This is a genomic window from Streptomyces laurentii (assembly GCF_040635425.1).
Lineage (GTDB): Bacteria > Actinomycetota > Actinomycetes > Streptomycetales > Streptomycetaceae > Streptomyces > Streptomyces laurentii.
On sequence record NZ_JBEYHT010000062.1, the window covers coordinates 1 to 46,081 of the forward strand.

Here is a 46,081-nt window from a genome sequence, read left to right on the forward strand (position 1 = left end):
GGCCGTCGCGTGTCGCGGGTGGTGCGGCGCGGGCTCCGGGTCGATCGGTGCGGGCCTTCTCTGTCGGCGATCCTGACGGGACTTGAACCCGCGACCTCCACCTTGACAGGGTGGCGAGCTAACCAACTGCTCCACAGGACCCTTGCAACTTCGAACGAGTGGCTGCGAGGAAAACTGTACAGCAGGTCGAGGGGTGCGGTCGAACCGGCTTCCGCCGAAGCGGAAGCCCGGGAAGGCCCCGGGCCAGGGCCTACGGCACGGCGGCGTCGATCGCCTTCACGATCCGCTTGTCCGAGACCGGGTACGCCGTGCCCAGCGCGTGCGCGAAATAGCTGACCCGCAGCTCCTCGATCATCCAGCGGATGTCCGTGACCGAGGACGGCACCGGCCGCCCCTTCGGGAGCTGTTCGAGCAGCCAGGCGTACTCGTCCAGCATCTCGTGCGTCTTCTCCATCCGGGTGGTGTCCCGCTGGACACCCGTCGGCATCTGCTGGAGCCGCCGGTCCGCCGCCACCAGATAGCGCATGAGGTCCGGCAGCCGCTTCAGTCCCGTACGGGTGACGAAGCCGGCCGGCATCAGCCACGCGAGCTGCTGACGCACGTCCTGGAGGTTCGGCAGGAGCGCCGGGCTGCTCGTGGACTTCAGCCGCCGCTCGCACGCCTGCCAGGCCGCGAGGACCTGCTGGACCTGACTCACCGTCCGGACGGTGAGCTCGACGAGATCGGCGCGGACCTTGTCGTACAGCTTCCGGAACGACTCCTCGTCCCACGCCGGGCCGCCGTGGTCCGCGATCAGCTTGTCGGCGGCGGCGGTCGCGCAGTCGTCGAACAGGGCCTGGACGGAGCCGTGCGGATTCGCGGACAGGGCGAGCTTCTGCTGGTTGGAGAGCCGGTCGGAGGCGAACTTCGCCGGGTTCACCGGGATGTTCAGCATGATCAGCTTCCGGGTGCCCCGCCACATCGCGAGGGCCTGCTCCTCCTGGCTGTCGAAGAGCCGTACGGCCACGCTCGCGCCCTCGTCGACCAGCGCCGGGTACGCCTTGACCGGCTGGCCGGCCCGCTTGGTCTCGAAGACCTTCGTCAGCGTGCCGATCGTCCAGTCCGTGAGCCCCGTGCGTTCCAGGGACGGCCCGGAGCCGTCCGGGCCCGCCGTCGCCGCCTTCGCGGCCTGCGAGAGCGCCTGACGGGCCTTGGGGCGCAGCTGAAGCCGCAGGGTCTCCAGGTCCTTGTCCTCGGCGAGCTTGCGGCGCCGCTCGTCGACGATCCGGAAGGTGACCTTGAGGTGCTCGGGGACCTTCGCCCAGTCGAAGTCGTCGGCGGTCACCGGGACGCCGACCATCCGCTGGAGTTCGCGCGCCAGCGCCGTCGTCAGCGGTTCCTGCACCGGCACGACCGCGTCCAGGAAGCGGGCGGCGAAGTTCGGCGCCGGGACGTAGTTGCGGCGGATCGGCTTGGGGAGGGAACGGATCAGCTCCGTCACGACCTCCTCGCGCAGACCCGGGATCTGCCACTCGAAGCCCTCGTCCGTCACCTGGTTGAGCACCTGGAGCGGCACGTGCACGGTCACGCCGTCGGCGTCCGCGCCCGGCTCGAACTGGTACGTCACCCGGAACTTCAGCTGCCCCTGCCGCCACGAGTCCGGGTAGTCGTCCTTGGTGACCGCCCCCGCCTTCTCGTTGATCAGCATCTCGCGCTCGAAGTCGAGGAACTCCGGCGCCTCGTGGTGCTTGTGCTTCCACCACGAGTCGAAGTGCGCGCCCGACACGACGTGTTCGGGCACCCGCTTGTCGTAGAAGTCGAACAGCGTCTCGTCGTCGACCAGGATGTCCCGGCGCCGGGCCCGGTGCTCCAGCTCCTCGACCTCGGTGAGCAGCTTGCGGTTGTCGGCGAAGAACTTGTGGTGGGTGCGCCAGTCGCCCTCGACGAGCGCGTTGCGGATGAACAGCTCGCGCGAGGCCTCCGGGTCGACCCGCCCGTAGTTCACCTTGCGGTCGGCGACGATCGGCACGCCGTACAGCGTCACCTTCTCGTACGCCATGACCGCCGCCTGGTCCTTCTCCCAGTGCGGCTCGCTGTACGTCTTCTTCACCAGGTGCTGTGCCAGCGGCTCGACCCACTCGGGCTCGATCCGGGCGTTGACCCGCGCCCACAGGCGGGAGGTCTCCACCAGCTCGGCGGACATCAGCATGCGCGGGGGCTTACGGAAGAGCGCGGAGCCCGGGAAGATCGCGAACTTGGCGTTGCGGGCACCCACGTACTCGTTGCGGGAACTCTCCCGGCGCGAGCCGCCGCCGTCCTTCGCCGCCGCGTCCTTCTTGGCGCCCTCCTTCACGTCCTTGAGGCCGATGTGGCTGAGGAGGCCGGAGAGGAGGGAGACGTGCACGGACTGCTCCGGCGCGTCCTCCTCGTTGAGATGGATCCCCATCTGCTTCGCGACCGTGCGCAGCTGGGCGTAGATGTCCTGCCACTCGCGGATGCGGAGGAAGTTCAGGTACTCCTGCTTGCACATCCGGCGGAAGGAGCTGGAACCGCGCTCCTTCTGCTGCTCGCGGATGTAGCGCCAGAGGTTGAGGAAGGCGAGGAAGTCGCTGGTCTCGTCCTTGAACCGGGCGTGCTGCTGGTCGGCCTGCGCCTGCTTCTCGGACGGCCGCTCGCGCGGGTCCTGGATGGACAGGGCCGCCGCGATCACCATGACCTCGCGGACACAGCCGTTCTTGTCGGCCTCCAGGACCATCCGGGCGAGCCGCGGGTCGACCGGCAGCTGCGACAGCTTGCGGCCCTGCTCGGTGAGCCTTTTCTTCGGATCCTTCTGCGTCGGATCCAGCGCCCCCAGCTCCTGGAGCAGCTGCACACCGTCGCGGATGTTGCGGTGGTCCGGCGGGTCGATGAACGGGAACTTCTCGATGTCGCCGAGCCCGGCCGCGGTCATCTGGAGGATGACGGACGCCAGGTTGGTGCGGAGGATCTCCGCGTCCGTGAACTCGGGGCGGGTGAGGAAGTCGTCCTCCGCGTACAGGCGGACGCAGATGCCGTCCGACGTACGGCCGCAGCGGCCCTTGCGCTGGTTGGCGCTGGCCTGGCTGACCGGCTCGATCGGCAGCCGCTGCACCTTGGTGCGGTGCGAGTAGCGCGAGATGCGGGCGGTGCCCGGGTCGATCACGTACTTGATGCCGGGGACGGTGAGGGAGGTCTCGGCCACGTTGGTGGCGAGCACGATCCGGCGGCCGGAGTGGGCCTGGAAGACCCGGTGCTGCTCGGCGTGCGACAGGCGCGCGTAGAGCGGCAGGATCTCGGTGTTACCCCATCCATGAGCGGCTCCGCCGCGGGGCTTCTTCTTGGTCAGCGCGTCCGCCGTGTCGCGGATCTCGCGTTCGCCGGAGAGGAAGACCAGGATGTCGCCCGGCCCCTCCTTCTGCAGCTCGTCGACCGCGTCGCAGATCGCCGTGATCTGGTCCCGGTCCGCCTCGTCGCTGTCCTCTTCCAGGAGCGGCCGGTAGCGGACCTCGACCGGGTACGTACGGCCGGAGACCTCGACGATCGGCGCGTCGCCGAAGTGCCGGGAGAACCGCTCCGGGTCGATGGTCGCGGAGGTGATCACGACCTTGAGGTCGGGCCGGCGCGGCAGCAGCTGGGCCAGATAGCCCAGCAGGAAGTCGATGTTGAGGGACCGCTCGTGGGCCTCGTCGATGATGATCGTGTCGTACGCGCGCAGCTCGCGGTCCGTCTGGATCTCGGCGAGCAGGATGCCGTCCGTCATCAGCTTGATGAAGGTCGCGTCCGGGTTCACCTGGTCGGTGAACCGCACCTTCCAGCCGACCGTCTCGCCGAGCGGCGTCTTCAGCTCCTCCGCCACGCGCTCCGCGACCGTGCGGGCCGCGATCCGGCGGGGCTGGGTGTGCCCGATCATGCCGCGCACGCCGCGGCCGAGCTCGACGCAGATCTTCGGGATCTGCGTGGTCTTACCGGAACCGGTCTCACCGGCGACGATGACGACCTGGTGGTCGCGTATCGCCTCCAGGATCTCGTCCTTCTTCTGGGAGACCGGGAGCTGCTGCGGATACGAGACGGCGGGCGCGCGCGCGGCCCGCGCCTCCATACGGTCCCTGGCCTTCCCCGCCTCGGCGGCGATCTCGTCCAGGACGGCCGCGCGGGCCTCGGGCTTGCGGATGCGGCGGGCGCCTTCGAGACGGCGGCCGAGCCGGTGGGAGTCCCGCAGCGAGACCTCGGCCAGGACGGACTGGAGGGCGGCGAAGGAAGTAGACATACGGCACCCAGGATCGCACCTGCCACGAAGAAGCGGCGAACCGATTTACGGAGACGGGGCACGTGCGCTGCGTAATATTTCGGGCACGCCGCTTCGAAAGGAATCCGCATGCCCCGCACCCACCGCGCGCCGGCGGCGTTCGCCGCGCTGGTCGGGCTGGTGCTGGGGCTGCTGATGTGCGAGGCGGGCGCGGTGGCGCACGCGCGCCAGACGGCGGCCGCGGCCGTCTCCGTGGGCGGCTTCGCGACGGGCTCCGCGGCGGACTCCGCGGCCGGGGCCGCGGAGCGGGCGGACCTGACGCACAGGGCGGACCGGACGGGCCTGTCGGTCCGGACGGGCCTGTCGGGCCGGTACGCCGAGACGGTGGACGTGCCGGACGCCCCCGGCCGCGCGCCGGGCTGCGGCCGGGGTCACGGGGGCGGCAAGGGGGCGATGACTCCCGGCGTACCGCCGCGTACCCCCGCTCCCGGCGAGCTGCTGTCCGTGCCGTCCGCCGCCGACCGGGCCGCGTGCGGAGGGTGGGGCGAGGGCCTGGACGGCCTGGAACCGGCGCCGGGCCCGGATCCGCCGGAGCTGGTCCCGCCGTCCCCGCTGGAGCTGTCGATCCTGAGGGTCTAGAGAGCCGGGAACGTCACGCCGCTTGTCTTCTCTTCCTCCTCTCTCTCCTCAGGAGTGCTTTCGCATGTCCTCGTCCACGCCGAAGCCCACCCCCACGCCCGATCAGCCCAAGCCCTCGAAGCCGGCGAAGTCGTCGGTGTCCAAGCCGGTCGTGATCATCAGCGGCGTCACGCTCGCCGCGGTCCTGCTCGGCCTCGCCTCGTACGCCGGCACCAAGCCCACCGCCCCCGCCGCGGGCACGTCCGACGAGGCGTCGTCGTCCGCGCCGGCCGAGGTGTCCGCCGACCCGTCCGCCGGGGTCTACCCCGAACTTGAGGCATATGCCCGTCGGGACAAGAACGACAAGCTCGCTCTCGGCCGAGCCGACGCGCCCGTCGTCCTCATCGAGTACGCGGACTTCAAGTGCGGTTTCTGCGGCAAGTTCGCCCGGGACACCGAGCCCGCGCTGGTGAAGAAGTACGTCGACGAAGGCACCCTGCGCATCGAGTGGCGCAACTTCCCGATCTTCGGCGACGAGTCCGCCGCCGCGGCCCGCGCCTCCTGGGCGGCCGGGCAACAGGGCCGGTTCTGGGAGTTCCACAAGGCCGCGTACGCGCAGGGCGCCAAGGAGAAGGGCTTCGGCAAGACCCGGCTGACCGCCCTCGCCAAGGAGGCGGGCGTGCCGGACCTGGACCGCTTCACGCGGGACGCGGACAGCTCGGCGGCCCGGGACGCGGTCGGCAAGGACCAGGAGCAGGCCTACTCCATCGGAGCCACCTCCACCCCGTCCTTCCTCGTCAACGGCCGTCCGATCGCGGGCGCGCAGCCGATGGAGGCGTTCACGCAGGCGATCGACGCGGCCGCGAAGTCGGCGGCCGCCAAGGGTGGCACGAAGGGCGACGCGGGGAGCAAGCGGTGACGTCGGGGATCGGCTACTTCGCCGCGTTCCTGGGCGGGCTGCTCGCCCTGCTCAGCCCGTGCAGCGCCCTGCTGCTGCCGGCGTTCTTCGCGTACTCGATCGACTCGCGCGCGAAGCTGGTGGCCCGGACCGGCGTCTTCTACGCCGGCCTGGCCACCACCCTCGTCCCGCTCGGCGCCGCCGGCTCCTTCGCCGGGCGGCTCTTCTACGGCCACCGGGACCTTCTGGTGGCCGTCGGCGGCTGGCTGATCGTGGGCCTCGGGGTGCTCCAGATCCTCGGTCTGGGCTTCGCCTCGCGCCGGCTCGCGGAGGCGAGCGGCCGGATCCGGCCCACGACGGTCTTCTCCGTCTACGCCCTCGGCCTTGTGTACGGCCTGGCCGGCTTCTGCGCCGGCCCCATCCTCGGCAGCGTCCTGACGGTGGCGGCGGTCGGCGGCAATCCGGTCTACGGCGGGCTGCTGCTCGCGGTGTACGCGCTCGGCATGGCCGTGCCGATGTTCCTGCTGGCGCTGCTCTGGGAGCGGTACGACCTGGGGCGGCGGCGCTGGCTGCGGGGCCGCGCGATCCGGGTCGGCCGCTTCGAGCTGCACACGACCTCGCTGCTCTCGGGCCTGTTCTTCATCGCCCTCGGCACGCTGTTCCTGGTCTTCGACGGGACGACCGCCCTGCCGGGGCTGCTGTCGGTCGACGACTCGTTCGCCGTGGAGCAGCGGGTCGGCGACCTGGGCCGGACGGTCCCGGACTGGGTGCTGCTGGCCGCCGTCGTCGCGGTGGTGGCGGGCGCGCTCGCGTGGCGCGGCCGGCGGTCGCGGCGCGGAGCCGCCGAATCCGGTGATGGCACCGCCGGTGCCGACGGCACCGGCGGTGCCGACGCCGAGCCGGAGGGCCACGAGGAGGCGGCGGCCGGGAAGGGCTGAACACGAGGAAGGCCCCGTCCGCGTGGACGGGGCCTTCCGGTTGTGGCTGGGGCCGGGGTCGAACCGGCGACCTATCGCTTTTCAGGCGATCGCTCGTACCAACTGAGCTACCCAGCCACGAGATCGTTTCCGATCTCAGCGATCCTGACGGGACTTGAACCCGCGACCTCCACCTTGACAGGGTGGCGAGCTAACCAACTGCTCCACAGGACCATCTTTTGTGCGAGAACAAGTCTCGCACAGGATTGTGCGTGCCCCCAACGGGATTCGAACCCGTGCTACCGCCTTGAAAGGGCGGCGTCCTGGGCCACTAGACGATGAGGGCTAAGAGGCCCGCCTCGGCTCTTCGCAGCGCGTCGGGGACGTGAGAAGCATATGGGATGGCAGGCGGTATCGCCAAAACGGTTTCCCGGGGCGGGGTACGGGGCGCTCGCGGGGCCTCTCCGTGGGTGGTCCGGGGCCGGTCCGGAAGCGGAACGCGGCCGGCCCGGGGCCCGCCCCGGACCCCGTACCGGACCCCGTACCGGACCCCGTACCGGACCCCGTACCGGACCCCGTACCGGACCCCGTACCGGACCCCGTACCGGACCCGATCGGCCGCGTATCCGGTCAGCCCCAGCCGAGTTCGTGCAGGCGCTCGTCGTCGATGCCGAAGTGGTGGGCGACCTCGTGGACGACGGTCACGGCCACCTCGTGGACCACCTCCTCGGGGGACTCGCAGTACCGCAGGGTCGGCCCCATGTAGATCGTGATCCGGTCCGGCAGCACCCCGGCGTACCACTCGCCCCGCTCGGTGAGCGGCGTTCCCTCGTACAGGCCCAGGAGTTCGGGGTCGTCGGCGGGCGCTTCGTCCTCGACGAAGACGGCCACGTTGTCCATGACCCGGGTCAGCTCCGGCGGGATCGTGTCCAGCGCGTCGGACACCAGCTCTTCGAAGGTCTCGCGTGTCATCTCCAGCACACGGCCATTGTCCGGGACGGGGCTCCTTCGCGGGATGCCCGTAGGGGGTGGTGTGAGTGCCGTACGGGGTGCGGCGGAGATCACGTACGGGGTGCCCGTACGGGGTGCGCGGGGCGTTTCGCGTACGGCGCGCCGGGCGGTACGCCGTACGGGGGACCGTCCGGTGTCCTTCCCATCCGTGTCCTCGGGGCGTCAGGGGAGTTGGGCAGGGCGACGCGTCAGAGCCGCGTCCCTTTCGCGCCCGATGTGTCGTATGCCGTCCGCGTATGCCGCATGCCGCGGGTGAGCGAGTGTCCGTGTGTCCGAGTGACCTGGAGGTGCCGTCGTGCGCCATTTGCCCACCCCTGTGCGATGGGTCGCCGCCGCGCTGGCGGTCGCCGCCTGTGCGGGCCTGAGCGGCTGTATGAGTGTCGGCGACGAGAGCGCGGGGTCGGCGTCGCCCAGCCCCTCCGCGGGGAAGCAGGGCGGGGCGGCCGGTACGCGGGGCGGCGTCGGGCAGACCGGGGCCCATGGCGGGGGCGGCTACGACCGGGCCGGGCGCGGCGGCGGGCCGGGACCGGACGGCGAGGGCCGCGAGCAGCCCGTACCGAGCGAGTCGGCGTCCGCGTCGGCCAAGCCGAGCGGCGGCGCGGGTCAGGCCGGGCCGAGCGGGGCGCCCCGGCCGCAGCAGCCGTCGGCGGGCCCCGCCGGACCGGAGCCCGCCAATCCGGGAGTGCCGGGCGGCGGCGCGACCACGGCGCCGGCGCAGCCCTCGCCGCAGCCGACCTCCAGCCCGCAGACCCCGGCCCCCACCCAGGACCCGACACCCGAGCCGACGGCGAGCGAACCGCCGGCGGAGACCCCCGGGACCGACACCCACATGGGAGCGATGAGGGCCGCCGAAGGAGTCGCCGTCGCGGTGGAACCGGCGGAGTCCGCCCAGGTCGGACCGCGTTTCGGGCCGAGGACGGGCGTGCGGGTCGGATCGGTGTGACGGAGCTCGGTTTGCCTTGGGTGGGGGAGAGTGCGTATGGTGGTAGATCGTTTGATCCCATTTGCCCGGCGCCACGACCGAAGAGCGCCGTGACTGGCGCGTACTCTCCCTTGCCGTGGCTGACCGCATTGAGGCGGTCCTAGGCGAAACACGGAGTTGACGGGCGCGTGCCGAGACTCCGGAAGGTTTCGCATTTCGCATGTCCATTTTCAGTTCTGACCACGCCGTCCTGCCTGAGGGCGACGAGATCGTCGACGCCGTCGAGGCTCTCGAGGCCGACATCACCGCCGTCGACGAGGCTGTCGAGGCCGTCGAGTCCGCCGACATCGAGGCCGACATCGACGTCGACGCCGACGCCGACGCGGAGGCCGACGAGACCCCGCAGATCACCTTCGGCGACCTGGGCCTGCCCGAGGGCGTCGTGCGCAAGCTCGCCCAGAACGGCGTGACCGCCCCCTTCCCGATCCAGGCCGCGACCATCCCGGACGCCCTGGCCGGCAAGGACATCCTGGGCCGTGGCCGCACCGGCTCCGGCAAGACCCTCTCCTTCGGCCTCCCGCTGCTCACCACCCTGTCCGGCGGCAGCACCGAGCGGAAGAAGCCCCGCGGCGTCATCCTGACCCCGACCCGCGAGCTCGCGATGCAGGTCGCGGACGCCCTCCAGCCGTACGGCGACGTGCTCGGCCTCAAGATGAAGGTCGTCTGCGGCGGTACGTCGATGGGCAACCAGATCTACGCCCTGGAGCGCGGTGTCGACGTCCTCGTCGCCACCCCGGGCCGCCTGCGCGACATCATCAACCGCGGTGCCTGCTCCCTGGAGCAGGTCCAGGTCGCCGTCCTCGACGAGGCCGACCAGATGGCCGACCTGGGCTTCCTGCCCGAGGTCACCGAGCTGCTCGACCAGGTTCCCGCGGGCGGTCAGCGCCTGCTCTTCTCCGCCACGCTGGAGAACGAGATCGACAGCCTGGTGAAGCGCTACCTGGTGAACCCGGTCACCCACGAGGTCGACCCGTCCGCCGGCGCCGTCACGACGATGACCCACCACGTCCTGGTCGTGAAGCCGAAGGACAAGGCCCCGGTCACCGCCGCCATCGCCGCCCGCAAGGGCCGCACCATCATCTTCGTCCGCACCCAGCTGGGCGCCGACCGCGTCGCCGAGCAGCTGCGCGACTCCGGCGTGAAGGCCGACGCGCTGCACGGCGGCATGACCCAGGGCGCCCGTACCCGCACCCTGGCCGACTTCAAGGACGGTTACGTCAACGTCCTCGTCGCCACCGACGTCGCCGCGCGCGGTATCCACGTCGACGGCATCGACCTGGTCCTGAACGTGGACCCGGCCGGTGACCACAAGGACTACCTGCACCGCTCGGGCCGTACCGCCCGCGCCGGCCGCTCCGGCACCGTCGTCTCGCTGGCGCTGCCGCACCAGCGCCGCCAGATCTTCCGTCTGATGGAGGACGCGGGCGTGGACGCCTCGCGCCACATCGTCGGTGGTGCGGGCGCGTTCGACCCCGAGGTCGCCGAGATCACCGGCGCCCGGTCGCTGACCGAGGTCCAGGCCGACTCCGCGAACAACTCCGCCAAGCAGGCGGAGCGCGAGGTGGCCGACCTCACCAAGCAGCTGGAGCGCCTGCAGCGGCGCGCCGTCGAGCTGCGCGACGAGGCCGACCGTCTGGTCGCCCGCGCCGCCCGCGAGCGCGGCGAGGACCCGGAGGCGGCGGTCGCCGAGATGACCGAGGCCGCCGAGGCCGAGGTCGCCGCCGCGGTTGCCGCGGCCGAGGTGCCGCAGCAGCGCGACCGCGAGGAGCGCCGCGACTTCGACCGCCGTGACGACCGCGGTGGTGACCGTGGTGGCTTCCGTCGCGACAACGACCGCGGTGGTGACCGTGGTGGCTTCCGCCGGGACAACGACCGCGGTGGTGACCGTGGTGGCTTCCGCCGGGACAACGACCGTCCGTCGTTCAACCGTGACCGTGGTGGCGACCGCGGTGGCTTCGAGCGCCGTGACGACCGTGGTGGTGACCGTGGCGGCTTCCGTCGCGACAACGACCGCGGTGGTGACCGTGGTGGCTTCCGTCGCGACAACGACCGTCCGTCCTTCAACCGCGACCGCCGCGACAACGACCGTCCGTCGTTCAACCGCGACCGTCGTGACGAGCGTCCCTCGTTCAACCGTGACCGTCGTGACGACCGCGGTGGCTTCGAGCGCCGTGACGACCGTCGTGACGACCGCGGTGGCGACCGTGGCGGCGACCGTGGTGGCTTCCGTCGCGACAACGACCGCCCGTCCGGCGGCCACCGTGGCAGCGACCGCCCGTTCAACCGCGACCGCCGCGACGAGCGTCCCTCGTTCAACCGCGACCGTCGTGACGACCGTCCGTCCTTCAACCGCGACCGCCGCGACGACCGCGGCGGCTTCCGCCGGGACGACAAGCCGCGCTGGAAGCGCAACGGCTGACATGCCGTGAGGCCGTAGGGCCGCAAGGCCGCGAGAGGGCCCGTATCCGCACTTCGGTGCGGGTGCGGGCCCTCTTCGTGTCCGGTCGCACACCTGCCGACGGGCGGATCCGAAAATCGGTGGGGGGAGTCCGGGCCCGCTGCTACCTTCCGCTTGCCGGGGGGACGGAGGCCGATCAGGCCAGGTCCGGGGCGTGGCGTGAGAGCCGCGTCCCTGCTCCCCGCATGCCTGTCGGCTTCCCAGGGGAGGGACCCGAATGCCTCGCAGCACTGTCATCCGTCATTCCGTAGCGGCCGTGGCCGCGGCGACTCTGATCGCCGGTCTCGGCTCGTTCGCACCGCTCGCGGCCGCCGCCGAGGACACCGGCGTCGTGTTCCCGGCGGCCGTCGCGGACCAGCCGCGCCACGTGGTCCCGGTCGCCGTCGGCGCGAGCGGATTCCTGCGGTACGAGCAGGGCCTCGGCCATTTCTGGACCCCGTACTCCGGGCCCGAGCGGCCGCTGAACCTCGGTGCGGAGGGGCCCGAGGCCGACGGCACCTACGGCGCGGGTTCCGACTACATCGCCTCCTTCAACCCCAACGCTCCCGGCGGCGGCTGGGTGCGGCTGGTGAACGTGGCCGAGGACGTCACCTGGACCGTGCCGCTGCCGAGCGGGCACCGGTACGTCGGCACCTTCGGCACCACGGTCGTCACCACCACCCAGAGCGACGAGGGCGCCCCGCGCGCGTGGCATCTGTTCCGGTCCACCCCGGGCTCCTCGGCACCCGTGCCGGACACGGTGGTGACCGGCTGGCCGGCGGACGCCGAGCCCGCCGCGAAGGCCGTCACCGGGGACGACGGGGGGATCCTGGCCGGCTACACGGCGGGCGACGTGACCCGGCCGGTCTGGATCGACCTCGCGACCGCGAAGGTCCGGCCGGTCGCCCCGGAGAGCACCGCGCCGAGCGCCGGGACCGTCCGCACCGCGACCGAGGTCGCCGAGTGGACGAAGGACGGCGTGGTCCGGTTCTACGCGAAGGGCTCGGCCGACGCGTCCGGCCCGCTCGCCGAGACCGCGAGCACCGAACTGGCCCACCACGAGGGCGACCTGCTGCTCGGCGCGGTGGGCGAGCGGCTGATCGTCGCCCGCGCGTCCGGACAGGGTGGCTCCGCGCCGTACCGCCTCGTCTCCGTCCCCCGGGCCGGCGGCGAGGAGACGGAACTCCTCGCGTACGGCCGGGAGAGCGCGCTGCCCACCTCGGACGGCGGACTGCTCGTGGTCGGCGGGACGGCGGCGGACAAGCTCGCCGTGACCCGGATCTCCGCGACGGCGGACGGCACGGCGCTGACCGCCCTCACGGACGTCACCCCGCTCAGCTCCAAGCCCCGTGCGCTCACCTTCGACCACGGGCGGATCGCCTCGATCGACCGCATGCCCGACGAGACGAACACCGTGCTCTCCCGGGCCGTGTCGGTGAGCGGGCCACTGACCGCCGGCGCGACGCGGACGCGGGGCGACCTCGGCCTCGCGCTCGACCACTGCACGGACAGCAGCCCCTGCAAAGCCCCGTTCACCACCGGAGACGGCCGGATGGTGATCAATCAGCCGCAGGGCCTCGACCCGAGCCCCGCGATCGTGGTGGAGCCGGATGCCACGGAAGGCCGTCCGATCAGTGACGAGTTCACCTATTTCCGGGTCTTCGGCGTGTCCGGCCGGTACGCGATCGGCGCGGGCGACCTCAAGAGCACCGGGAGGACCCGGACGGTCACCCTCGACCTGGACACCGGCAAGCAACTCGCCACGTTCGCGACCGGTTACGAGCGCGAGGACGTCGAGCTGTACGGCGACACCGTCTGGGCCGCCGGCACCGGCGGCACCGTCACCGGCTACGACGCCCGCACGGGCGCGGCGAAGCGCACGATCACGGTCGCGTCGGGCTGCGGCACCCCCGAGAACATCCGGGTGACCGCGCACTGGCTCGGCTGGGAGTGCTGGGGCAGCGGCTGGAAGGCCGGGATCTACGACCTCGACACCAACGTCAACCGGTCGTACGGCGACGCGTACGCCGTCCTCGGCGACGGCTACGTGGTCAAGGCCGGCGACGGCGACCTCGTCGTGACCGACGTCCGAGGCGCCCAGCCGGTCGAGAAGGGCACGTACCGCCCGAACGACTTCGACTTCCAGGAAGGGGCGTGGGCGGTCGACACGGCCACCGGGCGGCTGGCGTACGAGTCGAACCGCGCCGGTGACCTGACCGTCGCCGACCTCGGTGTACCCGCCTCCCCGCTCGCCCGCATCGACGCCGACGTGCCCGCCGCGGCGACCGCCGCCGACGGCGCGATCTCCTGGAAGCCGCGCTGGTGGCTGTCCAAGCCCGCCGGCTCCTGGACGCTGATCCTCACCGACAACGCGACCGGGGCGACGGTCCGCACCCTCACCGGGGGCGAGGCACGCGGCATGCTCGCCGCCGCGTGGGACGGCAAGGACGACGCGGGACGGCTCGCCGCCGACGGCTCCTACGCCTGGACGCTGACGGCCAAGGCGGCGGACGGCTCGGGAGCCGACCTGGAGCAGCGCGGCGAGCTGCGGCTGGGCGGCGTGTGACCGTACGCGCCCTGAACGGGCCGCCGGCGCGGTGGAGTCCGTCGCCGGCGGCGCGGGCCGCGGGCGCGTGACCGGCCCGGTTCGGCTCTGGCGCGCCGCCGGTGCGCCGGGGCCGATACCCGATCGGTTTCGGGAGGGCCACGGGCTATGCTGCATGGGTGCGCCGGTCCACGGGCCGTTAGCTCAATTGGCAGAGCAGTGGACTTTTAATCCATTGGTTGTGGGTTCGAGTCCCACACGGCCTACCGTGACACACCGTAGGCTCATCCGTTTGACCTGCGGAATCAGAAAGGCCCCCTCTCCGGAGGGGGCCTTTCGCGTGTGCTTCGGGAGGGCGCGGGGACGACTCCGTGCCGCCCCGCACCCTCCCGGCGAGCGAGTGGACGACACTCCCTGACCCTTGCGGGAATGGTTCTCCCCGCCGTCTTCTCCCGCGCGATGTCGGACCAACTTCCCGCACGCGGGGGTGCGATGGGGCCTGAGTCAGCGCACGCCGAGCGCGGCGAGCCGCTCCCGGTCCGCGATGATGTCGATCCCGACGACCCGGGTGCCCACGATGGTGAACACCATCAGGCCGGCCGGCGCACCGTCCGCGAGCGAGACCAGTCCGGCCGCGCCGTTGACCGTGACCCGGCGGACGGTGTGGCGGAACTTGGCGAAGGTGAGGGCCTGCGCCGTGACCCGTTCGGCGCCGCGCACCAGCGTGGACGCCTCGGCCGGCAGCAGCACGCCGCCGTCGACGCGCAGCAGGACGTCCGGGTCGAGGACCGCGAGCAGCCCCTCGAAGTCGCCGGCCTGCGAGGCGGCCAGGAACGCCGAGACGACCTCCCGCTGCCGGGCCGGATCCGGCGCGGGCGCCGGAGCGGCGTCCTGGACCCGGCGGCGGGCCCGGCTGGCGAGCTGACGGGCGGCGGCCGGGGACCGGTCGACGATCGGGGCGATCTCGTCGAAGGAGACCGCGAACATGTCGTGCAGCACGAACGCCAGCCGCTCCGCCGGGACCAGCGTCTCCAGGACGATCAGCAGCGCGAGCCCGACCTCGTCGGCGAGCAGCGCCTCCCGCTCGGGGTCGGGGGCGGCGCCGTCCTCCCGTACGACCGGGTCGGGGATGTACGTGTCGGAGAAGAGCGGGTCCTCGCGGCGGGACGTGCGGGAGCGGAGCATGTCGAGACAGATCCGGCCGACGACGGTGGTCAGCCAGGCGCTCAGGTTGCGGATGCCGGCGGTGTCGGAACGGTTCAGCTTGATCCACGCCTCCTGGACGGCGTCCTCCGCCTCGCCGAGCGAGCCGAGCATCCGGTACGCGACGGCGCGCAGCTGCCCGCGGTCGGCCTCGAAGCGCTCGGCCAGCAGCTCGGGCCCGTGCTGGTACGCGACGTTTCGGTCCTTGTCGTGGCCGTGGTCCATCGGTTCTTCTCCCCCTCGCGTCGGGTCGCGACGCCGTGTCGACACCCTGTCGACGGATCGGATCCCACGGTTGTGACACGGCCGTGCGGCGCCCGCCGGCCAAGGATTTCGTATCTGGGCCGACCATGCCGTAAGGTTGGGTTCACCGACGCGGGGTGGAGCAGCTCGGTAGCTCGCTGGGCTCATAACCCAGAGGTCGCAGGTTCAAATCCTGTCCCCGCTACTCAGTAGCCGAAGGCCCGGATCGTGCAGACGATCCGGGCCTTCGTCGTATGCGGACACCGGCCCGGAGATCGGCCCGGAGATCGGCCTGGAGGCCCGCCCGGGCACGTGTCCCGGCGTGTGATTTTTCGCCGCACGCCCCCCGCGCGCGCCCCCGGATCGAGCGTGGCCAAAACCGAATCCGTCCCTTTGCGTCGCGCGCGTGCGCCCCGTAACGTCGCGCGCACCATGAGTGACCACGGTTCGGCCGGTGTGACCGGCGTGCACGAGGCGACACGGGCGAGGCGACGAGCGCCCGCCGTGCTGCTGCTGTTCGCGCTGCTCTCGCTCGTCGCCGGGGTCTGCCACGGTGCCCACGGGCACGCGCTGGCCCTCTCCGGCCCCACCGGCACCAGTGTCTCCGCGCCCGACTCCTCGCACGGCTGTGATCTGCCGGGGGAGAACTGGTCGTTCGACGCCCATCTGCCCGCGCAGGCCGGCGGCTCGCAGTTCTCGGCGCCGGACTCCGGGGGCGCCGGTCTCGTCCCGCACGACGAGGTCTTCCCCGCCGCCCCGGACACGCGCTGCGTCCACGGCCGGGCCGGTCCCGGCCCCGAGCCCCGCAGACTGCTCATCGCCCTCGGTGTGAACCGGAACTGACCGGGCTCGCGTACGCGCCCGCGTACGCCCACGGTCCTTCCGCGCGCCGGCGCGCACCCGCATCCGCCTCCGCTTCCGTACCCGCACCCGGGATCCGTACCTGGATCCGCGTCGGGTCCGCGGTCCCCGGACGCCCGCGCCCGCGCATTCCCGCCGCACGCGCCGTCACCGGCTTCGCTGTCCGCGCGTGCCCACATCCAAGGGACGCAGACCCCCATGACGCACCCCGCCACTCTCACCTCCGTCACCGAGCAGACCGTCGGCAACACCCCCGTGCTGTGGATGGACGACGGCTACTGGGCCAAGCTCGAAGGCTTCAACTTCGGCGGCATCAAGGACCGCGCCGCCCTCTACATGGTCGAACAGGCCCGTCGCCGCGGAGAGCTGCGGCCCGGCGCCCCGATCGTCGAGTCGACCTCCGGCACCCTCGGCCTCGGCCTCGCGCTCGCCGGCATCCTGCACGGCCACCCCGTCCACGTCGTCACCGACCCGGGCCTCGAACCGATCGTGGAGCGGATGCTCACCGCCCACGGCGCCCAGGTCCACGTCGTGCCCGAGCCCAGCCCCTCCGGCGGCTGGCAGCAGGCCCGCATGGACAAGGTCGCCGAGCTGCTGCTCGCCCTGCCCGGCGCCTGGTGGCCCAACCAGTACGGGAACCCCGACAACCAGCGGGCGTACAGCGGCCTCGCCGGTGAACTGTCCGGCCAGCTCGACCGGATCGACGTGCTGGTCTGCGCGGTCGGCACCGGCGGCCACTCGGCGGGGATCGCCCGCGCGCTGCGCGCCGGCTCCAGCCCGGCCCTCGAACTCGTCGGCGTCGACTCCCTCAACTCCACCATCTTCGGGCTGCCGGCCGGCGAGCGTCTGATGCGCGGCCTGGGTTCCTCCATCCACCCGGCCAACGTCGACCACCCCGCCTTCGACGAGGTCCACTGGGTGGCGCCGGCCGAGGCGGTACGGTCCGCGCGGCGGCTCGCGGCCCGGCAGTTCGCGACGGGCGGCTGGAGTGTGGGCGCGGTCGCGCTGGTCGCGGGCTGGCTGGCCCGCACCCGGCCGCGCGGCACCCGGATCGCCGCCGTGTTCCCGGACGGTCCGCAGCGCTACTTCGACACCGTCTTCAACGACGAGTACTGCTCCATGCATGGACTGCTCGACGGGCCGGTCCGGGACGAACCCGCGGCATATGCCGAGAACGAGCGGGTCGACGGCTGGACCCGCAAGGTTCTGGACCGGACCCGGGGCACGAGCGCGGTGAACGGCGCCGGCATCGACACCGCGAACGGCGTCGACGGCACCGAGCAGGCGACGGCGGAGCGGGTGTGATGACCACCGCGACGGAGTCCTCCCGGGGCCAGGGAGGGATCTGGAAGCAGAGCCGCAGCTTCGACCCGGCCGTGCGGCTGCTCTTCCTCAACCAGCTCACCATCAATCTCGGCTTCTACATGCTCATGCCCTACCTGGCCGCCCATCTCGCCGACGGCCTCGGCATGGCGGCCTGGTCGGTCGGGCTGGTGCTCGGCGCGCGCAACCTCTCCCAGCAGGGCATGTTCCTGGTCGGCGGCGCGCTCGCCGACCGGCTCGGCTTCAAGCCGCTGATCGTCGCCGGCTGCGCGCTGCGGACGGTCGGCTTCGGGGCGCTCGCCTTCGCGCAGTCGCTGCCGATGCTGATCGCCGCCTCGCTCGCGACGGGCCTCGCGGGCGCGCTGTTCAACCCGGCGGTGCGGGCGTACCTCGCGGCCGAGGCGGGGGAACGGCGCGTGGAGGCGTTCGCGCTGTTCAACACGTACTACCAGGCGGGCATCCTGCTCGGGCCGCTGGTCGGGGTGGCGCTCACCGGGGTGTCGTTCCGGCTGACGTGCGTGGTGGCGGCGGTGCTGTTCGCCGGACTGACGGCCGTCCAGCTGCGGCATCTGCCCGTACGGCACAGGGCCGAGGCGGCGCGGGAGCCGGACCCCGCGGACGGCGTGGCGCGGGGACAGTTCCGGACGGTGCTCACGAACCGCGTCTTCTGGCTGTTCTCGCTGGCCATGACCGGCTCGTACGTCCTGTCCTTCCAGGTCTACCTGGCGCTGCCGCTCGCGGTGGACGGCACGGCGGCGACGACCGCGCTGTTCGTGGTGTCGGCCCTGGTGGCGCTGGCCGGGCAACTGAGGATCACCGCCTGGTGCAAGGCGCGGCTCTCGCGCGAGCGGTGCCTGGTGCTCGGGCTCGCCCTGATGGGCGCGGCGTTCCTGGTGCCGGCGGCGACCGGTCGTGCGCTGGCGGGGCTGCTGCTGTGCGCGGCGGTGCTGGCGGTGGCGAACGCGGTGCTCTACCCGTACGAGATGGACACCGTCGTCGCGCTGTCCGAGGGGCGCTGGGTGGCCACCCACTACGGGCTCTACAACACCGTCTGCGGGATCGGCATCACCCTCGGGAACCTGGGGACCGGCGCCCTCCTCGACGTGACCGGCTGGTCGGCCACGCCCTGGCTGGTGCTGTGCGCGGTCGGCCTCGGGTGCGCGGCGGCGATGGCGGCGCTCGCCCGGGGCGGCCGGCTCGCCGTACGCCGGACGGCGGACGCGCGGTCGCCGGGCGCCACCGCCTGACCGCACTCTGGGAGGGAGCTTGGGAAGCTCGCGGCCCCTGGGGAGACCCGGGGGCCGCGAAGCACGAGAAGCACAGGTCACGAGGAGCACAGGTGGCGCGAGCGGCGGTGCGGCGCGGGCGGAGCCCGGGCCACGGCCGCGCTCAGGCCTCCGGCCGTGGCCGGGGGCGAGGATGGGGCCGCGCGGACGACGACGCCGCCCTCGGCCCGTACCGCGGCGCCCGGCGCTTCCTGAGAGCCCTTCCCCCACTGGTGATCGCGGGCGGGGTGGCATATGACCTGCTGACTCCGCCCATGTACACGGCGGCGCCCCTGCTCCCGGTGGCGCCGCTGGTCGCCGCCCCGTTCTTCTCCACCCTGACGACCCTGCTGACCGGGATCGCCGCCGTCCTGGCCAGCACCGGGCTGCTCTTCTTCCACAAGCAGACGAACATCGTCCTCTCGATCACCGAGACGCTGACCGTCGTCACGGTCTCCGCGCTCGCGGTGCTGATCAGCCGGGTGGTGCAGCGCAGCGGCGAGCGGCTGGCCTCGGCCCGGGTGATCGCGGAGGCGGCCCAGCGCGCGGTGCTGCCCGAGCCGGCGGAACGTATCTGCGGGCTGCGGATCGCCGCGCGGTACGAGGCGGCGCAGGCGGGCGCGTTCATCGGCGGCGACCTGTTCGCCGTCCAGGACACCCCGCACGGCGTACGGCTGGTGGTCGGCGACGTGCGCGGCAAGGGCATGGACGCGGTGGAGGCGGTGGCCGTCGTCATCGGGGCGTTCCGGGAGGCGGCCGAGCAGGAGGCGACGCTCGCGGGGGTGGCGGCGCGGCTCGAACGGGCGCTGGCCCGGGAGGGCGAACGGCGGGACGACCTCGACGCGTTCGAGGGGTTCACCACGGCCGTCCTCGCCGAGTTCCCCGGCGCGGGGGAGAAGCCCCGCGGAACGTGGGGGCCCGGCGGATGCGCCGGGCTGGTCCGGGTGATCAACCGCGGGCACCCCGAGCCGCTGCTGCTGTACGCGGACGGGGGGCTACTGCCGCTCCGGCCGAGCGAGCCGGCGTTGCCGCTCGGGCTGGGGGACGTGGCCGAGTGGCCGGACCGGGCCGACGAGACGCCGTATCCGCCGGGCGCGACCCTGCTGTTCTACACGGACGGGCTCTCGGAGGCGCGGGACGCGCACGGGGTCTTCTACGACCCGGCGGAGCGGCTGACGGGACGGATCTTCCCGGGGCCGGAGGAGCTTCTGGACGCGCTGGTGGCGGACGTCCGCCGGCACACGGGCGGCGCGACGACGGACGACATGGCGCTGCTCGCGGTCGGCCGGCCCGGGGCGGGGGAGCCGGAGCGGCGGCGGACGATGCCGGTGGTGCCGGCGGACGGACCGTCGGACAGGTCGTCGATCGGCCCGTCGATTGGCCCGTCAGGCAGGGCGTCGGACGGGCCGTCGAATGGGCCGTCCGAGGGGTCGTGAAAGGCCGAGGAAAGGCCGGCGAAGAAGCTCGCGAAGAAGCTTGCGAAGAAGCTTGCGAAGAGGCGACGAAAAGTGATGACAGGGCGTAGTCGAAGGATCTCGCTCCGGTAACAACTGAAGTGCTGTCACATAATTAATGCATGCCGAAACCTTTCTGAAGGGTGGTCAACTCGGGCCAATCCACCCCATTCCCATGAACGATCACAGGGGACGGCTTGGAATCCGTCGCCCGCGTCTATTAACGTTCGATAACGCAGCGCGGTCGTCCCAGCCGTCGCAAGAGGCGGCACCGTGCGCATGCGCCGAATCCCGTCAGGGAACCGGGGAACCACCAATTGGGGTGAATCGGGTCCTGTCGCACCCGTGCGACACACCCGTAGGAGACCTTCCTGCTCCGAACCCGTCAGCTAACCCGGTAGGCGAGAAGGAAGGAAAGGAGAGCGCCTCCGTGGCCTCCAACCCCCCCACTCCGCACAGCCCCTTCGCGTCCTACGACGGTCCCGGTGGATACGACACCACGGACGGGGTGACGGAGGAGTGGAACCCCACTGAGGACTCTCTGCGGGCCCAGAGCCGTTCCGGCGGCCGGCACCGCGTCGCCAAGCGCTCCAACTTCGCCCGCTCCTCCACCGTCCTCGGCGTCGGTGTGATCGCCGCCGTCGGCGCGGGCGGCCTGGCCACCGCGCAGCAGAAGCCGCCGGTCTCCATCGCCCTCCCGGACGTCGGTCTCCCGGACGTCGACCTGCCCGACGTGTCCGAACTCCCGGGCGTCGGCAAGCTGATAGGCAGCGGCGACGAGAAGCAGGGCAACGCCGCCACCGCCGCGGGCAACGCCGCCACCCAGCCGCTCACCGCGCTGACCTACACCACCCCCGCCGACGAGGCCGGCACGCAGGCCCGGACGCAGACCTCGAGCGACGCCGGCGAGGCGCTGCGCGCCCGCATCCTCCAGCAGGCCGAGCAGCAGCAGGCCGCCGCCGACGCCGCCGAGAAGGCGGAGGCGGAGAAGGCCGCGGCCGAGAAGGCCGCCAAGGAGGCCGGCGCCAAGGCCGACGCCGCCGAGAAGGCGGCCGCCGAGGCGAAGAAGAAGGCCGAGGCCGAGGCCGCGGCGAAGGCCGCGGCGAAGGCGGAGGCCGAGCGGCTGGCCAAGCTCGCCGCCAGCTTCGCGCTGCCGACCTCCTCGTACACGCTGACCTCCACCTACGGCGAGGCCGGCTCGATGTGGTCCTCCGGCTACCACACCGGCCTGGACTTCGCCGCCCCCACCGGCACGCCGGTCAAGGCCGTGCACGGCGGCACCGTCAAGTCGGCCGCCTGGTCCGGCTCGTACGGCTACCGGATCGTCCTGGAGCTCGAGGACGGCACCGAGGTCTGGTACTGCCACCTGTCCTCGATGACGGCGAGCGCCGGACAGTCCGTCGGCACCGGCGAGACCATCGGCCGGGTCGGCGCGACCGGCAACGTGACCGGCCCGCACCTCCACCTCGAGGTCCACACCGCGTCGGACTCCCGGCTCGACCCGGCGGCCTGGCTCCGCTCCAAGGGCCTGGGCATCTGACCGTCTGTCGCCTGCCCAGTCCGCTCTGCCTGCTTCATCTGCCCTGCCTGCCCCGCCTGTCATCCGTTCGGCCGAATGAACGGGAGCGCCTGAGTGCCGGATTTCCCGGCCCGGGCGCTCCAGCGGAACAGGCCCGGCCGCGCGAGGGGTTGAATCGACTCATGACTTCTCTTCGCCGGCTGGGCACATCCGATCTGCACGTCTTCCCGCTCTCCCTCGGTGGCAACGTCTTCGGCTGGACCGCCGACGAGACGCGGTCCTTCGCCGTCCTGGACGCCTATGCCGCGGCGGGCGGCAACTTCGTCGACACCGCCGACGCCTACTCGCAGTGGGTCGAGGGCAACGAGGGCGGCGAGTCCGAGACCGTCATCGGCCGCTGGCTCGCCTCGCGCGGCAACCGGTCCGACATCCTCGTCGCCACCAAGGCCGGTGCCCACCACCGTCACAAGGGGCTGAAGCCCGAGACCGTCAGGGCCGCCGCCGAGGAATCGCTGCGCCGGCTCGGCACCGACCGCATCGACCTCTTCTACACGCACTACGACGACGAGTCCGTACCGGTCGAGGACATCGTCACCACGCTCGACGCGCTGGTGAAGGAGGGCAAGGTCCGGGCCGTCGCCGCCTCCAACATCTCGGCGGAACGGCTGCGCGCCTGCCTCGACTTCGCCGAGGCCGAGAACCTCACCGGGTACGTCGCCCTCCAGCCGCACTACAACCTGGTCTCCCGCGACACCTACGAGGGCCCGCTCCAGGACACCGTCGCGCGGGCCGGGCTCGCGGCCGTGCCGTACTACGGGCTCGCGTCGGGCTTCCTCACCGGCAAGTACCGCCCCGGGCGGACGGTCGACAGCGCGCGTGCCCACGGACCCCTCGAACTCGTCGGTACGGAGCGCGGGCAGCGGGTGCTCGCCGCGCTCGACCGGGTCGCCGAGGCCCACGACGCCGAGGTCGCGTCCGTCGCCCTGGCCTGGCTGGCCGCCCGCCCGACCGTCGCCGCCCCGATCGCCTCGGCCCGTACCGCCGAGCAGCTCCCGGCGCTCCTCGCCTCCGTCGAGCTGCGGCTGACGGACGAGGAACTGACCGCCCTGACGGACGCTTCCGCCTGACCTTCCCCGAACGGCGTTCCCGCCGCGCGTGTGGTGCTTGCCGGTATCGGTGTCGGTGCCGGTTTGTGTGCCGTGTGCCGTGTGCCGTGTCCGCCGTCCGTCGTGTCTCACGCACGCGCACGGACGGTGGACGCGGCCTCGCCGGCCCTCGCCTAGGCCCGCCGGCGGGTCACCAGCCACACCGGCACCAGCGTGGCCGGCACGATGCCGACGGGGATGACCCAGTCGGGCCATCCGAGTGCGCGGACCACGATTGCCATGAGCGCGCAGCTGACGAACAGGCCGCCGATCGTCCACAGACCGGTCCGCCGTGCGAGGCCAGGCCGGTAGCGGTCGGGGCGGACCAGCCACACCAGGCCGAACCGGAGACACACCGACGCTCCCACGCCCAATGCGGTGGCGACGGCGGTCAGCGCCTCGGGCTCGTCCCGCGGCTCGTCGGACGCGGCCTGGCGCACCCCGTCCTGACGGAGCGCCATGACGTCCCCGCGCCACAGGACGCCGTCGACCCGGTCACCCGGCCGCACTCCCGTCATCAGCGGCCCCGTGTCCCCGAAGCTCACCTTGCCGCGCCAGGCCGCGCCGCTCACCGTGGCCCGGTACCCGCCCCGCGTCTCCTCGACGGTGTCCACCGTGAGCGGCACCGTCCGCAGGCAGTCCTCCGCCCGGCCCGGCGGCGGATGGCCGGCCGCGCACACCTTCGCGACCCGGTAGTCCGCGAGCCGGTCGGCCCGGCGCGGGTTGAGATCGGTGAAGACCAGGTAGCAGACCATCGCGAGGGCCAGGCCGAGAACGGTCACGCACACGCCCATGAACCGCACCCACGTCGTATGCATCCGGTTTCCCCCTGCCCGCCCCGTCGAGCGGCCGGGAAGGGTGCCCATCCCCCCAGGTGGCACTTCCCGGCCGCCCGTTCAGACTTCCGCCCCGGCCGGTCGTCGGACAAGGAAACCGTCAGGCAGCGGCACCCGTCGAGGATTGCCGGGTCCCGGCAACGAGCCGGGCGGGCGGGTGGATGGGCGGTGGGGGGCGAGGATCGGCTCCCGTACGGGGCGAGCCCGCCGCGCCGCTCCCCTCACCCGACGGGTTCAGACGCCGGCGGGGGCGGGGGAGGCCCCGCCGGGTTCGGATTCGGGCCGGACCCGGCCCAGCAGCCGGACCGGGAGCAGCGTGGCCGGGACGGCGAGGGCGGGCACGATCCAGCGCGACAGGTCGAGCGCCTGGGCCACGGCTCCCAGGGCGAGGCAACCCAGGAACACGGCGAAGCCCGTCACCACGGCGCTCCTCACCAGAGCGGCCGGCGGCCGATGGCGGTCGGGGCGGGACCACCACCTCGGGCCGGAGCGCAGACACAGGACCGCCAGCAGGCCCAGGCCGGTGGCGATGCCCGTACTCACCCGGGACTCGTCCCGCGGCTCGTCGAGGGTGCCCTGCCGTGCCTCCTGCGTGCCGAGCGCCATGATCGTCCCGCGCCAGAGCGTTCCGTCGACCCGTTCTCCCGGCCGCAGCCGGTCCAGTACGGGTCCGGGCTCCGCGAACACCACCGTGCCGTGCCAGGAGCCGCCGCTCAGCGCGGCCTGGTAGCGCCGGGTCCTGGGAGTCCGGTCCACCACTGTGCGGTCCACGGTGAACGTGAGTGTCCGCAGACAGTCCTCCGGCTCACCCGCCGGCCGCGGGGCGGTGGTGCCTGCGACGGCCTCGGTGCCGGCGCCGGCGCCGGTGCTTGTGTCCGTGGCGGGGCACTGTGCGGCGGCCCGGTAGTCCGCGTACCGGCTCACCGCGCTCGGGATCTGGTAAGCGAAGCTCGCGAAGGAGACCGCCCCGCACACCAGCCCCAGCACGATCGCGAGCACACCGGCGAGCCGCGTCCGCTCCCCGTCGTCTGGACGGTTCCCGTCGCGTCGCCGCCCGGGTCTGTCCCCGTCGGCGTCCGCCGCATCAGCCCTGGCCACGGGAGCCCCCTCACGTTTCCGCGCCGGAACTCTCCGCCTCCCCCCCGAGGCAGCCCCCGGCCGCCCCCGCAGTCTTCCGCCCTGGATGATCTTCGGACAAGGGGTCTGCGGCATCCTGCCACGGCGGTTTCAGCTGCGGTACGGGTTGTAGCCGCCGTAGTCCAGATACTGCGGCGGCGTCCAGACCCGCCCGGTGGCCCGGGCCGCGTACGTCAGCGCGGGTGAGGCGAGCGGGCGGCGCTGCCACAGGTGGTGCAGCAGCTCCTGCTCGCGGGCCGCGAAGTCCGGCACCGCCTGGCCGCGTCCGACCCGGTGGCGCAGGAACGCCAGGGTCGTCGCGAACGCCTCGTACTCGCCGACGGCCCGCGCGGCCGGCTTGCCATGGCCGCGGCCGGCGAACGCGCGGGCCATCGAGCGGGCCCGCATCGAGGAGAGCGCGAGCGGCTCGTCCGGGGCGAGCCAGCCCGCCGCCGCGTAGGCCGGGAGTTCGGCGGATATGGTGCGCAGCTCCTGCTGCCGGCTCCAGATCGCCAGCCAGGTCAGCAGGGCGAACACCGGCACCATGAACATCCCGTAGACCAGGATGAACGCCATCGGGTGGAAGGTCGCCGACCCGTTCCACAGCGCGTGCATCCCCATCGCCAGGATCAGTCCGCCCAGCGGCAGCAGCGTCATGCGGACGCGGCGGGCCCGGGCGGTGGTCGCGAGCAGGGCGGCGAAGCCGAGCCCGAGGCCGGTGAGCGAGGTGAACAGCGGGTGCGCGAACGGGGACAGGACGACCCGGACGACGAACGTGCCCACGGTGACCGAGCCGACGCCCGCCGAGCCGCCGTCCTGGTCCTCGCCGAAGGCGTTGCCGAGATAGAGGATGTTCTCGGTGAAGGCGAAGCCGGTGGCGGTGAAGCCGGCGTAGACGAGACCGTCGACCGGACCGTTGAAGTCCCTGCGGCGGAAGAGGAAGAGCAGCAGGACGGCGGCGCCCTTCGCGGTCTCCTCCACGAACGGGGCGACGGCGGTCGCGCCGAGGGCGTCCGCCGAGTCGGGGTCGGCCGTGGCGCTGGATATCCACTCCACGGCGAAGGAGTTGGCGAAGATCGCGATCAGCGTGGAGGCGAACGCGCCCCAGGCGAGCGCGAACAGCAGGTTCTTCCAGGGGGCCGGCTCGACCCGGTCGAGCCAGCGGAACGCCGTGATCAGCAGCGGCACCGGCAGCACGGCGAGGCCGAGTCCGACGAGGAAGCCCTCGGTGCCGGTCTCCTCCCGCACCAGCCCGAGGATCACCAGGCCGCACAGCGCGAGCACGGTGATCACGGTGATGCCCCGGACCAGCCGGCTGCGCCAGACCCGGCGCGGTTTGTAGCGCCACTTGGCGCGCGGCGGTACGGCGCCGAAGTCCGGCTGCTCCCCCTCCCGCGTGGGCACGGGAGCGGGAGCGGGCGACAGCGCGGTCGTGGGCGCGGGGAAGGCCGGCGGGGCGGCCGTGCCGCCGGCCTCGCCGAGCGGCGTGGGCGCGGATCCGGTGATCGGGTTCGAGGACACACGACGACAGTAGCCAGCGTCACCGACAGTAGTCGAGGGGGTTGCCGCGGCCTGTGGATAACTCGGTGGGGGTGGCTCCGTCCCCCACCGGCGGGCTCACACCCTGTGGAAAAGCAGGTCGTGGACGACGTGCCCCTTGTCCAGTCCCTGTCCCTCGAAGCGGGTCAGCGGCCGGAAGCCGGGCCGGGGCGCGTAGCCGCCGTCGGCCTGGGTGTTCTCGAAGTCGGGGTGCGCGGTCAGCACCTCCAGCATCTGCTCCGCGTACGGCTCCCAGTCCGTGGCGCAGTGCAGCAGCCCGCCCTTCACCAGGCGGGGCGCGAGCAGGGTCAGGAAGTCGGGCTGGATCAGCCGCCGCTTGTGGTGGCGGGCCTTCGGCCAGGGGTCCGGGAAGTAGACCCGGCAGCCGGCCAGCGACTCGGGCGGCAGCATCTCGCGCAGCAGGATGATCGCGTCGCCGTTGGCGACCCGGACGTTGGTGAGGCCGTTCCGGTCGGCGAGACCGAGCAGATTGCCCTGGCCGGGGGTGTGCACGTCCACGGCGAGGATGCCGGTGCCGGGGTCGGCGGCGGCCATCTGCGCGGTGGCCTCGCCCATGCCGAAGCCGATCTCCAGGACGACCGGAAGGCCGCCGAACATCTCGTCCAGGTCGAGGACGCGGGCGCCGTCGATGTCGAGGCCCCAGTCCGGCCAGCGCTTCAGGAGCGCCTCGGCCTGACCGGTGGTGACCCGGCTGCGGCGCGGCTGGAAGCTGCGGATCCGGCGCTCGTAGTGCGAACCCGCCGGGTCGGGCGCGGGCCCCTCGCCCGGCGCGAACCTCTGGCTGCCCCGGCGTACGCGCTGCTCGCCCTGGGCCTCGGGTGCGGGGTGCGGGATGTTCTCTGGCTGCTCAGACACAATGACCCGATTCTACGGCGCACCGCGTCGCCGCCGCGGGCCGCGCGGACCGGGCGGGAACGGCCGGGGCCCCGCGCCGCCGCTACAGCAGGGCCAGCGCCCGGCCCGCCACCTCGCGGCCGATCGGCAGCGACGCCGTGGCCGCCGGCGAGGGTGCGTTGAGGACGTGCACCGTCCGCGCGGACTCGCGGATGAGGAAGTCGTCGACGAGTGTCCCGTCCTTCAGTACCGCCTGCGCCCGCACGCCCGGCGCCGCCCGCCGCAGATCGCGCTCCTCGACGAGCGGCAGCATCCGCCGGACCGCCTCGGTGAAGGCGCGCTTGGACAGTGAGCGGCGCAGTTCGCCCGCTCCGTACCGCCAGTGCGCGCGGGCCATCGCCCAGCTGCCGGGCCAGGCGAGGGCGTCGGCCAGATCGCGCGGGCGGACGACCGGCCAGCCGTACCCCTCGCGGGCGAGCGCCGGGACCGCGTTCGGCCCGACGTGCACGCCGCCGTCGATGCCCCGGGTGAGGTGGACGCCGAGGAACGGGAAGGCCGGGTCGGGTACCGGATAGACCAGGCCGCGCACCAGGGACGGGTCGGTCAGCTCGTAGTACTCCCCGCGGAAGGGGATGATCCGCATCTCCGGGTCGTCGCCCGCGAGTCGGGCCACCCGGTCGCAGTACAGCCCGGCGCAGTTCACCAGGACACGCCCGCGCACCACGCGCCCGGCGGCGGTGCGCACCGCCACGCCCCAGGGCCGCCGGTCGATCGCGGTGACCGCCGAGCCGTAGACGATCCGGGCCCCGGAGGCCTCGGCGAGCCGGGCCGCCACCGCCCCGTAGTCGGTGATGCCGGTGGTGCCGACGTGGATCGCGGCCAGGCCCCGCACCCGGGGCTCGTACTCGCTGATCTGCGCCGGGCCCAGCTCGCGCACCGGGATCCCGTTCTCCCGGCCGCGCTGGACGAGCGCGTGCAGCCGGGGCAGCTCCTCGCGCGCGGTGGCGACGATCAGCTTGCCGGTGATCTCGTACGGAATCCCGTACTCGGCGCAGAACTTGACCATCTCGGCCGCGCCCTCGACCGCGAAACGGGCCTTGAGCGAGCCGGGACGGTAGTAGATGCCGCTGTGGATCACGCCGCTGTTGCGGCCGGTCTGGTGGCGGGCGGGGGCGTGTTCCTTCTCCAGGACGGTGACCCGGGTGCCCGGAGCCGCGCGGCTGATGGCGTACGCGGTCGACAGGCCGACGATTCCGCCGCCGATCACGAGCACGTCACAGTCAAAGCGGTCCGATTCGGACACCAGCGCCACCTCCCACCCCTGCATACTGCACTGGCCCACTGACAACCGGGCCAAACCGTTCGCTCCATGGGATGTGTGTCACGCCGGGGCCGGAGCAGGGGCCGGCCCCGGTCCCGGTCCCGGCCCTGATCCCGACCCCGGTCCCGGCCTTGGCTCCTGCTCCGGCTCCGGGGAAGCCCCTGGTCGGCCGGGTCCGCTCACGCCGGGGCCACGAGCAGCGGCCGGGCCCGCTCACGCAGCTCCATGACGCGCGGCTCGTGCCCGTACGGTTCGAGGCGGTGCAGCAGATCCCGTACGTACTCGGTGGTCCGGGCCGACGAGATCCGCCCCGCGACCTCCACCGCGCGCGTACCGGCGGCGCAGGCCGCGTCCAGGTTGCCGGACTCCAGCTCGGCCACCGCCGACACCACGAGCCGAAGCCCGTGCGAGCGCACGTACTCCTCGGTGGGCCGGGACAGCGCCTGCGCGGTGAAGCGGCGCATCTCCTGCGGCAGCTTCAGGTCGCGGTAGCACTCGGCGGCGTCGGCGCAGAACCGGTCGTACGAGTAGAAGCCGAGCCACGTCGGGTCGCCGTCGCCCTCCCGGGAGCGCTCCAGCCACCCCTCGGCGGACTTGAGCGCGCCGGAGGCGGCGGCCTGGTCGCCGGCCTTGGCGTGCGCCCGGGCCTCGACGAGCCGGAAGAACGACATGGTGCGGGCGGTGGCCAGGCCCCTGTTGCGTTCGAGGGCCGCCTGGGCGAGGTCGACGCCCTCGTCGGCGAAGCCCCGGTAGGTGGCCTGGAGCGACATGGAGGCCAGGACGTAGCCACCGAGCGGGACGTCGGCGGCGGCGCGGGCGAGCCGCAGCGCCTGGATGTAGTAGCGCTGGGCGGCCTCCTGCTGGCCGGTGTCGAAGGCCATCCAGCCGGCGAGCCGGGTCAGCTCGGCGGTCGCGCCGAACAGGGCGCGGCCGACCTCGTCCGAGTAGGAGCCGAGCAGCAGTGGCGCGGCGTCGACACGTAAGCACTCGGGGACCATCGAGGAGCGCCAGTCGCCGCCGCCGTACTTGGAGTCCCAGCGGCGGGCGTCCTCGGCGGCCTCGCGGAGTTTGGCGACGTCGCTGTGGCCTACGCGCGCGTGCTCCCCGTTCTCGGCGGCACCGGCCGCGCCGGCGGTCTGGGCCGCGACCGTCCCCGGACCCGCGCCGGGAAGGGCGAGCGGACCGTCGAGCGGGCCGGAGGCCGGGCGCGGGGCGATCCGTTCCACCGACGGGTCGGCGGGCGTGATGAGCCAGCGCTGCGCGGGCGTCGCGTAGGCGCTCACCGAGAACGAACCGGCGAGCGACTGCCAGATCCCGACCCCGCCCCGCCGGCCCGCGCTGTCCAGCCGGTACAGCTCGGTCGCCGAGCGGACCGCCGCTCCGACGTCGCGCGGGAAGGCGAGGCCCACCTCGGGCGCGGGGTCGGCGTCGGCGAGCCCGATCTCGTGCAGCGGCACCGGCCGGCCGAGCTTCTGGCCGATGGCGGCGGCGATCAGATGCGGGGCGGCGCCTTGCGGCACCATGCCTTTGGACACCCAGCGGGCCACCGACGTCTTGTCGTAACGAAGCGTCAGTCCCCGCTGTGCGCCGAGGTCGTTGACGCGCCGGGCGAGCCCGGCATTGCTGATTCCCGCGAGGGCGAGAACCGTGCCGAGCTTTTCGTTCGGCCCGCGTTGCTCCCTGGACATGACGCCACCCCTTGACACGACACCCAGAAGGCCGCCACGACGCCGGGCATAGGCGTGCGGCATTCGTTAGCACAGCGTAGTTCGCCGGATCCCGACCGTTAAGGGGCGGTGTGCCGTATGGCGAGATTGTTGTGGGATGGAATGACCGGCGGCCGCCTCGACGCGCGCGCGTGCTCCCGTCGTGTGGCCGTGCGCCCGGCCGTGCGCTCTCGTCGCGTCTCGGGGGAGAGCGCTTCCATGAGTGCTGCGTGGGTCGGCCCGCTTGGCCGAGGACCGATGTCCAGGACGGGTGGGCTGGGGGACACCGCCGCCCCATTCCCCGCGGGTGGCGGGCGGCTCCGGGAGGCGACCGCCTCCCGGACCGCCGTACCGCGTGACACGTCCCGGCTCCGTGCGGCCGGGACGAGAATGGCCGAAAAGCGCCGTACGGCACCGGTGCTCGACAGGCTTATGCCAGGGGCGCGTTCGCCGACGCCGTGATGCCCCGGTGACACCTCCTGCGCGCCGTCGGCATGGCAGCATGTCTCCACTCGACCTTTGTGGAGGCGGCGATGCGGTGGCTGGTGGGCTGGAGCAGTGTCGCCGCGCGCTCCGGCACCCCGTACCTGGCACCACCCGGCTCCGCCGGCACCGTCGGCGACCCCGCCGACGGGCTCAGCGTGCAGCCCGTCGGCGCGCAACTCCTGTGGGAGGACCCCGATCCGCTGTGGGCGGTCGGGGACTGGCGGCCCGACGAGGTCCGCCTGGTCGACCTCGACGCGCACACCCGGATGGCCGTGCTCGGCTGCTGCGCGGCGAGCGACGACGAGCTCCGGCGCGGGCTGCTCACCGCGCGCGGGGGCGCACTGCGGCACCTGACGGCGTGGCCCGGCAGCTACACGGCCGTGGTCAAAGCGGGCCGCCGCGTCACCGTCACCGGCGATCTCGCGGGCGCCCGGCCGGTGTTCCACACCCCCTGGGCGGACGGTACGGCCTACGGCACCGCCGCGTTGCCGCTCGCCGACCTCACCGAGGCCCAGCTCGACATCGGACACCTCGCCGCCCTCCTCGCCTGCCCCGAGACCCCCGAGGCGCTGCGCGACTCCACCCCCTACGAGGGCGTGCGACGGGTCCCGCCCGGCCACGCCCTGATCCTGCGCGAGGGCGCCCGCGAGATCGCCGGCCACGAACCGGTCGCCTCGCTCGCCGTCGCCGCGCCCGAGGCCGACGCCCGCCAGGCGGTGGAAGCCGTACGGGACGCACTCGTCGGAGCCGTACGGGCCCGGCTCACCGCGCCGCGCCACGCCCCCGACGCACGGCTGCCCGACCCCGGCCCGGTGCCCGGCATGGGCCCCGCCGACCGGCGCGCCGCACGCGGCGGCGCCCCCACCCCCGGCATCGGCGCCGACCTGTCCGGCGGCAGCGCCTCCGGCACCCTCGCCCTGCTCGCGGCCGGCCTGCCCGGCGTCCCCGGCACGATCCTGGGCCACGGCGCGGGCGCGGGCGAACGCCTGCTCGCCGTCACCTTCAACGACCTGGCCGCGCCCGCCGGCACCGAGGGCCGCGACGAACTCGCCCGCGCCCGCGAGATCGCCGCCAACCCGCGGCTGCGCCACGTGGTCGTCGCGGCCGGCGAGGAGGCGCTGCCGTACACGGGCCTCGACGGGCCGCTCACCGACGAACCCGCGCCCTGCCTGGTGGCCGCCGAACGGCACCGACGACGACTCGCGGGCGGCAGCGCCGACCACTTCACCGGCTTCGGCGCCCGCCAGGTCCTCGACGCCCACCCGGCCCGTCTCGCCGACCTGCTGATGGACCGCCGGCGCCGCTCCCTGGTGCGCCCGGTGACCGCGCTGGCCCGCGCCACCGGTCCCTCGGCGGGCGCCCTGCTGGTACCGCTGACCGTGTACCGGGCGGCGCGGCGGCTCGCCCGTACGCCGTACCGCGCCGGCCTGGAGGCCGCCGCCACGCGCGTGTTGGAGGCCAACCGGGCACCCGATCCGGCCTACGGCCCGCTGGAGGCGTCGCTGTCCGCCCTGGCCTGGTCCCGGCCAGGCCCCGCGGCGCGCTGGCTGACGGGGGAGGCGCTGGCGGAAGTATCGGTTCGCCTCAACCGGGCGGCGACCCTGCCCGCCTCCGTCCAGCGCCCCGGCGAGGCACGCGCGCGTGCCGCCCTCGCCCGCGCCGCCGCCGACCACCGGGTCCTGGAACAGGCGGCGGAGATCCGCGGCCAGCGCCTGCACGCCCCGTTCCTCGACAACCAGGTCGTTCGGGCCTGCCGCGACCTCCCCGAATCGCTGCGGGTCCAGCCCGACGCCCGCGCCACGGTCCTGCGCACCGTCCTCGCGGACACCGGCATCCACGACCTGCCGCCCGGCTGGGGCGCCCCGCACCCGGCCGTCCCGGCCGCCGCCACCCGCGCCGGACTGCGCGCCGCCCTGCCCCACCTGCTCGCTCTCTTCGACGCGCCGCTCCTGGCCGACGCGGGCCTGGTCGAGGCCCGCGTGGTCCGCCGCGCCCTGCGCGCCGCCGCCGACGGCGAACAGGTCCCCCTCGACGGCCTCGCCGACCTCGTCTCCACCGAACTCTGGCTCACCCGCCTCCTGGCCCGCCGCGGCTCCTGCTGGACCGGCACCGCCGCACCCCGGCACCGCGCGGTCCCGGGGCCGTTGGTTCCGGCCGGGCGGTCGCTGCCGGCGTGAGGGCGCGGAGCCGAAACGTCACAGCACGCTCGTTCGAGTGAACGATTCCGTTTTTTCCGCAGTGAGGGCATCTACGCTGAAAGCGTCGCATTGAGCGAAGGAGGTCCGTGATGGCAATGGCGCTGCCAGTACCGGGTGACGAGTTCCCGGGTTACGACGTGGGTGACTACGAGGGTGCGTCCGTCGAGCAGACCTTCGAGCTGTTCAGTGCGGTGGCTCCCAAGGGCTGGCGCGTGGAGCTGACCGAAGGCGAGATCAAGGTGGTACCACCCGCGAACGGCGATCACGAAGAGATCGTCTCGGAAATGAGCGGCCAGGTTCGCGATCAGGACAAAAGGATGGGGCGGTACACCAACGTCGGCCTTTGTCTGCCTGATGGTTCCAAGGTCATTCCTGATCTCGTCATCGCCCCCAAGGGCAGCTACTCCGACCGGGAAGACTGGCACGCTCCTTCCGCCGTCCTGCTTGTCGCGGAGATCACCTCCACGTCGACCGCCGGTCGCGACCGTGTCCAGAAGCTCCGTGGCTACGCCCGGGCCGGTATTCCGGTGTACCTGGTCGTCGATCGCGACGCGGGCGAGATCACCGTCCACTCCCGCCCCCAGGACGACCACTACACGCGCCGGACCGTCCACGACCTGGGGGCAGTGGTTCCCCTTCCTGATCCCCTCGGCTTCGTGTTCGACACCTCGGAGTTCTGAGCCCGCAAGCCCCCCAAGCGCCCCTCTCCGGGCAAACCCCGAGGCGTACGGCACTCCCGCCCGCGACAATGGGCGGGTGCGGTATCTCATCCTCGGCGCCACCGACGCGCTCGACTCCACCGGCGCCTCCCTCCCCCTGGGCGGCGCACGGCTGCGCGCGCTGCTCGCCGCGCTCGCGCTGCGCGGCGGCCGGAGCGCGACCGTCGCCGAGCTGGTCGACGACGTGTACGCGGACGAGCCGCCGCAGGACGCGCCGGCCGCGCTGCAGGCCCTGGTCGGGCGGTTGCGGCGGGTGCTGGGCAGGGACGCCGTCGCGTCGGGGCCGGGCGGCTACCGGCTCGTGGCGGCGCCCGAGGACATCGACCTGTACGTGTTCGAGCGCCGGTTCCGCGATGCGGGCACCCGGCTCGACGCGGGCGACCCCGAGACCGCCGCCGCGCTGCTGCGGACCGCCCTCGGCCTGTTCCGCGGGCCCGCGCTCGCCGATCTGCCCGAGCCCGCGGGCGTACGTCCCGAGGCACAGCGGCTCGCCGCGCTCCGCCGCCGCGTCGAGGCCGACCTGCGGCGCGGCGCCACCACCGGACTCGTCCCCGAACTGGCCGAACTCACTGGCGCGTACCCGTACGACGAGACCTTCCACGCCCAGCTGATCCGCGCCCTGCGCGCCGAAGGCCGCCCGGCCGACGCCCTCGCCGCGTACGAGAACGCGCGCCGCACCCTCGCCGACGGGCTCGGCGCCGACCCCGGGCCGGAACTGACCGCCCTGCACGCCGAACTACTCGCCGGAACACCGCCCCGGGTGCCACGACCGGCCTCGCCCGCGTCCACGGCCCCGCGCCCCGTACAGGCTCCCACTCACGCTCCCACTCCCGCCCCCGAGCCCGGCAACATCCGGCCGCGGCTGACCTCGTTCGTCGGCCGCGAGCCCGAACTGGCCGCCCTCCAGGCGGACCTGGAGCACGCCCGTCTCGTCACCCTCACCGGCCCCGGCGGCTCCGGGAAGACCCGGCTCGCCGAGGAGGCCGCCCGCCAGGCCGCCGGACCCGCCGCCTGGATCGCCGAACTCGCTCCGCTCGACGACCCCGACGCCGTCCCCGGCGCGGTGCTCTCCGCGCTCGGCCTGCGCGAGACCAACCTGATCACCACCCGCGACGGCGTCCCGCTCCAGGACGACCCCACGGCCCGTCTCGTCGACCACCTGGCCGACCGTCCACTGCTGCTCGTCCTCGACAACTGCGAGCATGTCGTCGACGCCGCCGCGGCCCTCGCCGAGACCCTGCTCGCCCGCTGCCCCGGCCTGCGGATCCTCGCCACCAGCCGGGAGCCCCTCGGCGTCCCCGGCGAGACCGTCCGCCCCGTCGAACCCCTCCCGCCCGCCCCCGCCCACCGGCTCTTCGCCGAACGCGCCCGCGCCGTCCGCCCCGGCTTCCGGGCCGGCTCCCCGGCCGAAGGCGCCGACGAGACCAGGGACGCGGGCGGCCCCCACCCCATGGCCCCCACCAGCGATGACGACCTCGCCGTCGCGGAGATCTGCCGCCGTCTCGACGGTCTGCCCCTCGCCATCGAACTCGCCGCCGCCCGGCTGCGGCTCCTCACCCCGCGCCAGATCGCCGACCGCCTCGACGACCGTTTCCTTCTCCTCACCTCCGGTTCCCGCACCGTCCTGCCCCGCCAGCAGACCCTGCGCGCCGTCGTCGACTGGTCCTGGGACCTGCTCGAACCGGCCGAGCGCGATCTGCTGCGCCAGGTGTCCGTGTTCGCCGGCGGCTGGGACCTCGCCGCCGCCGAGGCCCTGAACCAGGCCGCCCCCGGGACCACCAGGACGCCCGGCACCGCCGACACCCTCGGCGCCCTCGTCGACAAGTCCCTCGTCGTCGCCACGCCCACCGACGACGGCGAGATGCGCTACCGCCTCCTGGAGACCATCCACGAGTACGCCGTCGGACGCGCCGCCGAGACCCCCGCCCTGCTCGCCGCCGCCGAAGCCGCCCACACCGCCCACTTCACGGCCCTCGCCGAACAGGCCGAGCCCCTGCTGCGCTCCCACGCGCAACTGCCCTGGATCGCCCGTCTCGAACGCGATCTCGACAACATCCGGGCCGCTCTCCACCGCACCGTGGTCACCGCGCCCGACGAGCCCACCGCCCACCGGCTCGTCTTCGCCATGGGCTGGTTCTGGTGGCTGCGCAACTACCGCCCCGAGGCCCTTGCCTGGGTCGAGCGAATCCTCCTGCTCGGCGACGACCCGGGCGATCCGGCCGACCCGCGCCACTGGCCCCGCATGCACCTGCACATGCTCTCCTTCTTCCTCGCCATGGAGAGCCAGAACATCAGCGCCCTCAGTTCCTTCCGCGACGAGGCGGCGGGCATGGCGCTTGTGGCCCGGGTCCGTACGGCGTTCGCCCGGGATCCAGGCCCCCAGTCCGCCCGATTCCCCGGCCTGCTGTGGCCGTTCACGGCCTACCTCGCCGACGAGCCCGCCGACATCCGGCCGCTGCTCGACGGCGCCATCGCCAACTGCCGTGTCCACGGCGGCGACTGGGAGATCGGCGCCGTCCTGATGTTCCGTACGCACCTGGTCATCGACCGGCCCGGGGACCGGCCCGGCGTCGAGCAGGACCTCGCCGAACTGCGGGTGATCTCCCGCCGGGTCGGCGACCGCTGGATGCGGGCCCAGGTCGCGGGCGTCGCGGCCGAGGCGCTGCTGATGCGCGGCCGGTACGAGGAGGCCCGCGGGGAGTACGAGGAGGCGCTGGCGCTCGCCCGTGAGGTCGGCGCGTACGCCGAGGGCCCGTTCCTGATGGCCCGGCTCGCCGAGCTGCACTTCCGGTCCGGTGACACGGAGGCCGCCCTGCGGGGCCTCGCGCAGGCGGAGGCCGAGGCCCAGCGCTGCAGGGTCAGGGACCTGGAGGCCTATGCCGGATATCTGAAGGCCGCGATCGCCCTCCACGACGGGGACTGGCCCGCCGCCCGCCGCCACGTCGAGACCTCCGGGGCCTACACCGACGCGGGCCCGCTGCCGCCGCACGTCGCCGCCTTCGTCACCGGCCTCACCGCCCGCGTCGAAGCCCACGAGGGGGGCGGTGACGTGGCCGTCGGCCGGTCCGCCGAGGCCCTGCGGATCGCCCGGGACGGCCAGTGCGCCCTGCCCATCACGATCGGCATGGCCGAGGGACTGGCCACCACACTCGTCCTCGGCGGCCGGGCCGCCGACGCCGTGACCGTCCTCGCCGCCGCCGACACCTGGCGGGCCGACATACCCCGCTCCGTACCGGAGCGGCGCGAGGTCGAGGACGTCGCCGGCCGGGCCCGTGCCGCGCTGGACCCGGCGGCCTACGAGGAGGCGTGGGCGGCGGGCCGGAGCCTCACCGTCGACGCGGTGCTGGCCCTCGCGGAGTCTTACGGCGCCTGAGCCGGCACCGGTCCCGCCGCCGGTCCGTCACGCGCAACTGATCCGGGAGGCCGCCCAGTCGGCGACCACCGCCCGGCCGAACTTCGTGTGCGGCTCCACCACGAGCTGGAGGGTGCGGCGACCGCCGATCCCGACGCGCACCGGCACCGGCGAGTCCCCCGGGCGGACCACCGCCGAGCGCCACAGCCGCTGCCCGTCGGCGTACACGGCGAAGCGGACCCCGGCGACCTGCTTCAGCGGGGCGGTCAGGTCGTCGATGCCGGCGAGCGCGTCGTACCGGGTGCACTGCCGGTTGAGGTCGATGTGCAGCGACGACGAGGCGTGCACGCTCACCCCGCTGTAGCGGACGTCGTTGATCGACAGATCGGAGCGCCGCCACATCCAGCTGCTCCGCGCGAGGTCGACCTCCGGCTTGGTGCCGTCGCCCGAGACGTACTCCAGCTGGTTCAGCGGGAACACGGCCGGGGGAGCGGGCGGTGTGGTCGGCGGAGTCGGCTTCGACGGCGTGGGCGTGGGCGTAGGAATGGGAGTGGGTTGCGGCGTGGAGGTCGGCCGCGGGCTGGGCTTCGCGCTCGGCGTGGGCGTGGGCGCGGGCTTCGCACTGGGCTTGGCGGACGGAGTGGGGGCCGGTGCCGACGGACGCGCGGCCGGGGCGACAGGCGAGGAGGGCTGGGCGCTCGGCGCCGGCGGAGCGGGGGTCGGCTTCGGTGCCGGCTTCGCGGCGGGCGGGGCCGAGTCCACCGGGGCGGCGACCGTCGGCTCCGGCGCGGGCTGGGCGACCGGCTGGGGCTCGGAGCCCGTGAGTGCCCAGACGAGCCCGGCGGTCGCGGCGACCGCGGCCACCGCCGCGATGCCCGCCTTCGCGGGGATGCCCAGACCCTCGGCCACGGCGGCGGACGAGGCGCCGCCGGAGGAGGCCCCCGCACCCGCGCTCGCCCCCGCGCCCGTGGCGGCCGCCGCCGCACCGGCCGCGCCCGCCCCGGCCACGCCGCCCGCGACGACACCGGCCGCCTTGAGCACGTACCCGGCGGCGAACCAGCCGATGACCGCGACCGGCAGCAACGCGGGGATCCCGGCGTTCACATGGGCCAGTTCACCGGCGGCCAGCCGGCACTTGACGCACTCGTCGAGATGCTTGCGCAGGCCGCGTTCGGCCCGCATCCGCAGACCCCCGCGCGCGTACGCGCCGAGCCGGTCGGCATAGCGGGCGCAGTCGCCGCCGGCCGTGAGGGACTGGCTGACATGCGCCTGGAGGTACGCCTGCTTCAGCCCTTCACGGGCCCGCCCGGCGAGTACGGCGGTGGCGTTCGCGCTCAGCCCGAACAGCGGCGCGACCTCGCTCGGCGACTCCTCCTCGACCGTGGTGTGCCACAGCACGGCCTGCCAGCGTTCCGGCAGCGACCGGAACGCCTGGAGGGCGAGGGACTGTTCGGCGTCGTGCATGGCGCGGACGTCGGCGCCCAGGTCGAGGGTGGCCGTGTCGGCCACCTCCGACGCGCGGGCGGCGTCCTCGACGAACACGGCGAAGTCCTCGACCAGCTGCTCGCGCTTACGGGTCCGGGTCCAGGACGCGGCGACCCGGCGGACCGAGGTCAGCAGGTAGGCGCGGACGGCCTGTTCGGGCCCGGCGCCGCGGCGGACGGCCTGGAGGGTGCCGGCGAAGACCTCGGCCGTCAGATCGTCGGCGGTGTCCGCGTCCCGGCAGCAGGTACGGGCGTAACGGCGGACGGCCTCGGAGTGGCGGCGGAACAGCTCCCCGTACGCGCTGTCGTCGCCCTCCCGCATGCGCCGGATCAGCTCGGAGTCGGACGGCGGGAGATCGAGCGGAGGCGGCAGGACGGAACCGGTCCCGGCCCCCGTCTCGTCGCGCTCGCGCTGGTGCGGGACGATCGGCCCGTCGGGTCCGGCGGCGGCCGCGCCGAGCCCCGGGGCCCCGGCCGGACGGCCCTGACTCGGTACGTGCCCGGTGGCCGCGGTCGCCGCGCCGTCCATGGCGCCGGCGGTGCCCAGGGTGTCGTCCCGACTGTCACCGCTCATCGCCGAAGCCCCCGTTTGCACGCCCGACCCAACCCGGCCAAGCCTGCCACAGAGCCCGGGCACGCCGAAGTCCCCCGTCGAGTTACCACTCGTCCGGGGCGACTTCAGGCCTTCAGGCGTGACGCTTCGTCCGTCCGTGCCATGCCTGCCCATGCCGTGCCGGTTCGCGCCCTGCCCGCCGTCCCGCACCACCCGCAAGCGCGTGCACAAGCGGGAACGCACGGGTGAGCACAGTCAGCGACGCGGGTGGAACCCCGCCGTACGGGTGACCGCTACCGCGAGCGCAGGCCCTCCAGAAGGATGTCCAGAAGCCGGGCCGACGCCGCCGCCTGCTGCGCGGCGTCCGGCAGCGCCGGCGCCGCGGTGGCGATCACCAGCAGGACGTCGGCCACGGTGACGTCCGTCCGCAGCTCGCCCGCCTCCCGCGCGCGCTCCACCAGCCGGCCCACGACCTCGAGCAGCTCCGCGGCCCCCGCGTCGAACTGCTCGGCCGGCGGCACCGCGCGCGGCGCGACCAGGCGCTGCTCGGCCTCCGCGTACCCCTCCGACGCCGTCCCGTTCAGGCCGGCCGCCCGCTGCTGCGGCACCCGCGCCCCGTCCTCGGGCAGCGCCGTGTCGTCCACGCCGACCCGCAGCACCTGCGGCGGCAGCAGCCGTCCGGCGCCCGAGGCGACCGATGTCCGCAGGAACCGGGACAGCGCCGACCACGGCTCGTCCTCCTGGCCGAGAGCGGCCCGCGCCTGCTCGGTGAGCCGCGCCGTCTCCTCCTCGGCTATCCGCCGGACCAGCACGTCCTTGCTGGGGAAGCGGCGGTAGACGGTACCGACGCCGACCCGGGCGCGGCGTGCCACGTCCTCCATCGGAGCCCCGTACCCCAGCTCCCCGAACACCTCGCGCGCGGCGCGCAGCACGTGCTCCAGATTGCGCTGGGCGTCCACCCGCAGCGGCGCGGATCGCGCGCCCTGCACCGGCTGCTGCGCCGTACGGACCTGCCCGTACGAATCCTGAATCTGCATAAGCGTTCCCCCGCTCATGATGTCTCCCCCCGGAGACTCCCCGCCCTGACATCCGGGGCCCGGTCCTGCCCGCGCTCGCGGTCCGCGCGCGGCGATCCGACACCCCGACGAGGTACGAACATAGTTGAGTCGGGGTCAATTCAGAAGGGGCAGTTCCGTACGGTGCGCCCCCCGATCGGAGCAAGGACCGGGACACTCCCGATTCCGCTTTTGGAGCCCACCCGCCATACCCGCTCTGACCTGCGAACTTCCTGTCGTGTCACGGTTGTTCGGCCGCTCGCGGGACCCGATCCCTCCAGTCACACAATTTGCCGGGCCTGTGGACAAACCCCAAACGGCGTTGCCTCATGGGACGGTGACCGAACCTGTGCGCGTTCTCGTTGTCGGCGGTGGCTACGTCGGGATGTACACCGCGCTGCGCCTTCAGCGGCGGCTCAAGACGGAGCTGCGCGACGGCCGCGCCGAGATCACGGTGGTCACGCCGGATCCGTACATGACGTACCAGCCCTTCCTGCCCGAGGCGGCCGCCGGATCGATCTCCCCGCGCCATGTCGTGGTCCCGCTCCGCCGCGTCCTCGGCCACTGCCGGATCATCGTCGGCGAGGTCCACGCCATCGACCACGCCGCGCGCGTCGCGACCCTCTCCACCCTCGCCACCGAGGAGACCGGCGCCGCGCCCACCCGGCTCCGGTACGACGAACTCGTCCTCGCCCCCGGTTCCGTCTCCCGCGCCCTGCCGATCCCCGGCCTCGCCGACCACGGCATCGGCTTCAAGACGGTCGAGGAGGCCATCGCGCTGCGCAACCACGTCATCGAGCAGATGGACATCGCCTCCTCCACCCGCGACCCGGCGCTGCGCGCCGCCGCCCTCACCTTCGTCTTCGTCGGCGGTGGCTACGCGGGCGTGGAGGCCCTCGCCGAGCTCGAGGACATGGCCCGCTACGCCGCGCGGTACTACCACAACGTCCGGCCCGAGGACCTGCGCTGGATCCTCGTCGAGGCGAGCGAGCGGATCCTGCCCGAGGTCGGCGAGGAGCTGGGCCGCTACGCCGTCCGGGAGCTGCGCGGCCGCAACATCGACGTCCGGCTGGGCACCCGGCTCGTCTCGTGCGCGAACCGCGTCGCCGTCCTCGACGACGGCACCCGGCGGCCCACCCGTACCGTCGTATGGACCGCCGGCGTCAAGCCCGCGCCGCTCGTCGCCGCCACCGACCTGCCCCGTACCGAACGCGGCCGGCTGCGCTGCACCACCCAGCTGCGGATCGCCGGCACCGACCATGCATGGGCGGCCGGTGACGCCGCGGCCGTCCCCGACCTCACCGCCGCGCGGGCCGGACGGGTGAAAGACGGGTCGTCGGAGGGCGAGCCGGCGGGCGAGGCCGGCGCACGGCTTCCGGACTGCGCCCCCAACGCGCAGCACGCCGTACGCCAGGCCCGGCTGCTCGCCGACAACCTGATCGCTGCCCTGCGCGGCGCGCCCCTCGCGGACTACGCGCACGCGAACGCGGGCTCCGTCGCGTCCCTCGGCCTCCATAAAGGCGTCGCCCATGTCTACGGCCGCAAACTCAAGGGCTTTCCGGCGTGGCTGATGCACCGCACCTACCACCTCAGCCGGGTGCCGACCGTCAACCGCAAGGCCCGCGTGCTCGCCGAATGGACCCTGTCCGGCCTGTTCAAACGCGAGATCGTCTCGCTCGGCTCGCTGGAGCATCCGCGCGCCGAGTTCGAGCTCGCCGCCGCGCCCCCGCCTCCGCCGAAGCCCGACCATCCCACCGGTGAGGGCGGCCCTGACAACGGCCCCGGCGACGGGTCCGAGGGCCGCTCCGACGGCCGGTTCGACGACGGGCCCGCGAACTGACATCACTGTCAGTGCGCTCGTCCACACTGGACGTGTGACCATAGGTGGGCCTACACCTGCACAGAGTGACTCCGCACGGCAACGACACCACGAGGCATACAGATCCGTGAACTTCACCCGTTGGAGCGCCCGGCTCCCGCGTACGCAGCGTCGCACGGCGGCCCGCGGGCCCGAGGGCTCCGTGCCCGCGGCCCGTGGTGAGCGCGGGCCTCGGCCGGACCGTCTCGAAGCCGAGTCCGACCGGCCCGCCCGGTCGGCCCAGCCCACCGAGACCGCCGAGACCGCCGAGACCGGCACGACCACCGGGGCCCCCACCCCGGAGGACTTCACCGTGCGGGAGATCGTCGGCCGCCTCCCCGGCCTGGTCGCGCTCGTGTACGGCCCCGAGCACCGCATCGCGTACGTCAATGAGGCATATGCCGGCGCTTTCGGCCCCCGCCCGGCGGGCGCCACCGTCGCCGACGCGTGCCCCGAGGCCTCGGAACTCGGTCTGCTGCCCCTCCTCGACCAGGTCCTGCGCAGCGGCAACTCCCGCACCGTGAAGTCCCGCCGCACCCGGAGCGGCGGCTCGTACACCGTCACCTGTCTGCCCGTGGACAGCCCCCGGCTGCCCGACGGCGGAGTCCTCATCCACGCGGCCGACGTCACCGACCACGCCGAGGCCGCCGAGCGGCTGCGCGCCAGCGAGCGCCGCCACCGCGAGACCGCCGTCACCCTCCAGCGCTCCCTGCTCCCGCAGGAGCTGGAGCAGCCCGACGACCTGCGCATCGCCGCGACCTACCAGCCCGGCGTCGCCGACGCCGCGGTCGGCGGCGACTGGTACGACGTCATCACCCTCGGCGCCGGCCGCACCGCCCTCGTCATCGGCGACGTCATGGGCCGCGGGGTGCGTGCCGCCGCCGTCATGGGCCAGCTCCGCACCGCCGTCCGCGCGTACGCCCGCCTCGACCTGCCCCCGCACGAGGTGCTCCAGCTGCTCGACGGCCTCGCCGCCGAGATCGACGCCAGCCAGATCGCCACCTGCGTCTACGCGGTCCACGACCCGAACGAGGGCCGGCTCGTGTACGCCTCCGCCGGCCACCTTCCGATGCTCGTACGGGACGAGGACGGCAGCGTCCGCCGTGCCGAGGACCCCACCGGGCCGCCGCTCGGCACCGGCGGCTGGCAGCACAGCTCCGCCACCATCGACCTGCCGCCCGGTTCCACCGCCGTCCTCTATACAGATGGCCTGGTGGAACGCCGTCGAGAGGACATCGACGAGGGCGTCAGCGCCCTGGAGCGCGCGCTCGCCGGGGCCACCGGCAGCCCCCAGGTCGTCTGCGACCGGCTGCTGCGTGCCCTCGGCGTCACCGCCGACCACGACGACGACGTCGCCGTTCTCGTCGTCCAGCACCCGGCCCGCGACGGAGCCGACGCCGAGCTGTTCCACAACGCCGCCCTGGAGCTGCTCGGCGGCATCGAGGCCGCGCCCCGCGCGCGTGCCTTCGCGTCCGGGGTCCTCGCCAGCTGGCGCTTCCCGGTGGAGCTGTGCGACCTCGGCGTCCTGGCCACCAGTGAGCTGGTCGCCAATTCGCTCCAGCACGGCACCCCGCCCATGCGCCTGCGGCTGCGCCGTACCGACCGCCGGCTGATCATCGAGGTGACGGACGGCGACGACCACCTGCCGCGCCGCCGCCGCGCGGAGACGGAGGACGAGGCGGGCCGCGGGATCTCGATCATCGCGACGATCGCCTCGTCCTGGGGCAGCCGTCGCACCCCGGGCGGTGGCAAGGCGGTGTGGTGCGAGTTCGCCCTGCCCACGAACCGGCCCGCCGCGTAACGGCGCCGGGCGAGCCCGACCCGTACATATGCCCGTACATATGACTGAGGGGCCCCGGAAGGCCCCTCAGTCATCTGCGTGATTGAAATCGATCGCCTGCGATCAGGCTGCGGCGGTCTCGCGCCGCTCGGGCTCGTGCCGCGCCACTATCACCGACGGCTTGGTGACGAGCGACGGCTGGTTCTGCTCCGGCGTGAGCCGCTTGCCGAGCCGCAGGGCCAGCACGGTGATGCCGAGCGAGAACAGCACGAACGTCACGATGTACGGACCGTGCAGCGAGGCACCCATGGGCCCGCCGACCGCCGGGCCGACCGCCAGCGCGAGCTGCTTCACCAGGGCGAAGGCCGAGTTGTACGTACCGACCATCGACTCCGGCGCCAGGTCCGCCACCAGCGGGGCGACCGTCGGCGACAGCATGGCCTCACCGAGACCGAACAGCGCGTACGTGGAGATGAACGCCGCCGTCGCCATCGCCTGGCTGCCGTGCCCGAGGCCCGCGTACCCGGCGATCAGCCACGCCACGGTCCAGATCAGACCGACGGCCGCGATCATCCGCGTCCGCTTGCGGCGCTCGACGAACTTCAGGACCAGGAACTGCGCGGCCACGATCATTGCCGTGTTGGCGGCCAGGGCGACGCCCAGCGTGGACGGCGCGATGCCGGCGGCCTCGGTGCCGTACGCGGCGAGGCCCGACTCGAACTGCCCGTAGCAGGCGAAGAACAGCACGAAGCCCAGGACGCACAGCTGCACCATGGCCTTGTGGCCGAGCAGCGCCCGCACCCCGCCGCCCCGACCGCCGGCCGGCCGGGCACCCGGGAGGGTCGCCGTGTCCGGCATCTTCACGGTCAGCACGATCGCCGCGAGGACGAGGAACATCACCGCTTCGATCGAGAACAGCAGCAGGAAGCTGTCCGGACGGCTCGTGTCGACGAGCTGGCCGCCGATCAGACCACCGACGCCGAGGCCGAGGTTCTGCAGGAAGAACTGTGTGGCGAAGGAGCGGGTGCGGGTGACCGGCGTCGAGCACCACACGATCATCGTGGCGAGCGCCGGCTGCATCACCGCGGTCCCGGCGCCGAGCAGCGCCGCCGACCCGATGGCCGCGGGCACGGTGGCCGCCAGACCGAGGCCGAACGCGCCGGCCGCGGCGAGCAGCGACGCCACGAGCAGCACGGGCACCGGCCCGCGCCGGTCGATGGCCCGGCCGCTGAAGGGGAGCACCATGAGCGCGGCCATGGCGAAGACGGCAAGGACGACACCCGCGGTGGTCGCGCCCAGATCACGCACCTGAGCGACGTACACATAGAGGTACGGCACGGTGAAGCCGAGTCCGAACGCGCTCAGCGCGCTGCCTGCCTGAATCCGGCGCATCGCCGCGCCCATCGCCTTGGTCACACTCACCCACTTCAGTCGCGGGTTCAGATCTGTAGGCCTGAACCCTGAAGACTTCAATACTAAAATTAGATCCTTAACAATACACGCCGAAGGACTTCAATGCCAACGAGCCCCGTGGGATACTCGGCCGCATGTCCGACACCCCCGAGCCCTCCGGCCCCCAGGGCCCGCAGGAGCCGAGCCTCGACGAGCAGATCGCCGCGTATCAGCGCGAGTTCCGCGACCTCGACCCCCAGGTCGAGAAGGTGGTCTCCGCGCTGGGGCGGCTGAACCGGCGGATGAACGTGGCGTACGGCCGCCAGGTCGCCGACCTCGGCATCAGCAACGCCGAGTGGGAGGTCCTCAAGACGCTGGTCCTCTCCGGTGCCCCGTACCGGCTGGGTCCCGGCGAGCTGGCCAAGCGCCTCGGACTGACCCCGGCCGCGATGACCCACCGCATCGACCGCATGGCGGGCGAGGGCCTGGTCACCCGCGACCGTGACGAGAACAACCGCGTGCGTGTGATCGTCGAGCTCACGGACGAGGGTCGCCAGAAGTGGCTGGAGGCCATGCGCATGGCGACGGACTTCGAGCAGGACCTGCTCCAGGACCTGTCGCCCGACGAGCGCGGGGTGCTCGGCGAGATGCTGATCCGCCTGCTGCGCCGGGTGGAGCTGACCCAGCCCGACGCGGGCGGCCGGCTCACCGACCTGGACTGACACGGGCGGACCGCGGAGCCGGCGGCGGGGCCTTCAGGAGGGGCTCCGCGGGCCGTCCGGGGCCTGCCGGGTGAGCCTTGACACGATCTTCATGGATGCGTAAGATTCTCCGAGTTGCCACGGAGCCGGTACGGTCCCCGGCAACCATCCCGCCGCCTTGAGCGGCACCTCAACTCCGCACGATCTCCCCACCGGGACGAATTTCGGCATGCCGGAATTCATTTCGAAAGACTCGATTATGGGTCGCCGGGGAAATCCGCTAGAGTTCAGGACGTCGGAACGGCCCAACAGCCGTGAAGACAAACCCCGCTGACCGGGAATCAGGCGCCGAAAGGATCTGATAGAGTCGGAAAGCGCCGAAAGGGCCTGGAAGCGAAAGCCGAAAGGAACGGAAAGCGCCGAGTGAATCGGATCGAAAAGATCTGATAAGCTCGAAAAGCCGGAA

Annotated in this window: 30 protein-coding genes, 6 tRNA genes and 1 riboswitch; of the genes, 20 read left to right on the forward strand and 16 right to left on the reverse strand. The window is 73.3% G+C overall.

Features of this window, described 5'->3' with window-relative positions; all coding sequences use genetic code 11:
- Positions 1-67: 67 nt before the first annotated feature.
- Positions 68-141 (reverse strand) — tRNA-Asp (locus tag ABZ693_RS29345).
- 109 nt (positions 142-250) lie between these two features.
- Entirely contained in the window at positions 251-4,264 is a 4,014-nt protein-coding gene (gene hrpA / locus ABZ693_RS29350) for an ATP-dependent RNA helicase HrpA (protein WP_359883390.1), read from the reverse strand.
- Positions 4,265-4,372: 108 nt separating this feature from the next.
- Between hrpA and ABZ693_RS29355 the strand changes: the two genes are divergently transcribed.
- From ABZ693_RS29355 to ABZ693_RS29365, 3 genes are all read left to right on the forward strand, one after another.
- Complete coding sequence (locus tag ABZ693_RS29355) at positions 4,373-4,882, forward strand: hypothetical protein (protein ID WP_359883393.1); 510 nt, start codon at positions 4,373-4,375, stop codon at positions 4,880-4,882.
- A 64-nt stretch (positions 4,883-4,946) separates the two neighbouring features.
- Positions 4,947-5,780: a DsbA family protein gene (locus ABZ693_RS29360; protein ID WP_359883396.1), complete on the forward strand. Its 834-nt coding sequence runs from the start codon at positions 4,947-4,949 to the stop codon at positions 5,778-5,780.
- Positions 5,777-6,697, forward strand: coding sequence for a cytochrome c biogenesis CcdA family protein (locus ABZ693_RS29365; RefSeq protein WP_359883398.1), 921 nt, complete (start codon positions 5,777-5,779; stop codon positions 6,695-6,697). Before ABZ693_RS29360 ends, ABZ693_RS29365 begins: the two co-directional genes overlap by 4 nt.
- 43 nt (positions 6,698-6,740) lie before the next feature.
- On the opposite strand, the gene ABZ693_RS29370 is transcribed toward ABZ693_RS29365, so the two are convergent.
- The 4 genes from ABZ693_RS29370 to ABZ693_RS29385 form a co-directional block, all read right to left on the reverse strand.
- Positions 6,741-6,814: transfer RNA gene (locus ABZ693_RS29370), tRNA-Phe, on the reverse strand.
- A 22-nt stretch (positions 6,815-6,836) separates the two neighbouring features.
- Positions 6,837-6,910: transfer RNA gene (locus tag ABZ693_RS29375), tRNA-Asp, on the reverse strand.
- Between the two features lie 39 nt (positions 6,911-6,949).
- A tRNA-Glu gene (locus ABZ693_RS29380) sits at positions 6,950-7,022 on the reverse strand.
- Between the two features lie 284 nt (positions 7,023-7,306).
- Positions 7,307-7,657: a metallopeptidase family protein gene (locus tag ABZ693_RS29385; protein ID WP_359883401.1), complete on the reverse strand. Its 351-nt coding sequence runs from the start codon at positions 7,655-7,657 to the stop codon at positions 7,307-7,309.
- A 325-nt stretch (positions 7,658-7,982) separates the two neighbouring features.
- Here ABZ693_RS29385 and ABZ693_RS29390 point away from each other — a divergent pair, with 325 nt between their 5' ends.
- From ABZ693_RS29390 to ABZ693_RS29405, 4 genes are all read left to right on the forward strand, one after another.
- Positions 7,983-8,630, forward strand: a complete 648-nt coding sequence (locus tag ABZ693_RS29390; protein WP_359883404.1) for a hypothetical protein — start codon at positions 7,983-7,985, stop codon at positions 8,628-8,630.
- Positions 8,631-8,829: 199 nt separating this feature from the next.
- Positions 8,830-11,088 (forward strand): DEAD/DEAH box helicase, encoded by a 2,259-nt coding sequence (locus ABZ693_RS29395; RefSeq protein ID WP_359883407.1) that lies wholly within the window; start codon positions 8,830-8,832, stop codon positions 11,086-11,088.
- A 295-nt stretch (positions 11,089-11,383) separates the two neighbouring features.
- On the forward strand, positions 11,384-13,672 hold the full coding sequence (locus ABZ693_RS29400) for a FlgD immunoglobulin-like domain containing protein (protein WP_359883410.1): 2,289 nt from the start codon (positions 11,384-11,386) through the stop codon (positions 13,670-13,672).
- A 172-nt stretch (positions 13,673-13,844) separates the two neighbouring features.
- Positions 13,845-13,917, forward strand: a tRNA-Lys gene (locus ABZ693_RS29405).
- A 238-nt stretch (positions 13,918-14,155) separates the two neighbouring features.
- Here ABZ693_RS29405 and ABZ693_RS29410 read toward each other — a convergent pair.
- Complete coding sequence (locus ABZ693_RS29410) at positions 14,156-15,079, reverse strand: sigma-70 family RNA polymerase sigma factor (protein WP_359883412.1); 924 nt, start codon at positions 15,077-15,079, stop codon at positions 14,156-14,158.
- 149 nt (positions 15,080-15,228) lie between these two features.
- Between ABZ693_RS29410 and ABZ693_RS29415 the strand changes: the two genes are divergently transcribed.
- The 7 genes from ABZ693_RS29415 (at position 15,229) to ABZ693_RS29445 (ending at position 22,646) form a co-directional block, all read left to right on the forward strand.
- Positions 15,229-15,302 (forward strand) — tRNA-Met (locus ABZ693_RS29415).
- A gap of 227 nt (positions 15,303-15,529) precedes the next feature.
- Complete coding sequence (locus tag ABZ693_RS29420; protein ID WP_359883415.1) at positions 15,530-15,940, forward strand: hypothetical protein; 411 nt, start codon at positions 15,530-15,532, stop codon at positions 15,938-15,940.
- A gap of 216 nt (positions 15,941-16,156) precedes the next feature.
- Positions 16,157-17,263, forward strand: coding sequence for a PLP-dependent cysteine synthase family protein (locus ABZ693_RS29425; RefSeq protein ID WP_359883418.1), 1,107 nt, complete (start codon positions 16,157-16,159; stop codon positions 17,261-17,263).
- Positions 17,263-18,528 (forward strand): MFS transporter, encoded by a 1,266-nt coding sequence (locus ABZ693_RS29430; RefSeq protein WP_359883420.1) that lies wholly within the window; start codon positions 17,263-17,265, stop codon positions 18,526-18,528. Before ABZ693_RS29425 ends, ABZ693_RS29430 begins: the two co-directional genes overlap by 1 nt.
- A 92-nt stretch (positions 18,529-18,620) precedes the next feature.
- Entirely contained in the window at positions 18,621-19,982 is a 1,362-nt protein-coding gene (locus ABZ693_RS29435) for a PP2C family protein-serine/threonine phosphatase (protein WP_359883423.1), read from the forward strand.
- Positions 19,983-20,272: 290 nt separating this feature from the next.
- Positions 20,273-20,419: riboswitch (cyclic di-AMP (ydaO/yuaA leader) on the forward strand.
- An 11-nt stretch (positions 20,420-20,430) separates the two neighbouring features.
- Positions 20,431-21,540 (forward strand): M23 family metallopeptidase, encoded by a 1,110-nt coding sequence (locus ABZ693_RS29440; RefSeq protein WP_359883426.1) that lies wholly within the window; start codon positions 20,431-20,433, stop codon positions 21,538-21,540.
- Positions 21,541-21,701: 161 nt separating this feature from the next.
- Entirely contained in the window at positions 21,702-22,646 is a 945-nt protein-coding gene (locus tag ABZ693_RS29445; protein WP_359883428.1) for an aldo/keto reductase, read from the forward strand.
- Positions 22,647-22,798: 152 nt separating this feature from the next.
- Here the strand turns inward: ABZ693_RS29445 and ABZ693_RS29450 are convergent, their stop codons facing one another.
- The 6 genes from ABZ693_RS29450 to ABZ693_RS29475 form a co-directional block, all read right to left on the reverse strand.
- Positions 22,799-23,482, reverse strand: coding sequence for a hypothetical protein (locus ABZ693_RS29450; protein ID WP_359883430.1), 684 nt, complete (start codon positions 23,480-23,482; stop codon positions 22,799-22,801).
- A 252-nt stretch (positions 23,483-23,734) separates the two neighbouring features.
- Entirely contained in the window at positions 23,735-24,598 is an 864-nt protein-coding gene (locus tag ABZ693_RS29455; protein WP_359883433.1) for a hypothetical protein, read from the reverse strand.
- Between the two features lie 129 nt (positions 24,599-24,727).
- On the reverse strand, positions 24,728-26,041 hold the full coding sequence (locus tag ABZ693_RS29460) for a PrsW family intramembrane metalloprotease (protein ID WP_359883458.1): 1,314 nt from the start codon (positions 26,039-26,041) through the stop codon (positions 24,728-24,730).
- A gap of 192 nt (positions 26,042-26,233) precedes the next feature.
- Entirely contained in the window at positions 26,234-27,031 is a 798-nt protein-coding gene (trmB, locus tag ABZ693_RS29465) for a tRNA (guanosine(46)-N7)-methyltransferase TrmB (protein ID WP_435842577.1), read from the reverse strand.
- Between the two features lie 82 nt (positions 27,032-27,113).
- On the reverse strand, positions 27,114-28,337 hold the full coding sequence (gene lhgO / locus ABZ693_RS29470; RefSeq protein ID WP_359883462.1) for an L-2-hydroxyglutarate oxidase: 1,224 nt from the start codon (positions 28,335-28,337) through the stop codon (positions 27,114-27,116).
- 173 nt (positions 28,338-28,510) lie between these two features.
- Complete coding sequence (locus ABZ693_RS29475; RefSeq protein ID WP_359883436.1) at positions 28,511-30,019, reverse strand: NsdA family TPR-like regulatory protein; 1,509 nt, start codon at positions 30,017-30,019, stop codon at positions 28,511-28,513.
- Positions 30,020-30,570: 551 nt separating this feature from the next.
- Between ABZ693_RS29475 and ABZ693_RS29480 the strand changes: the two genes are divergently transcribed.
- The 3 genes from ABZ693_RS29480 (at position 30,571) to ABZ693_RS29490 (ending at position 36,813) form a co-directional block, all read left to right on the forward strand.
- Complete coding sequence (locus tag ABZ693_RS29480) at positions 30,571-32,700, forward strand: asparagine synthase-related protein (RefSeq protein ID WP_359883439.1); 2,130 nt, start codon at positions 30,571-30,573, stop codon at positions 32,698-32,700.
- Positions 32,701-32,816: 116 nt separating this feature from the next.
- Positions 32,817-33,401 carry a Uma2 family endonuclease gene (locus ABZ693_RS29485; RefSeq protein WP_359883464.1) on the forward strand — a complete coding sequence of 195 codons (585 nt, stop codon included), beginning with the start codon at positions 32,817-32,819 and terminating at the stop codon, positions 33,399-33,401.
- A 76-nt stretch (positions 33,402-33,477) separates the two neighbouring features.
- Positions 33,478-36,813, forward strand: a complete 3,336-nt coding sequence (locus ABZ693_RS29490; RefSeq protein ID WP_359883441.1) for an ATP-binding protein — start codon at positions 33,478-33,480, stop codon at positions 36,811-36,813.
- Positions 36,814-36,840: 27 nt separating this feature from the next.
- Here ABZ693_RS29490 and ABZ693_RS29495 read toward each other — a convergent pair whose 3' ends face one another.
- Together ABZ693_RS29495 and ABZ693_RS29500 are read right to left on the reverse strand one after the other, a co-directional pair.
- A complete protein-coding gene (locus tag ABZ693_RS29495; RefSeq protein ID WP_359883444.1) occupies positions 36,841-38,850 on the reverse strand; it encodes a sigma-70 family RNA polymerase sigma factor in 2,010 nt (669 codons plus the stop codon).
- Between the two features lie 272 nt (positions 38,851-39,122).
- The gene (locus ABZ693_RS29500; protein ID WP_359883447.1) at positions 39,123-39,866 is read right to left on the reverse strand and encodes a TetR/AcrR family transcriptional regulator; all 744 of its coding nucleotides are present in this window, start codon (positions 39,864-39,866) and stop codon (positions 39,123-39,125) included.
- A gap of 403 nt (positions 39,867-40,269) precedes the next feature.
- Between ABZ693_RS29500 and ABZ693_RS29505 the strand changes: the two genes are divergently transcribed.
- Positions 40,270-41,724 carry an NAD(P)/FAD-dependent oxidoreductase gene (locus ABZ693_RS29505; protein WP_435842578.1) on the forward strand — a complete coding sequence of 485 codons (1,455 nt, stop codon included), beginning with the start codon at positions 40,270-40,272 and terminating at the stop codon, positions 41,722-41,724.
- Positions 41,725-41,830: 106 nt separating this feature from the next.
- Complete coding sequence (locus tag ABZ693_RS29510) at positions 41,831-43,543, forward strand: ATP-binding SpoIIE family protein phosphatase (protein WP_359883453.1); 1,713 nt, start codon at positions 41,831-41,833, stop codon at positions 43,541-43,543.
- A 102-nt stretch (positions 43,544-43,645) separates the two neighbouring features.
- Here ABZ693_RS29510 and ABZ693_RS29515 read toward each other — a convergent pair whose 3' ends face one another.
- Complete coding sequence (locus tag ABZ693_RS29515; RefSeq protein WP_359883466.1) at positions 43,646-44,926, reverse strand: MFS transporter; 1,281 nt, start codon at positions 44,924-44,926, stop codon at positions 43,646-43,648.
- Between the two features lie 143 nt (positions 44,927-45,069).
- Between ABZ693_RS29515 and ABZ693_RS29520 the strand changes: the two genes are divergently transcribed.
- Complete coding sequence (locus tag ABZ693_RS29520; protein WP_359883456.1) at positions 45,070-45,636, forward strand: MarR family winged helix-turn-helix transcriptional regulator; 567 nt, start codon at positions 45,070-45,072, stop codon at positions 45,634-45,636.
- The last annotated feature ends 445 nt before the right edge of the window (positions 45,637-46,081 follow it).

Bases quoted from the DNA above. Each gene is read 5' to 3' on its own strand.
- hrpA (WP_359883390.1), bottom strand. From the start codon at position 4,264: ATGTCTACTTCCTTCGCCGCCCTCCAGTCCGTCCTGGCCGAGGTCTCG.
- ABZ693_RS29355 (WP_359883393.1), top strand. From the start codon at position 4,373: ATGCCCCGCACCCACCGCGCGCCGGCGGCGTTCGCCGCGCTGGTCGGG.
- ABZ693_RS29360 (WP_359883396.1), top strand. From the start codon at position 4,947: ATGTCCTCGTCCACGCCGAAGCCCACCCCCACGCCCGATCAGCCCAAG.
- ABZ693_RS29395 (WP_359883407.1), top strand. From the start codon at position 8,830: ATGTCCATTTTCAGTTCTGACCACGCCGTCCTGCCTGAGGGCGACGAG.
- ABZ693_RS29410 (WP_359883412.1), bottom strand. From the start codon at position 15,079: ATGGACCACGGCCACGACAAGGACCGAAACGTCGCGTACCAGCACGGG.
- ABZ693_RS29420 (WP_359883415.1), top strand. From the start codon at position 15,530: ATGAGTGACCACGGTTCGGCCGGTGTGACCGGCGTGCACGAGGCGACA.
- ABZ693_RS29425 (WP_359883418.1), top strand. From the start codon at position 16,157: ATGACGCACCCCGCCACTCTCACCTCCGTCACCGAGCAGACCGTCGGC.
- ABZ693_RS29430 (WP_359883420.1), top strand. From the start codon at position 17,263: ATGACCACCGCGACGGAGTCCTCCCGGGGCCAGGGAGGGATCTGGAAG.
- ABZ693_RS29445 (WP_359883428.1), top strand. From the start codon at position 21,702: ATGACTTCTCTTCGCCGGCTGGGCACATCCGATCTGCACGTCTTCCCG.
- ABZ693_RS29450 (WP_359883430.1), bottom strand. From the start codon at position 23,482: ATGCATACGACGTGGGTGCGGTTCATGGGCGTGTGCGTGACCGTTCTC.
- lhgO (WP_359883462.1), bottom strand. From the start codon at position 28,337: ATGCAGGGGTGGGAGGTGGCGCTGGTGTCCGAATCGGACCGCTTTGAC.
- ABZ693_RS29475 (WP_359883436.1), bottom strand. From the start codon at position 30,019: ATGTCCAGGGAGCAACGCGGGCCGAACGAAAAGCTCGGCACGGTTCTC.
- ABZ693_RS29480 (WP_359883439.1), top strand. From the start codon at position 30,571: ATGCGGTGGCTGGTGGGCTGGAGCAGTGTCGCCGCGCGCTCCGGCACC.
- ABZ693_RS29485 (WP_359883464.1), top strand. From the start codon at position 32,817: ATGGCGCTGCCAGTACCGGGTGACGAGTTCCCGGGTTACGACGTGGGT.
- ABZ693_RS29495 (WP_359883444.1), bottom strand. From the start codon at position 38,850: ATGAGCGGTGACAGTCGGGACGACACCCTGGGCACCGCCGGCGCCATG.
- ABZ693_RS29500 (WP_359883447.1), bottom strand. From the start codon at position 39,866: ATGCAGATTCAGGATTCGTACGGGCAGGTCCGTACGGCGCAGCAGCCG.
- ABZ693_RS29505 (WP_435842578.1), top strand. From the start codon at position 40,270: ATGTACACCGCGCTGCGCCTTCAGCGGCGGCTCAAGACGGAGCTGCGC.
- ABZ693_RS29515 (WP_359883466.1), bottom strand. From the start codon at position 44,926: ATGGGCGCGGCGATGCGCCGGATTCAGGCAGGCAGCGCGCTGAGCGCG.
- ABZ693_RS29520 (WP_359883456.1), top strand. From the start codon at position 45,070: ATGTCCGACACCCCCGAGCCCTCCGGCCCCCAGGGCCCGCAGGAGCCG.